Annotated in this window: 45 protein-coding genes and 1 tRNA gene (1 of these 46 running past the window's edge); 13 read left to right on the top strand and 33 right to left on the bottom strand. The window is 41.9% G+C overall.

Annotation, left to right across the window (positions count from 1 at the left end):
* From Q4486_RS13605 to ylqF, 5 genes are all read right to left on the bottom strand, one after another.
* On the bottom strand, positions 1-127 hold the 5' end (the start) of the coding sequence (locus tag Q4486_RS13605; RefSeq protein WP_303519795.1) for a thiamine pyrophosphate-dependent dehydrogenase E1 component subunit alpha. It extends 860 nt beyond the left edge of the window; only the first 127 of its 987 coding nucleotides appear in the window; the start codon lies at positions 125-127; its stop codon lies off the left edge, out of view.
* Between the two features lie 450 nt (positions 128-577).
* Positions 578-1,768, bottom strand: coding sequence for an NAD(P)/FAD-dependent oxidoreductase (locus tag Q4486_RS13600; RefSeq protein WP_303519812.1), 1,191 nt, complete (start codon positions 1,766-1,768; stop codon positions 578-580).
* Between the two features lie 74 nt (positions 1,769-1,842).
* The gene (locus Q4486_RS13595; protein WP_303519794.1) at positions 1,843-2,085 is read right to left on the bottom strand and encodes a CDGSH iron-sulfur domain-containing protein; all 243 of its coding nucleotides are present in this window, start codon (positions 2,083-2,085) and stop codon (positions 1,843-1,845) included.
* Positions 2,086-2,264: 179 nt separating this feature from the next.
* A complete protein-coding gene (locus Q4486_RS13590) occupies positions 2,265-2,522 on the bottom strand; it encodes a hypothetical protein (protein WP_303415117.1) in 258 nt (85 codons plus the stop codon).
* Positions 2,523-3,431 carry a ribosome biogenesis GTPase YlqF gene (gene ylqF, locus Q4486_RS13585; protein WP_303415118.1) on the bottom strand — a complete coding sequence of 303 codons (909 nt, stop codon included), beginning with the start codon at positions 3,429-3,431 and terminating at the stop codon, positions 2,523-2,525.
* Positions 3,432-3,595: 164 nt separating this feature from the next.
* On the opposite strand from ylqF, the gene Q4486_RS13580 reads away from it, so the two are divergent.
* The 3 genes from Q4486_RS13580 to Q4486_RS13570 all read left to right on the top strand — a co-directional run bounded on the left by Q4486_RS13580 (position 3,596) and on the right by Q4486_RS13570 (position 6,178).
* A complete protein-coding gene (locus Q4486_RS13580; protein ID WP_303415119.1) occupies positions 3,596-4,813 on the top strand; it encodes an EAL and HDOD domain-containing protein in 1,218 nt (405 codons plus the stop codon).
* Between the two features lie 177 nt (positions 4,814-4,990).
* Complete coding sequence (locus Q4486_RS13575; RefSeq protein ID WP_303415120.1) at positions 4,991-5,605, top strand: DUF2889 domain-containing protein; 615 nt, start codon at positions 4,991-4,993, stop codon at positions 5,603-5,605.
* A 27-nt stretch (positions 5,606-5,632) separates the two neighbouring features.
* Entirely contained in the window at positions 5,633-6,178 is a 546-nt protein-coding gene (locus tag Q4486_RS13570) for a hydrolase (RefSeq protein WP_303415122.1), read from the top strand.
* Positions 6,179-6,221: 43 nt separating this feature from the next.
* Here Q4486_RS13570 and Q4486_RS13565 read toward each other — a convergent pair whose 3' ends face one another.
* The 10 genes from Q4486_RS13565 to Q4486_RS13520 form a co-directional block, all read right to left on the bottom strand.
* On the bottom strand, positions 6,222-6,713 hold the full coding sequence (locus Q4486_RS13565) for a DUF1499 domain-containing protein (protein WP_303415123.1): 492 nt from the start codon (positions 6,711-6,713) through the stop codon (positions 6,222-6,224).
* A 198-nt stretch (positions 6,714-6,911) separates the two neighbouring features.
* A complete protein-coding gene (locus Q4486_RS13560) occupies positions 6,912-7,193 on the bottom strand; it encodes a peptidylprolyl isomerase (protein WP_303519811.1) in 282 nt (93 codons plus the stop codon).
* A gap of 180 nt (positions 7,194-7,373) precedes the next feature.
* Complete coding sequence (gene bluB / locus Q4486_RS13555; RefSeq protein WP_303519793.1) at positions 7,374-8,048, bottom strand: 5,6-dimethylbenzimidazole synthase; 675 nt, start codon at positions 8,046-8,048, stop codon at positions 7,374-7,376.
* A 206-nt stretch (positions 8,049-8,254) separates the two neighbouring features.
* A complete protein-coding gene (locus tag Q4486_RS13550) occupies positions 8,255-9,688 on the bottom strand; it encodes an aspartate kinase (RefSeq protein WP_303519792.1) in 1,434 nt (477 codons plus the stop codon).
* Positions 9,689-9,853: 165 nt separating this feature from the next.
* Positions 9,854-11,119 carry an inorganic phosphate transporter gene (locus Q4486_RS13545; RefSeq protein ID WP_303415130.1) on the bottom strand — a complete coding sequence of 422 codons (1,266 nt, stop codon included), beginning with the start codon at positions 11,117-11,119 and terminating at the stop codon, positions 9,854-9,856.
* A gap of 17 nt (positions 11,120-11,136) precedes the next feature.
* Entirely contained in the window at positions 11,137-11,820 is a 684-nt protein-coding gene (locus Q4486_RS13540) for a TIGR00153 family protein (protein WP_303415131.1), read from the bottom strand.
* A gap of 253 nt (positions 11,821-12,073) precedes the next feature.
* On the bottom strand, positions 12,074-12,571 hold the full coding sequence (locus tag Q4486_RS13535; protein WP_303415133.1) for a GNAT family N-acetyltransferase: 498 nt from the start codon (positions 12,569-12,571) through the stop codon (positions 12,074-12,076).
* 175 nt (positions 12,572-12,746) lie between these two features.
* Positions 12,747-13,121: a ribosome-associated translation inhibitor RaiA gene (gene raiA / locus Q4486_RS13530; RefSeq protein ID WP_303415134.1), complete on the bottom strand. Its 375-nt coding sequence runs from the start codon at positions 13,119-13,121 to the stop codon at positions 12,747-12,749.
* A 164-nt stretch (positions 13,122-13,285) separates the two neighbouring features.
* Positions 13,286-14,158 (bottom strand): DMT family transporter, encoded by an 873-nt coding sequence (locus tag Q4486_RS13525; RefSeq protein ID WP_303519790.1) that lies wholly within the window; start codon positions 14,156-14,158, stop codon positions 13,286-13,288.
* A 107-nt stretch (positions 14,159-14,265) separates the two neighbouring features.
* Complete coding sequence (locus Q4486_RS13520) at positions 14,266-17,187, bottom strand: insulinase family protein (protein WP_303519789.1); 2,922 nt, start codon at positions 17,185-17,187, stop codon at positions 14,266-14,268.
* A gap of 404 nt (positions 17,188-17,591) precedes the next feature.
* On the opposite strand from Q4486_RS13520, the gene Q4486_RS13515 reads away from it, so the two are divergent.
* Positions 17,592-18,146: a phasin family protein gene (locus tag Q4486_RS13515; protein ID WP_303519788.1), complete on the top strand. Its 555-nt coding sequence runs from the start codon at positions 17,592-17,594 to the stop codon at positions 18,144-18,146.
* Between the two features lie 233 nt (positions 18,147-18,379).
* Here Q4486_RS13515 and Q4486_RS13510 read toward each other — a convergent pair whose 3' ends face one another.
* The 4 genes from Q4486_RS13510 to Q4486_RS13495 all read right to left on the bottom strand — a co-directional run bounded on the left by Q4486_RS13510 (position 18,380) and on the right by Q4486_RS13495 (position 31,633).
* A complete protein-coding gene (locus tag Q4486_RS13510; protein WP_303519786.1) occupies positions 18,380-26,194 on the bottom strand; it encodes a putative Ig domain-containing protein in 7,815 nt (2,604 codons plus the stop codon).
* Between the two features lie 278 nt (positions 26,195-26,472).
* Complete coding sequence (locus Q4486_RS13505) at positions 26,473-27,972, bottom strand: HlyD family type I secretion periplasmic adaptor subunit (protein WP_303519784.1); 1,500 nt, start codon at positions 27,970-27,972, stop codon at positions 26,473-26,475.
* 82 nt (positions 27,973-28,054) lie between these two features.
* A complete protein-coding gene (locus Q4486_RS13500; RefSeq protein ID WP_303519783.1) occupies positions 28,055-30,313 on the bottom strand; it encodes a type I secretion system permease/ATPase in 2,259 nt (752 codons plus the stop codon).
* 93 nt (positions 30,314-30,406) lie between these two features.
* On the bottom strand, positions 30,407-31,633 hold the full coding sequence (locus Q4486_RS13495) for a UbiH/UbiF/VisC/COQ6 family ubiquinone biosynthesis hydroxylase (RefSeq protein WP_303519782.1): 1,227 nt from the start codon (positions 31,631-31,633) through the stop codon (positions 30,407-30,409).
* A gap of 227 nt (positions 31,634-31,860) precedes the next feature.
* On the opposite strand from Q4486_RS13495, the gene dbpA reads away from it, so the two are divergent.
* Positions 31,861-33,237 carry an ATP-dependent RNA helicase DbpA gene (dbpA, locus tag Q4486_RS13490; protein WP_303415146.1) on the top strand — a complete coding sequence of 459 codons (1,377 nt, stop codon included), beginning with the start codon at positions 31,861-31,863 and terminating at the stop codon, positions 33,235-33,237.
* Here the strand turns inward: dbpA and Q4486_RS13485 are convergent.
* Positions 33,234-34,328: a DUF3524 domain-containing protein gene (locus Q4486_RS13485; RefSeq protein WP_303519780.1), complete on the bottom strand. Its 1,095-nt coding sequence runs from the start codon at positions 34,326-34,328 to the stop codon at positions 33,234-33,236. The two genes, dbpA and Q4486_RS13485, sit on opposite strands and share 4 nt — an antisense overlap.
* 228 nt (positions 34,329-34,556) lie before the next feature.
* On the opposite strand from Q4486_RS13485, the gene Q4486_RS13480 reads away from it, so the two are divergent.
* Complete coding sequence (locus Q4486_RS13480) at positions 34,557-35,144, top strand: YiiX/YebB-like N1pC/P60 family cysteine hydrolase (protein WP_303519779.1); 588 nt, start codon at positions 34,557-34,559, stop codon at positions 35,142-35,144.
* 74 nt (positions 35,145-35,218) lie between these two features.
* On the opposite strand, the gene Q4486_RS13475 is transcribed toward Q4486_RS13480, so the two are convergent.
* The 5 genes from Q4486_RS13475 to nfuA form a co-directional block, all read right to left on the bottom strand.
* On the bottom strand, positions 35,219-37,102 hold the full coding sequence (locus tag Q4486_RS13475) for a SurA N-terminal domain-containing protein (protein WP_303415151.1): 1,884 nt from the start codon (positions 37,100-37,102) through the stop codon (positions 35,219-35,221).
* Positions 37,103-37,185: 83 nt separating this feature from the next.
* Positions 37,186-37,262 (bottom strand) — tRNA-Asp (locus Q4486_RS13470).
* A gap of 29 nt (positions 37,263-37,291) precedes the next feature.
* Positions 37,292-37,567, bottom strand: a complete 276-nt coding sequence (locus Q4486_RS13465) for an HU family DNA-binding protein (RefSeq protein ID WP_007020114.1) — start codon at positions 37,565-37,567, stop codon at positions 37,292-37,294.
* 129 nt (positions 37,568-37,696) lie between these two features.
* Entirely contained in the window at positions 37,697-40,120 is a 2,424-nt protein-coding gene (lon, locus tag Q4486_RS13460) for an endopeptidase La (RefSeq protein WP_303519778.1), read from the bottom strand.
* A 242-nt stretch (positions 40,121-40,362) separates the two neighbouring features.
* Positions 40,363-40,956: a Fe-S biogenesis protein NfuA gene (gene nfuA, locus Q4486_RS13455; protein ID WP_303519776.1), complete on the bottom strand. Its 594-nt coding sequence runs from the start codon at positions 40,954-40,956 to the stop codon at positions 40,363-40,365.
* A 195-nt stretch (positions 40,957-41,151) separates the two neighbouring features.
* Between nfuA and Q4486_RS13450 the strand changes: the two genes are divergently transcribed.
* Both Q4486_RS13450 and Q4486_RS13445 read left to right on the top strand, forming a co-directional pair.
* On the top strand, positions 41,152-42,480 hold the full coding sequence (locus Q4486_RS13450; RefSeq protein ID WP_303519774.1) for an MATE family efflux transporter: 1,329 nt from the start codon (positions 41,152-41,154) through the stop codon (positions 42,478-42,480).
* A 132-nt stretch (positions 42,481-42,612) separates the two neighbouring features.
* Positions 42,613-43,791 carry a cation:proton antiporter gene (locus Q4486_RS13445; protein ID WP_303519771.1) on the top strand — a complete coding sequence of 393 codons (1,179 nt, stop codon included), beginning with the start codon at positions 42,613-42,615 and terminating at the stop codon, positions 43,789-43,791.
* Between the two features lie 16 nt (positions 43,792-43,807).
* On the opposite strand, the gene Q4486_RS13440 is transcribed toward Q4486_RS13445, so the two are convergent.
* A complete protein-coding gene (locus Q4486_RS13440; protein WP_303519770.1) occupies positions 43,808-44,794 on the bottom strand; it encodes a glycosyl transferase family protein in 987 nt (328 codons plus the stop codon).
* A 127-nt stretch (positions 44,795-44,921) separates the two neighbouring features.
* Here Q4486_RS13440 and Q4486_RS13435 point away from each other — a divergent pair, with 127 nt between their 5' ends.
* The 3 genes from Q4486_RS13435 to Q4486_RS13425 are packed head-to-tail and all read left to right on the top strand — an operon-like array spanning position 44,922 to position 47,728.
* The gene (locus Q4486_RS13435) at positions 44,922-45,686 is read left to right on the top strand and encodes an adenosylcobinamide-GDP ribazoletransferase (RefSeq protein ID WP_303519769.1); all 765 of its coding nucleotides are present in this window, start codon (positions 44,922-44,924) and stop codon (positions 45,684-45,686) included.
* Between the two features lie 60 nt (positions 45,687-45,746).
* On the top strand, positions 45,747-47,102 hold the full coding sequence (gene rlmD / locus Q4486_RS13430; RefSeq protein WP_303519767.1) for a 23S rRNA (uracil(1939)-C(5))-methyltransferase RlmD: 1,356 nt from the start codon (positions 45,747-45,749) through the stop codon (positions 47,100-47,102).
* Positions 47,102-47,728, top strand: a complete 627-nt coding sequence (locus tag Q4486_RS13425) for an RluA family pseudouridine synthase (RefSeq protein WP_303415168.1) — start codon at positions 47,102-47,104, stop codon at positions 47,726-47,728. Before rlmD ends, Q4486_RS13425 begins: the two co-directional genes overlap by 1 nt.
* 19 nt (positions 47,729-47,747) lie before the next feature.
* On the opposite strand, the gene Q4486_RS13420 is transcribed toward Q4486_RS13425, so the two are convergent.
* The 3 genes from Q4486_RS13420 to dapA all read right to left on the bottom strand — a co-directional run bounded on the left by Q4486_RS13420 (position 47,748) and on the right by dapA (position 51,046).
* On the bottom strand, positions 47,748-48,707 hold the full coding sequence (locus Q4486_RS13420) for a D-2-hydroxyacid dehydrogenase (RefSeq protein ID WP_303415170.1): 960 nt from the start codon (positions 48,705-48,707) through the stop codon (positions 47,748-47,750).
* 74 nt (positions 48,708-48,781) lie between these two features.
* On the bottom strand, positions 48,782-50,158 hold the full coding sequence (gene bamC / locus Q4486_RS13415) for an outer membrane protein assembly factor BamC (RefSeq protein ID WP_303519765.1): 1,377 nt from the start codon (positions 50,156-50,158) through the stop codon (positions 48,782-48,784).
* A gap of 12 nt (positions 50,159-50,170) precedes the next feature.
* On the bottom strand, positions 50,171-51,046 hold the full coding sequence (gene dapA / locus Q4486_RS13410; protein WP_303415173.1) for a 4-hydroxy-tetrahydrodipicolinate synthase: 876 nt from the start codon (positions 51,044-51,046) through the stop codon (positions 50,171-50,173).
* A 324-nt stretch (positions 51,047-51,370) separates the two neighbouring features.
* On the opposite strand from dapA, the gene Q4486_RS13405 reads away from it, so the two are divergent.
* Positions 51,371-51,838, top strand: a complete 468-nt coding sequence (locus tag Q4486_RS13405; RefSeq protein WP_303415175.1) for a peroxiredoxin — start codon at positions 51,371-51,373, stop codon at positions 51,836-51,838.
* 20 nt (positions 51,839-51,858) lie between these two features.
* Here the strand turns inward: Q4486_RS13405 and Q4486_RS13400 are convergent, their stop codons facing one another.
* Positions 51,859-52,935, bottom strand: a complete 1,077-nt coding sequence (locus Q4486_RS13400) for an AI-2E family transporter (protein WP_303415176.1) — start codon at positions 52,933-52,935, stop codon at positions 51,859-51,861.
* Between the two features lie 12 nt (positions 52,936-52,947).
* On the bottom strand, positions 52,948-53,184 hold the full coding sequence (locus tag Q4486_RS13395) for a sulfurtransferase TusA family protein (RefSeq protein ID WP_067868305.1): 237 nt from the start codon (positions 53,182-53,184) through the stop codon (positions 52,948-52,950).
* Between the two features lie 180 nt (positions 53,185-53,364).
* On the opposite strand from Q4486_RS13395, the gene Q4486_RS13390 reads away from it, so the two are divergent.
* Positions 53,365-54,801, top strand: coding sequence for a M48 family metalloprotease (locus Q4486_RS13390; protein WP_303519764.1), 1,437 nt, complete (start codon positions 53,365-53,367; stop codon positions 54,799-54,801).
* A 49-nt stretch (positions 54,802-54,850) separates the two neighbouring features.
* Here Q4486_RS13390 and nadA read toward each other — a convergent pair whose 3' ends face one another.
* Both nadA and Q4486_RS13380 read right to left on the bottom strand, forming a co-directional pair.
* Positions 54,851-55,906, bottom strand: a complete 1,056-nt coding sequence (gene nadA / locus Q4486_RS13385; protein ID WP_303415179.1) for a quinolinate synthase NadA — start codon at positions 55,904-55,906, stop codon at positions 54,851-54,853.
* 388 nt (positions 55,907-56,294) lie between these two features.
* A complete protein-coding gene (locus Q4486_RS13380) occupies positions 56,295-57,074 on the bottom strand; it encodes a nuclease-related domain-containing protein (RefSeq protein ID WP_303519763.1) in 780 nt (259 codons plus the stop codon).
* Positions 57,075-57,671 lie beyond the last annotated feature (597 nt).

The following is a 57,671-nucleotide window of genomic DNA, read 5'->3' as shown; positions in this document are numbered from 1 at the left end:
GGCCATTAGCCATGTTGAAAGCTGGAGATTTTCCCTCCATATAGATCTTCTCAATAGCTTCTTCAAAAAAACGGCTAATGAGCATGTGTTTATACATCCATTTTTCTTGTTCTTGGCTAGGTATCATCTCAAGCTCCCAAATATTCAATACTGTTTAACAACGCAATAACATCTACTCTAACCAAGGCAAACGTCATGCCATAAGCATTTAAATTAAATAAGATGTTGATTTATAAAGGATAAATTAAATATATAGCGTTAAGAATTGACTGAAGAAAAGAAGCTGACACAGTTAGTGCGACACTGTGTTCCAAAGGGGTTGGCACACAAAAACGCACATTGTACAAAAGATAAACAAGGTCGTTTAAAGACGACTTAAGACGAGGCTCATTTTATTAAGGCTAGGGATAACAAGTCATAAAAACGACTTAATAACCCTTCCCCATTTATCACTCAAGTAGCGATAAGAACGATTGATGAGTTGAAGTTAATCTATTTTTAATATGATAATTGACCCAGACCATAACAGATCCAAGGCTTATAATGACAAGCGGCATTAACTCAGGATTCAATACACTTAAACCACTTGCCCTGCGGCAAACCCCGAAGCCCATGCCCATTGAAAATTATGCCCCCCTAGATGACCCGTAACATCTAAACACTCTCCAATGAAATAAAGTCCTGGTACTTTTTTCGCTTCCATTGTTTTTTGATTGATCTCATTAGTGTCGATACCACCCAGTGTAACCTCAGCCGTTCTATAGCCTTCTGTACCTGAAGGTTTAATCGTCCAACGACGAAAAGCCTCATTGATCATCTCGAGCTGCTTATTAGAAAACGAGCCCATTACCCCACTTAATTCAAACTTGGCACATAAAATTTGCGCCATACGTTTACTCATTTGTTGAGCCATGATAGTGGTTATTTCCGCCTTTGGACGTGCACTACGCTGCTCTTTTAGCCATTCTAGTAGATCCAATTCAGGAAACAGGTCTAACTCAACATCATCACCGGGATGCCAATAGTTAGAAATTTGTAAAATCGCGGGCCCGCTCAAGCCTCGATGAGTAAACAACATCATCTCAATAAAGCTAGTTTTGATGCCTTTTTTATCAGTCACACTTGCTTGGATTAAATGAGATACGCCAGACAGTTCTTTCAGTATCTCTTTATCTTTTGGCTGCAAAGTAAAAGGTACCAATGAAGCGACGCGCGGCAGTACCTGAAGTGAATACTGCTCGGCCAGATCATATGCAAAGCTGGTCGCGCCACCGTTAGGGATCGACAGCCCACCTGTCGCAATCACAACAGATTCAGCATTTATGTTCCCATTGGACGTTTTTAAAACCCAACCATTAGCGTTTTGCTCTACAGAAGCCACTGTTGTTTCTGTTTTTATCTCAACACCGGCCCATTCGCACTCAGTCAATAACAGCTGAAGAATCTCTTTACTGGACTCATTGCAGAAAAGCTGGCCTAAGGTCTTCTCGTGATACTCAACCCCATGACGATCCACAAGGTCGATAAAATCTTGTGCTTTATAACGACTCAAGGCGGATTTACAAAAATGGGGATTCTGGGAGATGAAATTAGCTGGGGAATTATGCATATTGGTGAAGTTACAGCGTCCACCACCGGACATAAGAATTTTACGACCAATCTTCGCCGTATGCTCTAAAACAAGTACTGATCGCCCTCGATAACCGGCTGTTGCAGCGCACATCAATCCCGATGCACCAGCACCAATAATTACAACATCATACAACAACGCGCTCACCCCTAAATCAACCTAATAAGTGAAGGTTTAAAGCGCGTTAGTTTAGCATAGTGCTAATTCGCAGGTTATTTTTTATGACTACCATCGCAAGTGGGAGCGGTGTTGGCCTTTTTACATAGACATAACCAAACATCCCCCTCAACTTCAGCGGTAAAGATAACTGGATCAATCCCTGTTCCCTGATGGGAACCGTCACAGAAAGGTTGTTTCATTGAACGTCCGCAAGCACACCAAGCATAGGTTTTGCCCGCTTGTAATGCTGTTTTAATCGGTGAATTCCCCGCAGAATGAACAGGTGAATGAGTCATGAGATACTCTCCTTTCTTAATCAGAAGGCTTCTTAACGATTACCTAACCGTAGAAGAGCAATGTCCATTGAGCAAATATTGCTGGCTATAGATTTAAAAAAACGCATAGGATTTGAAGGAATACTTCAAACCAATATGCGCTTTAGTGCTATATAACGTTGAGCTATCTAACAGAGAAATTAATCTTCCTGAGCTTTCTCTTTATTCAATTTACGGATCTTATCAGCTAAGCGCGTTTTACGTTGCTCTTGAGCGCTCTCGCCCTCATTCGCTTGCTCTTTTTCCTTTTCATAGACAGACTGATGACGTTTTTTCTTCTCTAAGGCCCTACGGCGGCGACTATCATAGCTCTCCGGATCCGCTAATCGCTCTCTACGACTAGGTCCTGAATCATCAATAAACCCTTTAGCCTTACGACTTTTCTTAATACGTGCCATTTATTTTTTACCTTCACTTTCGGCAGCCAGTGCCTCAGCTTCTATTCGTTCAAGTTCAGCAATGCGACGTTTTTCCGTCCACTCCTCAACCGTTTCAAAACTAATTCGTCCTAACTTACCTGAACGTAGCTCATTAAGAAGCAACGTCGAGGCTTTGTTGCGGTCAACTATACCGCCGGGACGAAGACAGCCCCTTCTACGCCCTATTTCATCTAGTACATCTTCTGCAATAGCAGGCATTTCTTTAAATTTAAATCGCGCGATCAAACGATCGGGATAATCATCCCGAAGAAAGCCCGCTACAAAAATAGCTACATCTTCATGTTCTATCGCTGTATCTTTTATCGCACCACTGGCAGCTAAACGATAACCTGAATCTTTATCTTCAATTTTAGGCCATAAAAAACCCGGTGTATCAGAAAGCGCCATGCCATTTTGTGTTGTAAATCGCTGCTGAGTTTTAGTAACAGCCGGCTCATTTCCAACTTTAGCAATCTTCCTACCTAACAAGGCATTGATTAATGTAGATTTTCCAACATTGGGAATCCCCATAATCATAGCACGTACAGGGCGATCAGAATTAGACCGCGAAGGCACCATCTGCTTACAAATATCGGCGATACGGTTAATTAATTTTTTCTGAGTGTAATCGAGTGCCACCGCCTTAGTTTCTGGCTGATTATTAAAATATTCAAGCCATTCCTGTGTACGTTTTTCATCCGCCAGATCGCTCTTATTCAGTAATTTTAATCTAGGTTTGCCTTTACGAAGCGTATTAACCAACGGATTTTCACTAGATTGTGGCAGCCGTGCATCGATTACCTCAATAATCACATCAACTTCATCCATTACGCTAGCGATCTCTTTCCGAGCTTTATGCATATGCCCCGGAAACCAATTTATACTCATCAACAAACCCTGATAAAATTAAAGTCCCGCATTATACTGTATGGAGTCTTAATTAGCTTAAAAGAAATAAAGAGCAATAATTTTCCCTAAAGATATAATAAGCAGGCTACACTGAATATATAACCTGATCACATTATGCCGATAGATAGGGATGACCTACATTTATGGATCAAATAGAAAACTCACAAGTCTTAATGGCTCGACAGCCTATCTTTGACCGGAATCAAAAAGTTGTTGCTTACGAACTCTTATACCGGACTGAAGATGCTCAGGGACACGCTCTATTCGCAAACTCTGAAGCGACCAGTGAAGTCATTCTTAATGCCTACACCAGTATTTCTGATTCTGGCGAGCTTAAACGGGTACCTGCGTTTATCAATCTTACACGCGACATATTGGTAGAACAGCGCCTTCCCGAGGTATCTAAAAAATATATAGTGCTTGAGATACTTGAAGATATTGAGCCTGATAAAGAAGTACTAAGCGCAGTCCAAAAATTACATTCTGAAGGCTACAGAATAGCTATGGACGATTTTGTCTATAGTCCAAAATATGATGAATTATTAAAACTTGCTCATATAGTCAAAATTGATGTTTATGAGTTAAGTATGGATCAAGTACGCGAACAGGTAAAAGAACTTAAAAAACATAAAGTTACTTTACTTGCTGAAAAAATCGAAACCCATGAAGAATTAGAAACTTGTATTGAATTAGGTTTTAAGCTTTTCCAAGGGCATTTTTTAAGCAGACCTAAAGTTGTCAAAGGCAAAAAGATACAAGGTAGCCAAGTTGCGCTAATGCAATTAATACAAGAGCTGCAAAGCCCTAAAGCTACACCAGAAAAATTAGAAGAGTTAATAATGAGGGACCCAGCATTAACTTATAAGTTGCTGCGCATAGTCAATTCAGCGGGTTATAGTTTAGTGCGTCAAGTTGAGTCCATCGCGGAAGCCATCGTTCTCCTTGGTTTAGAACAAGTCAAAAAATGGGCAACCTTGATCGCAATGTCTTCAAACCAAGATAAACCTGAAGAACTATCAAGAAGCTTGCTTATTCGTGGGAGAATGTGTGAGGAGGTAGCCCGTGCAGCTAAACTAAGTAACTATGGAAGTTACTTTATGGCGGGAATGATGTCAGGTCTTCATGCAATGCTCGACATTGAGCGCGAGACAATGCTGGAACAAGTACCTCTTGGCGATGATATAAAAGAAGCGGTTAGTTTAGGTCAAGGTCCTATAGGTGCAGTACTACGTAATGTTGTGAACTATGAGAATGGTGATTGGGATTTACTGCCACCTGACTTAGATGGCAATATTTACGACAAAGCTTATCGAGCTAGCCTCGAATGGACTCAGGAATCCATGCAAGCAATGTATGAATAGACGGACTTTGTCTATATTTAGATTATCTATTTAAGGCAACAGAGTGTTGCCTTTTTTATTGCCTTTAGCCGCACGCCAAAGTTTATAATGTTTTCAACCTGAATAAGTTTTAAAATAACTAAGTAACTTCCTCAACAGTCGTGCAATAGACTGTCAGACCATAGTGTTTATCTATTTATGCCATTACCTATAGCCTCTGCCCGTTCACTCAAACACACCCGCCGCGTTATTTGTGAAGGTTTTAAACGTGAAGACGGTTTATGGGACATTGAAGCCCATCTCATCGATACAAAAACATTTAGCATGGATTATAAAGACAGGGAAAATGGCATCATTCCTCCTGGTGAGCCTTTGCATGGGATGTCTGTACGTATCACCATCGATATGGATCTCAATATACTAGATGCGGTCGCTTCAATGGATTACACCCCCTTCAGTGGCTGTAAACAGATTACCGAAGCCTATAAGCAACTTATTGGGCTGCAAATAGCACGAGGCTTTACAGGTAAAATAAAATCACTATTTTCTGGGCGCGGGGGATGCACTCACCTGCTTGAACTACTTGGACCTTTAGCAACAACGGCCTTCCAAGCAACTCACCAAGAACGTGAATTAGCAGAAAACTTCTGGCAAGATGGCGACAAAAAGCCACCTATGCTAGATACCTGCCATGCACTTGCGGCGAATGGCCCTGTAGTCAAAGAGTACTGGCCTCATTTTTATGAGCATGATAATAATAAAATAATTCCTACAAACTCAGTCAAAACAACAGAATCAACTGATGAGTTTTAACTAATAACCGTTACATGAGACTTAATTATGCTGATCCATCCAAACAAATCATGTCTATTGATTGTCGATATTCAAGATAAATTAGTCCCAGCAATTAATGAACCAACTGAACTCATCAAAAATACCCGCTGGTTAACCGAGATAGCCGCTAAAGTTAACGTGCCTATTTTAACGTCCGAGCAATACCCTCAAGGCTTAGGACACACAATACCTGAGATTGCGGAACTTATTCCTGAAGAAGGCATAATGGAAAAAGTACACTTTTCCTGCATGTCAGAACCTAGCTGCAATGAAAAAATTAACGCACTACGCCCAAACCAGGTCGTTATTGTTGGTATGGAAGCCCATGTTTGTGTTTTACAAACAGCGATTCAATTAAAGCAGCAAGCAAGAGAAGTCTACGTTGTGGCGGATTGTGTATCGTCAAGGGATCCTAAAGACAAAGCGTTAGCATTAGAACGCATGCGTCAGTGCGGTATATATATTGTAAGCCGAGAAATGGTTGCATTTGAATGGATGCAAAAAGCAGGAACAGATACGTTTAGAGAGATCAGTAAAAACTACCTAAGATAGGCTTATACTTAGCCAATCACGTTACACACTAGATTGGCTAATTTTACCGCCCTATACGCTCCTCGAGTAACTCAACGAACCGTTCAACCCGTTTTGTATTGACCCCTAGATCCGAATGCCCAACACGTGAGGCCGAACGGAAGTTAATTTCCCGAGTATCCATATCTATACGCACCTCAAAATCATCAACAAAACCCCATAAGGAGCTAGTAAAAATAGCAGAAATGTAAGTATAAGATTCTAATTGAACGTCTCCGCCAACCTCAGTAACAAGGTTTTTAACCAGAAGACTTAAAGACTCAATACTATCAACCTGTGCGGGGATCACAAAAGGCGCGACAAAATGATTTTTATCTTCAGGATACTCTGAACAGACACAGTTAGGCTTAGACTCACAAGGTGCCAAACGCCCCTCTACCAAACCGACTGCCCTGCCTTCTTTTGAGGCCATCGACATAAAACCAAAGATCAGTAAAACTGCTATAACTAGGACTGCTGCAATCCATTCCATTTTATAAAGATGCTTCCCTATCATTCCTGTCGATACCACTTTTTACATGTAAAGGGCTTCCCCTGCATATAGGCCTAAGATACCAGCTCCACCCACACAGGTATAACTAATTTAATAAGTTTATTCTTCACAAGAAGGAGCCTAGACAGACTCAGTAGCAATAATTAGATACAAAAAAAGAGCACTAATCACTCAATGCTCTTTTTTACAAATGCGGACGACTTAATCGTCTCGGCTAGTTACTTCAAGAAGGTGGTAACCAAACTGAGTTTTAATAGGGCCTTGAACAACACCGACATCACCTGTAAATACAGCTATATCAAACTCAGGAACCATCTGACCACGGCCAAAAGAGCCTAAATCTCCACCCTCACCACCAGACGGGCATGTAGAGTGTTTTTTTGCGGCTTCAGCAAAGTCAGTACCTGACTCAATTTCAGCTTTAAGCTGGTTACATTTTTCTTCAGTATCGACCAAAATGTGACGTGCAGTTGCGCGAGTCATCATTTAACTCCTATTTTAATATTCAGTTTTGAGAACACTACCTGCCTACCTAAACTTAGTCCAGTCACAACTGTTCTGGAGTTTAAAATAAACCGTTTTAGCACAGTAATAGAGATGCACTTTTCCTCTTTACCCATTATTAAGAGTGGACAGACTAGTCAAAAGCAAACAACATAATGTTTACGTAATTCCCCAAGAGTCTGTAAAAATCATCTCTTTTAGCTGCGTTCGCTTTTCCCACTCAGCCAGCTCAAGCTCAGGTTTTTTTAAAAACTCAGAAACATAACCTACGCATAAGTAAGCTACAGGCACAACGCTATCCGGTAAATTCAAAAGTTCACTAAGGGTTTCTTTTTCTATAATTGAAACCCATCCCACACCCACATTTTCAGCACGCGCAGCCAACCAAAAATTTTGAACGGCGCACACCGTACTATATAGATCCATCTCAACTTGATGAGTTTTACCTAAAACCACAGGTCCACCCCGTTCACGATCACATGTAATACAAACGTTAAGTGGAGTATCAAGGATTCCCTGTAGCTTTAGGCTTTGGTATTTATTACGGCGTTCACCTTCAAACATCTGTGCCGCTTCATCGTTAGCGGAAACGAAAGCTTCATAAATTTTCTGCCGCTTTTGCGGATCACGAATAAGAATAAAGTTCCAAGGCTGAGATAAACCAACAGAAGGCGCATGGTGAGCCGCATGTAATATATTGGTTAATACATCATCAGGGATCTCATCAGCTAGAAACTGGCCACGGACATCACGACGTCCATATAAAACATCATAAAAATGCTCCCGTGCTTGCGGTGTTATATTCTGCTGCTTCTGATCATTATTGGAAGGCATTAAATCACTCGGTATAAGTTATATAAACTCACAGGATAATAGCTATTAATAATAGAAAACCTATACATTAGGCAAGAAACTTAAGACTACTTCATCTTCAATAAAATAGAAAAACAGGCTTGGGCCTAACGATAAGCTAGATCCAAGCCTGTTAAAATTTCTCAATCGGTTGCAACTACAGTCTAGATTACTTAATCCTAAATAACTTAAGCCGCAGAATTTATTGTAGAGCCACTCTGTTCAATCAATGCCGCATGCAACGCTATCACCGCTTGCTCATAGTCTTCCTCAGAAACCACACATTGCATCTCAACCTGACGAATAGATTGATGTAATGCCATCACATTGATGCCTGCTTCTGCTAATGCACTAACAGTACGAGCCAAAATACCTTTTACTTTCATATGAGAGCCTATAGCAGACACTATAGCCAAATTATGTAAGCGAATCTGACCTTCGGGATACATCTCTTCCATAAGACGTGTGGCACGATTAACCATTTTACGAGAGCCACCTACATAATAGGTAATACTGTTAGCATCGGCATCTTTATTAATCACATAAAGCTTCAGTTGTGAAAGCAGTTTAGATATCTCAATATCATAAGCAGCATCACCCAACATCTCTTGGTCAAATATTTCAATGCCAAAAACATCTTTACGCCCAGCAACAATCTCAACACGAGGTGTATCGCTATGATATTCCTGGCTAATTATTGTCCCTTCATGTTCAGGCTCAAATGCATTTTTAATACGCAATTTTACGCCATTACGGCGTAGACCTTTGGCCGCTTTAGGGTGAATCGCCTCCATACCTAGATTCGATAACTGATCAGCCACATCATAGTTAGTTGCACCTATAGTCATCACATTATCAGGCCCAACCAACATAGGGTCCGCCGAACTTAGATGATACTCTTTATGAATAATCGCTTCGTTCGCACCGGTTACTGTAGCGATCATACTAAACGTCATCTCACTGTAACCACGATCAAAGGTTTTCATTAACCCTTCTTCGCAATGCGTATAACCTGTCGCTATCAACATTTCACTTGCAATATCAACATCTGAAAACTGCTGCTGAATCATCTCTTCAAAAGGAAGAGGCTGATCCATATGCCAACCGGTGAGATCAACAAAACGTGCATTAATACCTGCTTTTCGCAAGGCAAGTACCGAATTATATGCGCTGTGAGCCTCACCGATTGAGGCCAGCATCTCACGCACTTTCATCAAGTGTTCTTCTAACTGAAAATGCCCATAGGTACACAAGTGATGTAAGCTTTTCATACAATCACGAACATCATTAAGACGCTCGATTACAAAGCTATCAGCGGCATTACGCTCAAACTCTGCATCGGTAAAAAGTTCAGCATTAATCTCTTCCATACGCGCTTGAACTTTATTTAGCTCATCAACCCAAGCTTGTTCAGACTCAGCATTAGCGAACCGTGCATAAACCCCAGGTTCACCTGTTTTTTTATGCTCTAGAAGGTAATTGGTAATCCCTCCATACGCAGACACAACAAAAATTCGGTTATACAGTTCCCCTGGTGCTGTGCGTTTGCCCACCAGAATAGTGTCCATCAACTCCTCAAAGCGGCTCATTGAAGTTCCGCCGATCTTCTCAACTGTATGCATCGTTTTTCCGAATATTACTGGTTGGACTTTGGGTCTAGCCAAAGAAAAAATTGGGCACAAATTTTACATTAATATGATCTTTTTGTGATCTTTTTTTTCAAACCTTAAGCAAAAAAAGCCCTGTAGCGACTAAGTTACAGGGCTTTATTAAATCTGGTTATACCTTTAGCTAAATATACCTTTAAACATAAAGAAGAACATAATAGCCAAAGCAGCGCCTGCGGGAAGTGTGACAACCCAAGACACAAAGATCGTACCTACAATCCGCATATTTAACGCGGCCATACCTCGCGCTAAACCAACACCTAAAACGGCCCCTACTAAAGTATGCGTAGTTGAGATAGGCAATCCCGTACCTGAAGCGAATACAACGGTTGTTGCAGCTGCTAGAGTGGCAGCAAAACCACGACTTGGCGTTAATTCAGTGATATTACTACCGACTGTTGCAATAACCTTATGGCCATACATAATTAGCCCTGCAACAATACCTGCACCACCCAATAGCAAGATCCATACAGGCATGGCCGTTTTCTGTGCCACCTCCCCCCCTGCAGCAACAACCCCAACGACCGCAGCCAAAGGACCAACCGCATTGGCAACATCATTAGAACCATGAGCAAATGCCATAGCACAGGCCGTAAACATCATCAAAATACCAAACAGCTTCTCAACACTCGCAAAGTGATGGTCACGATCAGCTTCTGGGTCAGGTTGAATGTTTTTCTGCATCTGTATGCCGATTAACATCACGACAACCCCAATACCTAATGATGCCAGCGCGCTCTCAGTCCAACTAAAATCAAGCCCTACATGTTTCAGGCCTTTAGTGAAGGTCACCATAGAGACCATAAATCCGACTAGGAAAGTATAAAAAGGGATATATTTTTTAGCATTTGTAAAAGGATCTTTTGTATCTAGAACTAAGCGTTGCACACTCCTAAACAGGAAGAAGGCAATCAAACCCGCGGTAACCGGTGAAACAACCCAACTTGCGACAATCTTAGTGACCTTACCCCAGTTAACCGCATCAACAGAGATACCCACTGCAGCAAAACCAACGATGGCACCTACAATCGAATGGGTTGTGGAAACGGGCCAGCCAAAATGCGTTGCAACCAGTAACCAGATACCCGCAGCTAAAAGCGCTGAAAGCATACCAAACACCAGTAACTCGGGTGTTCCTGCTAATAGACCTGGGTCGATAATACCTTTACGAATTGTTGCCGTAACGGCGCCACCGGCTAAATAAGCACCCAAAAACTCAAACATAATCGCGATCATAATCGCTTGTTTAAGTGTTAACGCCCTTGAACCTACCGAAGTACCCATTGCATTGGCAACATCATTTGCACCAACACCCCAAGCCATAAAGAAACCAAATACGCATGCAAGAATAACGATTATGTCGCCGTACTGAGCAATAATTTCCATTCTAATAACCTACCGAATTAACGAGCGACGAGTAGCTGCAAGCGGCTACCGACTTGTTGAGCACGATCAGCTAGATCACCTATCAAAGTAATCACCTGATATAAAAACATGACATCAATTGGCGGTAACTCTTTCTCAACACTGAATAACTTTGCACGAATATCTCTCTCGTGCTCATCAGTACGGTGCTCCAACGCATCTAATTGATCTAACATCTTCTCAATCACATTGATTTCATGGCCACCAAAACCGCTATTGACCAGTTCATCAAGTTCATTAAGTGCTGTTAGTGCCTGATCTGATGTTTCAAGCGCAACTCGAACATACTCCGTCATATCCGACTGTATAATTGCAGGAACAGACATTTCTCGGCCAAGCATTAGGCCTGAGATATCTTTAGCCCTATTAGCAATCTTGTCCTGCATTCTTAAAACTTCTAATAGATCTGTGCGAGGCACCGGTAGGAAAATGCTTTTCGGTAGATTCTGGCGAATCTCTTTTTTCATTGCATCAGCATCGCCTTCAAGTATGGCGATCTTTCTTTGAATTTTTTTAGCCTCTTCCCAATCATCAGCCATTACAGCTTCAAAAAAAGGAATTAGCTCTATCGCACATTCTTGCGCTTTAGCGATGTGTTCCTGCATAGGTTTGAACGGCGAACGCGCAAACATCTGCAAAAATGGATTATTGGTGGAGACCATACAACGCACCCTAATGAGTCGAAAAAACATTTTTGAGCAGAAAAAACAAAATGCTCAGGCGCGCGAATTATGACGGATTTGTTACGCTGAGTAATTACAGTTTTGTGACAATTTGGCAATTAATTGACAAAAAAATGATTTTTTTTGATTTCACACACACAGCTGATATACATAGCCCATAACTTGCATTCGCAAAGCATACCAATGTATATACATAAGCTTATTTACCTAGAGTCTCACAAATTAGTGCTGCTCAATTCAAAAAAGTGGCCGCAATACATTCATACTGACGAAATCCCTGCTTGAGCCAAAAAGAAGCAGCGATACTATTATCAGGATGCCAACCAACTTGCACAGAGGTCGCTCCCTGTGCCAGCAACCACTCCTTTGCGTACTTAACCAAGGCGGTACCAATTTGATGGCGGCGCATGAGAGGATTAACCCAAAGATTAAAAAGAACCCCGCTCTCTGGTTGATCATATCCCCGCTGCGTGTTTTGAATAACGGCTATCGTGCCGCATATTTCATTATTTTTATTAACAGCAACGCACACTTCGGCCTCATCTTTAGCTAAACACCCTTGTAATGTGCTTTTAAGATGGACTCTCTGTTCATCCAATAGCGGTTTGCCAAAGGGATTGAAGTGATAACTCGGTAGTTCACAGATTAAATGTTCCCACATAGGATAAACAATATCCCATTCATCTGCTTTTACACTTAACACTTTAATATCAGACGAGATTGAATTCACGGCAAAACACCTTCATAAATAACTATGTGTGGATTTCAAAATTAAGCCCTTATATAAAGCTTACAAAGTCACAATAGCTAGGGAATACAATAAAGGATTTTCTAAGCACTTTAAATTTAGATCTAGATACAAAAATGCCCAGCTTAAGCTGGGCATTCTCTCTAGATAACTGATCTTATTGAACGAGTGTCATCTCTTCTTCATCATAATCTTCATCAAAAGTTTCGGCGTCAGCAGACTCTGTTGCAGGTTTCTGCACACCTTTCTTGTTAACATTTTTCTGATGAATTTTATCTAGCTGGCGATCAATTTTATCCGCTAGAGTATCAAGTGCTGCATATAAATTATCAGCGCTCGCTTTAGCAAATATATCTTTGCCCGCAATATGAATAGTCGCTTCTGCTAACTCCTCTCGATCATTTTTTTCCAAAATAACATGGGCGCTAGTAATAACTTCATAACGCTCCTGACTGTTGTTTAGCCACGCTTCTACTTTATCTTTCATATTGTCAGAAACTTTAGCATTGCGGTGAGTGATTTTAATGTTCATATGTAAATCCTTAATGCAATGTTGCTATTAGGGGACTCAATTAAACTGCTTTTCAACATCCCCTCTACACTTACAGTAGTACCACTCCCACAGAGGATTACAAGCACTTTATTTACATCTAGATAAAATAATTAATCTCTTCAAAAAAATTGAGCATTCTCTGTTCAATTATCCGCTTTTGATTGTTTATTTTTGCGAGAAACAGCTGAAAGAACACCTGCGCTAATAATTAAAACGACACCAATAATGCTATTTAGATCAAGCACCTCTTGCCAAAACAGCCAACCAAAGAGAGCTGCGAACACAACCGATGAGTATGTATAAGGCCCTAACTGACCAGCGGGCGCTAATCCGTAGCCTTTACTCAATAATAACTGGGCAATGGTTGAGGTTAGAGCAACACAAAGGAGCCACCCACAAGCGGCCAATGAGGGCGTTACCCAATTAAGTATCGCAGGAACAAACGCCAACACTGTACTAAAAAATGCAAAATAGAAAACAACCTGCTGCGGAGATTCACTGATACTCATCCGGCGGACAATCACTTTTGCCAATGCGCCTAACATGGCACCAAACAGGGCAATTAACACAGCGATATTAATCGTTTGGTCGGTAGGATTTAAAATAAGAAAGACACCGCAAAAACCAATAAAAATGGCAATTTTAACCCTGTTACCAATACGCTCCCTTAGCCAGAAAAAAGCAATCAAAGGCACAAAGAAAGGCGCGGTTTGTTTGATAAGGGCAGCTTCGGCCAAAGGTAAATTTCCCCATGCATAATACAAACACATCATTGCGGTAACGCCGACTGCTGCACGGGCAAAATGTAAATGTACATTTTGAGTATAAATGCGACGTAGACCGACACTATATAACCAAGGAAGTAAAAGTAACAATGCAAAAAGGTTACGCGCAAGGACAATTACTTCGGTTGGTAACTCACCACTTAATTGTTTAATGAGCATCCCTGAGAGCACTAAAAAAAACTCCGATAGGATAATCAGTAGCGCTCCACGATAAAGCGGATTGGTAGACATATATATGGCCAAACAAAAAAGCCCCTGTATTTAGGGGCTGTAGGTAATGTAATCACTTAACGAGCGTCAGCCACTTAATTTATCAATATGGCACTTACGCCGCGCCGTTAAACCTCGATGATCTCAAAGTCAGATCCAAGCGTATCTGCCTGAGCTTGGCTAGTAACAACCGCTATACTTGCTTCAGCATCAAGTAAATAGGTTTCTGCAACACGTTTCAGATCATCAATAGTCACCTGTAATATGCGTGAGCGCACTTTACGACGCTGTTCTGGCGTACGACCAAACAAACTACTATGGTAGGCCTGCTTAGCTTCTCCGGCTGGAGAACCAGGCTTATCGATAGAACTAACCACACCTAGAATCGCTTCTTCCAGTCTCTGCTCATCGTGATCACTTTCTAACAGCCATTTTATTGAAGCATCAAAATCATCCAAGGTTTCGCTTAAACGAGGATCACGGTATGAGAAAAACCTAAAAGCAGCATCTCCTGAATCCTGACCTGCACCCGAACCATAAGCACCACCTCGCTCACGAATAGCTCTATGTAAAAAGCCATTGCGTAAAAAATCACCTAGCACAGTCAACGCAGCGGCATCGGGGTGCTCAACGGGCACTGTAGTAAAAGCTTTTGCACAAAAGCTAACTTGTGTACTCGTCACCCAGGCCTGCTTAACCTTCTCTCTCAAGGCTGGCAAACTAAACAGCCCAGTAGGTTTATCAGCTAATGACTGCCAGCTACTTTCTAAATAGTCTTGCAGCTGGTTTTGATGCTCCTCCTCAGCCACCATCAAAAACTGCTTAGGTGCTTGTGCAATTTTTTGATGTAGCTGCCCTAAACGTTCAGCAAGAGACTTAAGTGCAGACTCCTGTTTTAAGTCATCATCTAGGGTCTTGTAAAAAAGTATAGACTCAAGTCCTTTTGTTGCTTGGGCAAGCGCCGCAGCAGGACTCATTTTAGAGGTAGCAGCCATCATCGCTAAAGCATGTCCATGGCCGGTAATGCCTTGTTCTTTTCGTGTTCGCTGCTGTGATACAACCTCTTTAATACGTGCTAACTCATCAAACCGAGCGCAAGCTAAAGTCTCTTTCAGAAGATCAGTCAGCTGCGTCTGTTTAGAAACAAGCGCTTTACCTGATAAGGTAAAATAGCCGTTCACATTTTGTTCGTCATCAGGCATACCTCGCACAGAAGCAAAAGCATGAATGCCACCCGTTACTTCTGTTTGATATTGCTGGTTTTCTTGATAGCTACGTTCACCACAACCTAGCTCTGTAAGTAGATGGCTATATAAAGGTAATAGATGCTGCTCCTCCTGATCTAACGCAGGAAGTTGAATAATCACCTGTTGATAAACTAACCCGTTCGTTGCTCTATCAAAGCGCACATAAGGTAATTTAGAGGCTACATCTGTCGGTTCAGGCACTGACATATCATCAGGCACATCCGCTAATGTAACTTTAGGCAAAATAGACTCATCATCTTCATGATTCTGTCTTGCTTCAAGGGCAGCAGCACGATCAATAATTTGCTGTTTTTCAGCCTCACTTAGGCTCGCTTTAATCTTATTAAGCTGCGCTTTTTCAGCCGAATCTCGTTTCACAGCCAATTGATTATCAGGGCGCAAGGTTAAACGTACACGGTGCGGATTATCTAATAGATCTTTAACCATTCCTTTAATGAAATTAGGATCTTTAATCTCTTCACGAAGCTTATCTAAAACTGGATCAAGATTAAGTAAAGCGATTGGATCACCACGATTGATAGCTGCGCCTAAAGAAGCCATTAACAAGCTCATACCATAAGGATAGCCATCACCATTAATCTCTCTTTGATGAAGCTCCAACTGATGCAACTGAGCTTCCAACATTGCGATCGGCACGCCGTTCTCTGCAACTTCAGCTAATACATTTAAGACTAAAGCTTCAAACGCATCTGCATCTTGCGGCTCACTGCCTTCTAGACCACACATAAAACTCATTTCACGATTAGAGTCTTCTAAACCGCATAAGGGTGAAGGGGCACTGCCCAGATCCGTTGTTTCTAGAGCAAAGCGCAAAGGAGAAGCGCTGTTATCTAAAAGCACTCGAGACATAAGATGCGCTTTCAGCTGCGCTTCCAAGTCATTGGACTGACCTAATAACCAAGCCAGAACATGATGCGTTTTACCTGTTGTATCCTCTTGATCTAACTCATACCCCTCTTCTACACGTAAGGGTGAGAAATAACGTTTTTCATCATGTATCTCAATCGTCTCATCTAGTTTTTCAAACCGAGAGAGCGCCTTATCTTCAATAACAGCCTGTAGATCCGCAGCTGGAATATCACCAAAGGTCATGATAACCGCATTACTCGGATGGTAATGGGTTTTATAGAATGCTAGCAGTTCATCATAAGTAAGATCAGGGATACTTTCCGGCTCTCCCCCACTGTTATGATGATAGGTCGTGGTTGGAAATAGGTATTTTGTCACTGATTGCCATAAACGTGAAACCGGCGAGCTCATCGCCCCTTTCATCTCATTAAACACAACACCTTTATATTCTAAATTCGATTCAGCATTGTTAGGTTCAGAAAACTCGACACGATGCCCCTCTTGCTCAAAATCCAATTGATCTAAGCGACTAAAGAAAACAGCATCAAGGTATACATCTAATAGATTATAAAAGTCTTTACGGTTTTGACTTGCAAAAGGATAAGCCGTCCAGTCACTACTCGTCATAGCATTCATAAAAGTATTTAGAGAGCGCCGTGTCATCATAAAAAATGGGTCACGTACAGGAAAACGCTCACTGCCACACAAAGCGGTATGCTCCAAGATGTGTGCAACACCTTTAGAATCTTCTGGAACTGTACGCAAGCCAACTAAGAAAACATTTTCAGTATGGTCAGCTGCTATATGGTAATGCGCAAGCCCCGTTTTGGTATGACGATACTCTGTAACATCAATCCCGAGTGATTCTATTATTTCTGTACGGATAAATTCGAAAGTCTTATGCGGGGTTGGAGCAGTCTGAATAATTGTCATGAAAAAAATTGATCCCGTTACTGACAAGCTTAAAACCGGTAAAGCATCCTGCTTTGACGCAATAAACACAGCAAACTCTACCCTATTGATTGATTGTAATGACTATTAGCCACGATGAACAACCTTGAACAGCTTAAGTAGGCATAATTCTTCGCCTCTCTTTAATAAACTAAGGTCTAAGAGGGGCGCTAATAGCCATTATAGCAACCAATCACCCCCCACAGAAAAGCACCTTGAATTACCTATCTAATTGTTTATAAAGAGATAAAAATAGAAAGAGCAAAAAACAGTCTTTTTTTGTGCATTGCACAAAAAAATATTTGACAGGTTATTTATTAATCACTATATTGAATACAAATGCTGCAACGCACAAAGTTAATTTTTGATTCTCAGAGGAATTGAACATGTATGATGATCTGATGAAAGACGTCCAGGAAAAAATGCAACCAGCGATTGATGTTGCTGAAGTAAATAAAAAAGCGTTGGAAACTTTGTTTTCCCTTCAGTCTGAATACGTAACAGACTTTGTTGATTCAAGCGTTGCTCAGCTAAAAGCACTTTCAGAAGTTAAAGATGCTAAAGACGCTATTGAGCTTCAGGTTCAATTTTTCAAAAACTTAGAAGTAAAAATGACTTCAGTCGCTGAAAAAGAACTTGCTGCATTAACTACAGCAAAAGAAGAAATCTCTGGAATCGTTGAGAAGAGCCTTTCTGAAATCAGCGAAATGCCTTATGTATCTGATTTCAACAAATTTATAACAGAAGCTACTGAAGCAACTACAGCAGCTATCACTGAAGCAACGGCTGCTGTAGCGCCAGTTGCTGAAGCACCTGCAGCTAAAACTGAAGCGCCAGCGGCAAAAGCTGAACCGGTTGCTGCAGCACCTGCGAAGAAAGCACCTGCTAAAAGAGCACCTGCTAAACGCAAGCCTGCTGCACCTAAAACGGCTGCTAAGTAAGAATAGATCGTTTGGGACTACGTTACAGTCCCACTTCTCTACTCTGGCTGGTTAATTCAGCCTATATCCTTTGCCGGTCGCCCTGACCGGCTTTTTTTTGTGCCTTTTTGCCTGTAGCAATTGACCTTTCCCCTAAATTTAAAACCATCGTCTTACCAACGTACTGTCACTGCTGCTAAGTAGAAATCAAAAACCCCGTAATTACGGGGTTTTACTCAGAGCCTACATACCTTTCAACTAGTAGATTGCCAGCTTGCAGCCAACACAGGCTGTAACTGGTCCTTCACATTCTGAGGGATCTCTTCTCCAGCGCCCGTTGGAGCATCAAATACAGCCATTGCTTGGACCAAGGCATCAATAGCAGAATAATCTAACTCTTGACCATCAGCTATCATACTTTCAACTCGCGGTTCATCAGAGTCGTACCAGCTATTAATTATTATCGAATCATTTGTACCTATTTGACTCACAACAAGATCAGAGCCGTCTCTTGCAAACCAAAGGTCTTCTTCCGTTATACCATCAACAAATACTATTTGATCTTCCGAACCACCCAAGACTGAACCAGCAGCTTCATATATTTGATCTTCACCTGAGTTTTTACCTATTTCATATTGATCTGAACCGAAACCTCCTGACAAATAATCCTTACCTGCGCCACCCACTAATATGTCTTGCCCCAAACCACCTCTCAATACGTCGCTGCCATTGCCACCGTATAGTTTGTCTTTCCCGAAATCACCGTTCAACACATCCATTCCACTTCCCCCGAAAAGACTATCGTCTCCAGAATCACCGTATAAATGATCATTCCCGGCCCCTGAAAACAATTCTGAGCCTTGGGGTAATGCGAATAAATCATCATCAGCAGCGGTCCCAACAATTTGACCTTCACTTGGCTCAACATTAATAGCGAAATCGACTTGGGCCTGAGCACCACCGAGATCAGTTGCGATAACCCGAATAGATACCTCCCCCTGCTCTTCTAAGGCGGGGGTGCCTGATAACGTCATCGCCTCTGAATCAAACTTAAGCCATGAGGGAAGTGGCTCTCCATCAGCCAAGGTCAGACTAATAGATAGCTCATCGCCTACATCGTCATCAGCAAAGAGAGAACTAGGAATCGCAAAGCTAAACGTTTGACCTAAAGTAAGTGAAATATCATCAATGCTCCCTGATAATAAAGGTTTGTCATTTGTGTTATTCACCCTAATATTTAACGTACTTGTCGCCGTTAAACCACCTGAATCAGTCGCTAAAACTTCTATAGAAATGGAGCCAACATTTTCATTCTCTGGAATACCTAAGAACGTTGCACTCGCCGCATCGAATATTAACCACGAAGGTAAAGGCGAACCATCTGCCAAGGTAGCGCTCAACGATAACTGATCGCCTGCATCAACATCCGTAAATAAATCTTCAGGTAGGGTGTAAGTGAATGCCGTATCTTCCTCCGTAGTGTGGTCGATTAATGCGATATTGACTTCAGGGCTATCATTAACGTTATTAATCACAAGGCTAAACAGTTGCGATGCGGATGCACCTGCTAAGTCTGTCGCCGTTACGCTGATAGATAAATCCCCGACATCGCCATTATCGGGTGTTCCTGAAAGAGTTGAAGTAGTTACATCGAAGGTTAGCCATGAAGGTAAAGGCGAACCATCTGCCAAGGTAGCGCTCAACGATAACTGATCGCCTGCATCAACATCCGTAAATAAACCTTCAGGTAGGGCGTAAGTGAATTCAATATCTTCATCTGTCGACTGATGGCTCAACATTAAAGCTACTTCTGGTGCATCATTCACATTATGAACAGCAATATTAATTGTCTGCTCTAACACTTGGCCTGACTCGGATGTTACACGCAATAAATAGTTATCTGCACCTACATCGGAATTCTCAGGAGATCCTCTGACAATGCCCGTTTCGAGGTCAACTGACAGCCAATCAGGTTGTAAACCATCACTCAATGCAATCACTTCAATATTAGCGATCGAAGCGGCCCCTTGAATATACAGATTAAGATCTAAGAACGCTGAGTCAATATCCTCCACAAGGTCGATATCATTAATAGGATTTAGTATGAAATCATACAGAGCTACTATATCTTCAATTTCACTCGCAACGATAATTCCATCATCTGCCTCTATACGACTAATAGATGTGGAACTATAGTTAGCCCAATTTGATACCGTGATGACATCATCCGGCGAGAGAATAATCTCAAGATCACCGCCTTTTAAAGAAAACTCAAGATTAGCTAGTAGTAAACCACCCTCTAATAGAATGGTATTCTCTCCTAAAATATCAACAATTTGATCCTGACCTGACCCTAGACCGAAAATATAAACATCATTACCTTCTCCGCCTTCAAGAACGTCGTCACCCTCCGCTCCCGTAATTCGATCTACCACCGAAGTGCCTGTAATATGGTTATGCTCACTATCACCATTAAGATCAAAACCGAGAGCAACAAACTCTTCATAGCTGAGAGTCATATCATTGAATACAAACGTTTCTATATCTCGAGGACCACCTAAAACATCATTAGGATCAAAGTTTTCTAAATGAAATTCGATAGGATGGTTGTCAAATGTGATTTTTAACGAGCCTAAACTTAAACTGGGGGTGAAGCTACTAAAAGAACGTCCAACTTCAAGGCTATCACTACCTCCTATATCATTAATGTAGTAAATACCATTGAACTGAACACCACTAAAACCACCAAAAATATAGCGATCATCCCCTAAGCCGCCCTGATAAAAATAACTAGAACCCGTAGAAGATATATCTGAATAAATAACATCATTACCTTGCCCAGTAAAAACAGACACACTCGAATTTTGCGCGGCTCCCACTTTTACATAATCATTCCCATTGCCAGTCTCAACCTGGTTATGACCTGCAACAGGAAATAGGTCAATGAACTCTTCCAAACCTCCGAGGTTATAATCAGTTTCCCCAGAGAGATGAATCGTTGCCATAGCTTTAGACTCAAGACCATTGTCATCAGCCATGGTATATTCAATAGTTACCTGCTCACTTTGCCCCTCAGGTAGATAATCATATTTACCTATGGCCTGATACGATATTTGATCTCCAACAATTTCAATTTTACCGAAGCCTGAAATAATTTCAGCACTAACTAAAGACAGCATCTCATCAACATGAATGGAATCTGGATCGAAATCATTTTCAAGCGGTGAAATTAGGATAGTACTGTTAAGATCGCGCTGTAACCCTATAGTCGACATAGTAATCCAACTATTGTTGGTATACTCATTGCCACTGGCTAGATCAAGATTCGGCCAGAGAGCAACTATATTACCGCCAATGGAAATGATATTACTTTCATCTAACTCTATAGTCGAATCGATTGAGCCTTCATAGAAGGCAACCGCTTCTCCAATTGCCACACCTGACAAGTCATATAACTGCCCCATTAATTTATATGTCGAAGATGTTACCAATTCTTTGTACGCAACGAATATACCCTGCTCACCTGAACCAAGAGCAACAATCTCAAGATCAACATAATCCTGGGTGGATAGAAGGGTTATCAAACGAAGTTTCTCAGATACGGTTCCTTGTTGTATATCAACAAGAAGGAGATAAACATCAGTCCCGTCACCTCCCTCCTCCTCTAGCTTCTGGGTTGATTTAACGAAAAATTTGTCATTTTCTAATGCTAATATTGAATGATTTTCATCATACGCAATATCTAAATTAAGCTCCATTACAAACTGATTCGATTCGCCGGTTGTAATGACCGCGCTTACACCCTCAATCGCCGATCCATGGTAATAAAAACGAAGGCCTGCTCGGTATTCACTTAAAGGTAAATCAACTCCTGCAGCAACAGCATTAAGAAAAAAATCATTATCAACAATTAATTCATCTAGTGGCCCAACTGAAAAATTTTCATCAATTTCTTGTCGGTAATAACTATTAATAGGAAAACCGTCAACAAACTCTATCTCTTTTAAAACAACTGATAGCCCATTATTCGTCTCTTCAATTTGAACGATTTCGTAATTATATGTTTCAAAATTTTCTGCTTCACCAATCGGCACTCCAGCGTCATCAACGGCTTGGAACCACCACCCTGTAGACTCCCCACTTACACCAGTTGAAGTAGTATTCCAAAACAGTATTCTCTGATCACCTATCTGTTTTAAAAATACTTCTGACTGATAGTCTTCCGGATTAAAGGGGTATTCTAAATCAAATGCCTGATCAAACTCAGATACATATAAACGTGTAAGAGCGTAAGCAACAGGAACGACCGCATCATCAATCGCAACCGGTACATCATTAGTATTCTGTATAATTAGATTTAACGTGTTTATCGCAGTTAAACCACCAGGATCAGTCGCTATAACGTCTATAGAAATAGAACCGACATCTTCATTTAAAGGGACACCATGTAACGCTTTGACATCTGGATCAAAAGTTAACCACGTAGGTAGTGGCTCACCATTAGATTGTAATACTTGATAGCTTAATGAGTCGGACTCAGGGTCTGAAAAAAGGCCTGAATCTAAGTAATAGACCAATTCAGAATCCTCCTCAACTATTACATCTACCACTTCGCCAGCTACAGGCGCTGTATTCAAACGAAGCTGTATATCGGACGGAGTCAGAACAGTGCCATCTGTAAGGGTGTAGCTAGCAAATGTGGATTCGCTCCAGTTGGGAACTTTTATCTGATTATCACCTAACTTGATTATCAGATCACTACCGACCATATTGAAATAAGTTGTTTCATTTAAATCTGCATTTAAACTTAGACTGTTGACACCTAATGTATCCTGTATAGTTACATCTGAACCGGAACCGAGATTAATAATATAGCTATCATCCCCATCGCCCCCTTCAAGGTTTGATACGCCACCTTGGTGAATTAACGTATCATTACCAGTTTCGCCAAATAAATTGCTAGGTCCAAAACCGGTTACTAATGTGTCATTCCCTTGTCCACCAAACAGCGTGTTCTGCGCAGCGCCACCAATAAGATAATCATCTCCGGTAGAACCTAAATCGAAACGTGGATCTATATAACGCGAACCAATAAGTGCTTCATGACTTAAAGTCGTGGCTGAGCTATCAAATTGAAAAGACTCAACAGCACCAAGCATACCATTGTTAATATAAATGCCTTCGCCCAAATAACTTACGAAGAGATCATTACCAATAATATTGAGGTTAATATCCTCTAACTTAATGCCTGCACCAAAAACAATTTTGTTGATTTCGCCTGCCGTATCAGTAATGCTATCCGCAACACCATCAACAATGATGGCATCGCCTAATTCAAAGTAGTACGTATCGGAACCTGTTCCACCTTCTAGATAGTCAACTCCAGTACCACCTATTAACTTATCATCCCCACCTTCTGCGATCAGATGATCATCTCCGGCTCCGCCATCTAACTCATCATTACCGGAATTTTGTGATGAATAGTCTCCATGGTCACCATATAAAACATCGTCACCTTCGCCACCATACAATCGATCACTGCCACCCTGACCTACTAAGGTATCTTGGCCGCCATCACCATATAACCAGTCATCGCCATGATTTGTTGCAGCAAAGATGCTGTAGTGAAAATCACCGTTAATATAATCATCATCAGCACCGCCATAAAGATGGTCACTACCTCCATGCCCGTCAATAACATCATTTCCGGCTCCACCATAGATGAAATCATCACCATGATCATATACGGGAAGATCATTCGCATCTGTACCAACTAGATCACCTTGCAGCAGGTCATCTCCATCTTCTCCATAAATAAAATCCTTACCCGCTTGCCCCCAAACCTTGTCATTTCCATCACCTGCAAAAATAGTATCTGAGCCAGAAAAGAATGGGTTATGAGCTCCTGAACGAACAGCATCGTGAATGAGGTCCCCAGTTACCGCGAAGTCTTCTAAATCGAAGGGAACACGCTCGGAGTCCCCAAAAATAATATCATCTCCACCACCCGCATAAATTTTATCGCTATCCGCGCCGCCGTTGATCCAATTTGCATTCTTGCTTCCAATTAAGAGGTCATCTCCCCCTTCCCCCCCTAAAAAATCCGCGCCTTCACTCTCTTCAATAAAATCAATATTAAAAGCTATTTCTTGATCTTCTTTATTACCTGCAAAAAGATAGTCGTCACCATCGCCTCCTCGCAGTAAATCCGTTCCAGCCCCCCCTTCAATAGTATCACTACCGCTATACCCTAAAATAATATCGTTTCCAGCTAATCCATCTATCAGGTCATTACTATTCGTCCCTTCTATTTCATCATCATTAACCGTTCCAATATTATTAGGGTCAACCAAGATAGTGTCATAATCAATATGAAAATCAAAATCGCCTGGCTTGTAGTTTATAAGCTCTATCTCATTGTTATCATAGTCCTTAATAATTAACGATGTTCCAGACATAGATAATTTTAAATTAACGCTTTTCCATTGATTCGGGCCGACATTTAAAGCAATATTTAATGCGACTCCATTAATAATAAGTTTTCCGTCGCCATCATGATCCTCAATAACTATCCGTTGGCCATTGGCTGATTCAGTGTTGATGAAATACACATCATTACCTTCTTCATCTTCGGCAATGTCTCCTCCGCCCATATAATAAATATCTTGACCTTTACCACCAAAAAGTTTATCTACGGCATTATCATCTTGGTTTTCAGCATTGTTCGAAATAAGGAAGTCTATGCCGTCTCCGCCATATAAGTGATCTGAACCTTCCCCGCCAAATAGAGTGTCTCTACCTATATTCCCGTATAATCGGTCACTGCCTACATTGCCTCCAACGACGCCCCCTTCTACAGATGAAAAAATAACTCTAGCGGCTGATGGGTTTAATACATAAAAATTCTGAACTGTTTTACCTGTTTCTTTATCAAGAAAAACTATATCGCCATCAATTCCTTCAACTGTACCTGTATATATCGTTGAATAATTCAGCCTCGCAGTAAGATATAGTGATAAAAATCTAGAACGGTCTTCCCAATAGGGAGTACCTTCAAACTGTCGATCTAAATCGTTAATACTGGAATCCGTATAAAGACTATCATGACTCAATGCAAAGCTATTCATTTCTAATAGTGCATACTTTACAGATTTAGACAAATCATCACTTTCAATTAAGTAATCATTTATCTCATCATAATTTTTATTTGATAAATTAATGAAATTTAACGTAAAGTTTTGATAATCTTCATAACTATCAAAGCTATTACGTAGTTCATCATAAAGGTGAAAAACCTCATCTATAAAATCATCCTCATCATTTATAGTTCCAATATCAACATTAAATATCCCCCCCAGCGCTCGCAAAAATTCTTCCCCCCCCCCCTTATCACTTGGAGATAATGCTCTAATCGCTTGATTTATTTCATCAGTAGAATCATCTGATAGCTGAAGTTGACTTTCAGCAATAACAAAAAGACGAAGAAAATCAACTGCTTCATCAATCGGTACATCATTACTTAAAGCAAAATCTGCAGTAAAGTAACCATATGCATCCTCAATATCTTGCAGAAAATCAGCTGCTTCTAAAGCTAAATCAAGCATTAAATTTTGAAAATCAGGAATATCCTCACCCTCTTGGGTTAATGCATAAACAGTGAGTCCTATTGTTAACGCTCCGGCAGCAATTGCGACTAGAGAACCAACCACTGGCGCGCCAACTAATGTAATAATCCCTGCGGCACCATATCCTACAATCGAAGCAAGTCCAGCCTCTATAGTTAATATAGCTTCATGATCAGGCTGGATATTATTTTCCAAATCATTATTAATAATCCTCAGTTCATTGGCTATGTCTACAAAAGGAAGTGTTTTCGAAACGGCTTTTGGTAATGCTTTATCAATGAGTGACATAACACTTTCTGCCAATGAAAGCATTTTAACAATAACATCAATATCATCCTCTGATTCAGTCAGCGTATTAACTTTTAAAATAAAGTCTGTTCCTGCATAATGACCATCAAAGAAAATATCTAACTCTTTAACACTTCCTTGCATACCACCACTCATAATAATCCCTCATAAATAACAACCCACCCAACGGGGTTTATATGTTTTTTAAAAACAACAAACATTCCAACAAAAAACATCATTTAACATCAGAGCAACATTCTAAAAATGATGTTTTTTATTTTATGTATAACTTTAATAATGAATAAAAACATCATTTATTACTTTATTTATTTCAATAAAAAACCTACCTAAAATTCCAAGCCCTGCTTCTTCAAAAACCAGACACTTAACGTCAAATCAATAAAACAGTTACGTATAAAAAGAATATATTGATTTCATTTCTCACTAAGGCTTTCACTTTTATATCTAAGCAACGGCGCAGTTATATACTCAATCAACAACCGTTTACCTATCTTAATCTCTGCACTCACACCCATTCCCGGCACTAATGGAACCTCTCGCCCATCTACCATTAAACTATTTTTGGTTAACAGTACCTTAGCTTTATAGATCAGCCCGCGTTGTTCATCGACAGTGGCATCGCTTGAGATCGTTTCGACATGCCCATCGATAATGCCGTATTTAGTAAAGTTGAAGGTGTGGATCTTTACTTCAGCACTTTGTTGAGTGGACACAAAACCAATATCTTTATTTTCCAGCCAGGCTTCGACCTCAAGCTGTTGGTTTTCGGGTACAATTTTCATCAAGGTTTGCGCTTCAGTCACTACACCACCAATGGTATGGATGGCTAGCTCTTGTACAACGCCATTAACAGGTGAGGTTAAGATCTGCTTTTTATTCAAATCATTCGCTTTATTCAGTTCTTGGCCAAGGCTCAAGTATTCTCTATCCGTTTGCAACAGCTCTTGAAGGTTTTCACTTCGGGTACGTGCAATTAACGCTTGGTTTTGTTGTTTTAACTCATCAAACTGTGCTTTTAGCTGACGATTACGCGCTTTTGCACCGATGAGATCTTGCTGCTGTTCGATTCTTAATTGCTCTAGTTCTAGATACTGAACCCGTGCCGCCATTTTTTGCTGCATCAGTTTTTTAAGCGCACTTACTCGCTGACTGATCAATGGCAGTGTGCCTTTCAGTTTGTTTATCAGAGCAGCATTGACCTGTTGCTCTGCTTCTTTGTCGATAATTAGCTGAAAGAGCCTGGACTGTTCTGCGCGAAAGTTTTCTTGCTGTTGCATAAGAAGTAGTGTTTGTTGCTGTTGTTGGTAATTGCTTGCCTCAGGCCAAACTAAGCTGTGTGTTTTAGTCGCTATAGTTGATTGCTTATCTTTCGTTAATACGGGGTTATGGCTAGGCGTTTGATTAGACTTCGCGCTTTGCTCAGTGGGGTGTGTTTCAGATGCGGGGTTGGATAAACCTGCCTGCCGATCAAGGTATTGCTTAAAATAACCGAGCCGCTGCATATTTAATCTATTCTGCGTAACTTCTTGCTCTATCCTCTTTTGATTGGCTCCAGTTTGTCCCCTATCCAATTCGACTAATGGATCACCCGCTTTAACTAGCTGCCCATCTTTTACCAAAATATTGGAGACTACTCCCCGCTCAAAAGGTTGGATCAGTTTCACTTGTCCAGAAGGGATTATTTTTCCTTCCGCTGTGGCAACAATATCGACTTCACCCACACAGGCCCAAACGAGACCAATAGTAAATAAGGCTAATAACACATACGCCGTCACCCGGCTGGCAGGGTGCGGAGGTTTTTCCTTTATTTCTAACGCTGCAGGCAAAAAAGCCAACTCTTGCCGGGCTAAATCGTTATCTCCCATATTGGCACGCTCCTGCCAGCGACTATGGAGTTTTTTGACTACTTCCATCTAGTTAACGATTCCTTGTTAATTTAGCTTAATTTATTACCCTTACTAGTTAACCCTTAACTAGTGACGGCCTTATTCAAACTTAAGTTACAGGCTCACTCCCTGACTTTACTGGCCTTAACGGCTTACCTATACCACTTTGCATACTGTTTAGTTGATAGTAGTAACCTTGCTGCTTTATAAGCTCATCATGATCACCTGTTTCTACTATGCGACCTTTATCCATTACAATGATTCGGTCACATTGGCGTACCGTACTTAAGCGATGCGCAATAATAAATACGGTACGGTTATGGCAGATCGCGTGCATGTTTTGCTGGATGATTCGTTCAGATTCATAATCTAAGGCACTGGTGGCCTCATCGAACAATAGGATTCTTGGATTTGTAATCAGCGCTCGAGCAATAGCGATACGCTGGCGCTGACCACCGGATAGGTTACAGCCATGTTCACCCACCGAGTTATCGTAACCTTCAGGCAGTTCAAGAATAAATTCATGTGCACCGGCTAGCTTTGCCGCTTGAACAACCGCTTCCATTGGCAGACCGGGATTTGCCAGAGCAATGTTCTCTCTAATACTTCGGTTAAATAGGAAGTTTTCTTGCAGGACCACGCCAATATTGCGGCGCAGCCATGCAGTATCGACCATGGCGAGATCTACCCCATCAATGAGTACTCTACCACCTTCGGGCACATACATGCGTTGAATGAGCTTAGTCAGGGTACTTTTACCTGAACCGGAGCGGCCCACAATACCGATCACTTCTCCCGGTTTTACGTTTAGGGAGATATCATTAAGGATACGCGGCCCATCGGGGCGATAACGAAAATTAAGGTGTTCAAATGTCACTTTGCCTTCTAGCTTAGGCAGGGTGCTGCGATTAGGATTATAGCCAGGTTCAGTCGGTGTATTGAGGATATCGCCTAAGCGCTTAACAGAGATGCCTGCTTGCTGGAAATCCTGCCAAAGCTGCACCAACTTAAGAATCGGCCCAGAAACACGCCCTGCGATCATATTAAACGCAACCAACTGTCCTACTGTTAATTGACCATCAATCACTAAATGCGCCCCGTACCAAATAATCAGGACGGTGGTAATCTTACTGATAAAACCAGCAATTTGATTGGCAACGTTATTCAGGTTTTGAGTTCGGAAGGACGCTGTCACATATTTTGACAGTTGATCTTCCCACTTACGCTGCATCTGCGGCTCCACAGACATCGCTTTTAATGTTTCAACCCCGGTCACCGCTTCAACAAGGAATGCCTGATTTTCTGCACCGTGTTTGAACTTCTCATCTAATCGATGTCGCAAGATAGGCGTGATAAAGATCGAGAGCGCTATATAGAAAGGGATCGTCAGTAAAACAATGATTGTCAGCGTGGGGCTGTAAAACCACATTACAGCAAAGAAAACGATGGTAAAAAATAGATCAATGACTAGCGTTAATGCGGTGCCCGTAATGAAATTACGGATCGTATCAAGTTCTCTAACTCTGGCAACACTCTGACCTACTTGACGAGATTCAAAGTAAGCAAGGGGCAACGAGACCAAATGATTGAAGAGCCGCGCACCTAACTCGACATCAACACGGTTAGTAGTATGCGAGAACACATAATTTCGCAAGCCTCCCAAGATTGCATCAAAGACCGCAATAGCAACAAAACCAAAAGCAAGTACATCCAGTGTAGTAAACCCGCGATGAACTAAAACTTTATCCATCACCACTTGAAAGAGCAGTGGCGTTGCCAATGCGAATAACTGCAAGAAAAACGATATTATGATGACTTCAGTAAAAAACTTTTTGTATTTTAAGAGCGCTGGTATAAACCATTTAATATCGAATTCTTTAAAACTGGTTAACAACCCCTCTCGTTTGCTCAGTAAAATAATATCACCTGCCCAGATTTCCATCAGCTCCGATTCACTTAACTGCTCTGGCTGCTGTTTATCTGGGAAAAGTACTAATACTTTACCTTCGCTAGTAGATTTACTCTCATCTCCACCCCCAACACCTTGATTTTCATCGTCCGTCGCTGGTGCTGGACGAACTTCCGACGCATGTGCCACTTTAGCCAACACAAGGTATTCACCGGAATGAGTCACTAAAATGGCAGGAAGAACAGCGCTGTTGAGTTTAGAAAAAGAAAGGGAAGATTCGCGCGTTTTAAAACCTAATGATTTAGCAGCACGAAGTATTTCTGTATTACCAAACAGCTCTCCAGGCACACCAAATTGATGCTGTATTTGTGGCGCTTCGGCCGGTAGCTGATGAAAACGAGAGATTGCAATTAATGATTGCAAGCCGCTATCTATAGAGGTATCTGCCTGTGATTCCATAACGGGCGACAACGAGTCCTTGTTGAAGTAGCCAAGAATTGTATACTGTTTGAATTAGTAGAACAAACAATGATACTAAGCATACAAAGTTTGTTACGATCGGGTATTTTCTGATCTTGCCAAAGCAGGCAATGGCCCTTCTAGCCCCATAGCAAAGCGCATCACTTTATTTCGAGCAGGACTCACTTTACCCGCAATACCTAAACCTAGATTACGCAGTAGTTTTAATGGACCGCTTTGGTTACTAAAGACACGATAAAACAGATCCATGGTTTGCATCATAATGAGGTTATGTTGACGGCGTTGTTTTTCGTAATCATTCAATACCTCTAGTTCAGTGATATCTTCACCCGTCTTAGCAGCAGCAAGTAGTGTTTCAGCGAGTGCAGCAGCGTCTAACAAACCTATGTTAACGCCCTGGCCTGCCAGCGGGTGGATCATATGGGCAGCATCACCTGCTAAGGCTACACCTTCAAGTACATACTGCTGTGCGTGCTGTCGTCTTAGTGGAAAAGCGCCACGTCCTAAGAGTTGATCTATATTCCCTAAACAGTCAGGAAAGACCGATGTTAATTCAGCCATAAAGCGATCATCAGGCAATGCCATTAACCGTTTTATCTCATCTGGGGTGTTATACCAAACCAGAGATGCGTGATTACCAGATAGTGGAAGAAAGGCTAAAGGCCCAGTAGGAGTAAATTGCTGCCAAGTGATATCTTGTTGCGGATAGTGGGTTGTAACTGAGGCAACTAATGCACTTTGCTCATAATCCCACTTATTAACGCCAATACCTGCCGCTGAACGTACCTTTGACTCACCACCATCGGCCGCAACCAGAAGCCTTGCTATAATTTCTCGATCATTATCTAAACGAATGATGCTGCTACCAGGAGAGTAATCAATCTCTTGAATACCTGCAGGGCAGATAAGGTCGATATTATCAAACTGCTGCAAACGCTCTAGCAAAGCTAATTGAATGATACGATTTTCTACAATATGGCCTAGGTAATCACAGCCAATATGATCTGAAACGAACTCTGTAGCAGCCTTCTCTTCACTCGCCTCCCACACTTTCATACGACGATAAGGACAACTACGGCGCGATAATATACCTTCCCAGGCTCCAACCTTCTGTAAGATATTTTGAGACGCTACACTAATAGCTGAAACACGTAGATCGTGTGGCTGCTCACTATCAAACTCCGCAGGGTAGTGATTTTCAAGAACCGCCACAGATAGATTACTACCACCTAAGGCACAAGCGATTGTCGCACCAACCATGCCACCGCCTACTATCACAACGTCATATCGAGTCTTCATCTTTTCTACCAAATCATCGTTAAATGCAGACACGAGTATACGCAAAAAAAATACTGACTTCTTGAAAAGGAGCCGGAAAATAATGAATCTTCTAAGCTATCCCTTTTTCACCTCAAGCTTTATAAATAATTCTGTCCTTAAAGACGATTTACGACGCTTTTTTCTCCGAAGCAGACGAATTTGATTTATAATCCACTTATCTTTAATTCTTTCCAAATGAGCTTACTGTGTCCAATACCCCTTTCTCCAGTTTAGACCTGCCCCAATCGATGCTTGCCAACTTAGATAGCTTGGGTTATCAACATATGACCGCAATTCAAGAGCAAGCATTACCAGAACTTCTTGCAGGTAAGGATCTAATAGCCAAAGCCAAGACTGGCAGTGGTAAAACAGCTGTTTTCGGTATTGGCACGCTACTAAAACTCAAGACAAAGAACTTTGCCACACAATCACTAGTGCTTTGCCCTACCCGTGAGCTTGCCACCCAAGTCGCTAACGAGTTGCGTAAACTTGCACGCTTTACAGAGAATGTGAAGATTTTAACTTTATGTGGCGGGCAGTCTATCGGGCCACAGATTGGCTCTTTAGAGCATGGTGCTCACATTGTTGTAGGCACGCCAGGACGCATCAAAGATCACCTTCGCAAGAAAACCTTACGCTTAGAGCAAGTCCATACAGTTGTCTTAGATGAAGCCGACCGTATGCTCGATATGGGCTTTGCAGACGATATTAGGGATATCATCTCCCATGCACCCAAAAAGCGCCAAACACTACTCTTCTCTGCGACCTACCCTAAATCAATCGCTAAACTTAGCGCTGATATTCTAGTAGACCCTGTGACAGTTGAAGTTGAATCAACCCATAGCCAAAACCAAATTGAGCAATATTTCTTTGAGATTAACAAAGAAAATAAGCTCAATAACCTGACAGATATTATCAGTAACTATCAACCTGAGTTTGCAGTAATTTTCTGTAATATGAAGCAAACTTGTAACGATGTTCAACAACACCTAAAAGCGATGGGCTATAGCGCTAGAGCAATCCACGGCGATTTGGAACAACGAGAGCGTGACCAAGTGCTTATGCAGTTTGCCAATCGCAGCTGTTCATTCTTGATTGCAACGGATGTGGCCGCACGTGGCCTTGATATTGACGAGTTACCCTGTGTAATAAACTATGACATCACCCGCGATGCTGAGGTACACACCCATCGTATTGGCCGTACTGGTCGTGCAGGAAAACAGGGGATCGCCCTCAACCTTTATCAGCCATCAGAAGCCTATAAAGTAGCGGCAATTGAGACATATCTAAAGACTGAATTCAGTGTGACGCCTTTACCTACCGCCAAAGCAGACTTTGTTCCTAGCAAGCCTCCTATGACGACACTTTCTATTGCGGGCGGTAAAAAAGACAAAGTACGCCCAGGCGATATTCTCGGTGCTCTGACCGGTGATGCCGGTATTGATGGCAGCCAAGTCGGCAAGATCAACGTACTAGATTATGTCGCTTACGTTGCTGTTGATGCTAAAGTGGCTCGATCTGCAGTAGAGAGCTTAAATAAAGGCAAAATTAAAGGCCGTAAATTTAATACTCGCCGCCTTTAATTAACCAGATTACCTGATGCAACCTGCTGAATAATACGACGGTAATGGTCCGCCATTACTGTCCAGTTCAAATGAGAAACATCGACACATTCAAGCCCGCTCCCAGCTTTCTTATAATCAATCAATTGCTTTAAAAAAAGCGCAAGCGTCTCAGCCTCATCCTCTCCACTATAGCGACAGCCTTCAGGGAACAGTTCGGTATAAGCGAGCCTATCAGGGACAACAGGAAACGCACCTGCAGCAGCACCTTCAAGTACAGCAATACCTTGATAATCATGTAAGGCCGTTGATAGAACCACATCAGATTGCTGTAACAACTGCTGATAAGCCGAGCGCGACTGCATATAGCCCCAATGCCCTATCCTATCAGCCAATAACGCGTTAAGTAGATCGAACTGTTTAGGAATCTTCCGAAACTGCTGACCAACAATATTGAGCGTAAAATCCACATCAAAATCAGATAACAACCGCATGCTATCTAAGAGTAATTGAGGGTTTTTGTCATACTCCCAACGGTGATTCCAAGTAATAGTAAACTCGCCGTTTATAGCAGTACTCGGCAAAAAACTATCATCACTCAAAGGGACAGACAGCACTGAGGAGCGCTTCCTAATCCTTTCAATTAAACCTAAAGGCACTTGGTCAGGTAATTTAGCCAGTAAAGCTGCCGCGCCTTCTAACATTGTCTTCCGATTATACTCACTGTTGAACAAGCAATAATCCGCTGCTAATGCCGTATATAAGTTCAAAATACAGGGTTCTACGCTCTTAAACTCTTTACCTGAACTTGGATAAGCAAATTGATTCTCATGAAAATAAACCAAGGTAGGCGTATTAGCCAAAGAGGGAACAAAACCCCGCAAGGAGGATAAGTCGGTCATCGACGTAGCGATCACTAAATCATACGGCTGGGAGAGTGTTTCATATTCAGAGAAAGCCCAGCTTAAGCTATTCCCTCTCATTCGCCAGCTAAAGTATCGACCCGGTAACTTAAGTACTGTCCATTGATATTCAGATAAGTGTGTGACCAGTCCTTCTCGCCAATAAACATGGCTATCAGCATCATAAGCAGACAATAGTAAAATGCGCATAAATAAACTAGCCAACTCCGTTCGTTAAAATGACCGCTGTTAAGTCGTTGGCATTTTACCCCTCCCCCTTTTATTTGCACCCAACCTATAGAGCTAAATGCACCATAAAGTATCAATATACGCGACTTGTTGAAATTTAATCCCCTTATAGGCAGATAAAATTAATACTTGCTCCAACAAAAAACGGATGACGTTTAAATATTAAGTAAGTAGCAGGAGATAGCAGAGATGAATACACAACAACTGGATCAACTTGAAAAAGAGATCACTAATAAAGTTAAAGAAGGCGATATTATCTTCATCTCGATTGATAGCTTTCTCTATCGCCAAGTCGCCAAAGGCACTGGAAGCTGGACCTCACATGTGGGCTTTATTGTCCAAGAAAATAATCAATGGTATGTACTGGAAAGCGCAGTCCCTAAAGTAACACGCTGCCCTTTACGCAAGTTTCTTTCTAGAACAACCAATAACGAAGTCAGTGTTATGCGGGTAAAAGAGGGGCTCAATCAAAAGCAGATTGATAAACTAAAATATGCCGCAGAAGAGAAAATGGGGATTTATTACCACTTAGGTTTTAAATACGATTCAAAGCGTCAGTTTTGCTCAAAGTTTGTCCACCATATATTCAAAGAAGCCTTAGGGATTGAGATTGGTAAAGTGCAAACGCTAGAAGCCTTGCTACAAGAAAACCCTCAAGCTAGCGTTAACTTCTGGCGCTGCTGGTACTTAGGCTTTGTTCCTTGGCAGCGAAAAACCATTACACCGGCCAGCCAGCTCAATGATCCTCAACTCAAAACAGTCTTTAGTGCATGTTAAACCTACGAGCAAAAAATCAGCGATAGCCTAAACAAAAAAACCACCCGAAGGTGGTTTTTTTATCTAAAGTAAAATTACAAACGTTCTACTTCAGCTTTCTCTTTTAGTTGAGTTAGATAATCTTGGTAATCCTGCTGGCCTTTACGGTTACTCAGCATCATACTCATATAGCTAATCTCTTCCGGCTTCAGGTCAACATCCGCCTCAGTTACTTTATCAAGCACTACGATTGATTTGCTACCATCTAGCATATCAACTGCCGCATAGCTCATAGCGTTCTCAGCAGGCTTAGGCAATTTAAATACAGCAGATCGTAACTCTTGCGGTAAATCCTGTTGAGTACGAGTGACGCCGGCAAGCGTCGTTACCGTGGCACCCGTAGCGACATTCTCTAAGCTATCTCCTTGCTTCAGTTTAGCGATAAGTTCATCCGCTTGAGCCGCTAAAGCTTGCGCTACCTTTTCATCTAACAACGCTTCTTTAATCATGGCAGCAACTTCTTCAAGTGTTTTCTCACGAGGTAGCTCATGTTGAACTACTCGTAACACTAGGGCCCGGCCAGAATCTAATTCGATAGGTGTACTATTCAACCCATCTTTAATCAGCTCTTCATCAAAGGCGACGCCCAAGACTTTAGGGTTAGCTGTAATTTCATCTTCACTACCCGTGCGGGAGAAAAGCTCTGTCTTTTGAATTTCAAGATCAAGCACTTCAGAAGGCTCAACCAAATCACCAGAAGAGAAAGATATATCAGCTAAGCGCTCTAACTGAGCTACATATTCTTCCTCAGATAATTGATTTAGCAGATCACTTGCAAGATCAGCTTTAGCTTTTTCAAAAGAAGGCACTTCAGTTGCTTCAATATCGATAAGCTTAATAATATGGTAACCAAATTCAGTTCTAACAGGCGATGATACTTGCCCTTTCTCTAAGGCAAAGAGTGCATTATCAAACTCATCAGAAAATACACCTTTCTCATTAACACCTAAATCACCACCCATTTCAGCGGACGCAGGGTCATCTGATTCAGTTTTAGCAATAGCCTCAAAAGCCTCACCCGCCGCTATACGTTCAGCAATATTAGCAGCCTTAGCTTTTGCAGCAGCATCATCCTGCTCATCTGAGATAGCGACGAGAATGTGCGCAGAGTGGCGAAGTTCTTGTGCTTGAAAGGTATCAATTAATAGCTGATAAGCACTTTCTAACTGCTCATCCGTCACTGTTATTTCAGTTTCTAACGCGCTACGTTCAAGTAATAAGTACTCTATAGCAACCTGCTCATCAGTTAAGTACTCTGAACGATGCTCATCGTAGTAATCTGCAATTTCTTGATCACTCACATTTAAAGATGAACGAAGTGAGGATGCAGGAAGTGTAAAATATCGTAGATCTCGTGTTTGGCTGTCCAATTGAGCGATTGAGGTCAACTCAGAAGGGAGAGTAAAAGCAGATAACATAAACGCTGCACGTTCCTGTTCCGTTATCTTGTCTTTACGTATCAAATCACGATACATCATCGGTGTCAGACCGGCATTACGTAAAACAGCTTCAAACTGCGCACGATTAAACTGCCCATCCTGTTGAAAATCTGTTGTTGTCAAAATCAGTTGATCAATCATGTTGTCAGAGAATGTTAATCCCTGATCGCTAGCGGACTGAACAAGAACAGTCTGCTCTATAAGGCCTTCCAGTACCATGTTGCTGATTAAGTTATCATCAAGCAACGCTGGATCTGCATCCTCTCCCATCTGGGAAAGCATTTGGCGTTTCTGAAGCTGAACACCTTGAACGAGATCCTGTTGACTAATCTCTTCGCCATTAACTGTAGCAGGCGCATTGCTGCCCGCAGTTAAACTAACAAGTGATTCAACACCAAATAAAGCAAAAGTAACTGCAATCAAACCAACAATAATCTTGGCGATGATTCCTTGGGAGTTATCCCGAATGGACTGTAGCATTATGCCTATAAACCCCTGAGCATTTTTTCACACAAAAAAAAAGCGCATTCTAAACGAATGCGCCTTTCTTGATTTCTTTCTGTTGGCGGAACGGACGGGACTCGAACCCGCGACCCCCTGCGTGACAGGCAGGTATTCTAACCAACTGAACTACCGCTCCTTAAAGTAAGATCGTGACGCGATCAGATCTTACTTATTAACTGCGTCTTTTAAAGCCTTACCAGGTTTAAAAGTAGGCAGCGTAGCAGCAGCAATCTCAATTGGTTTGCCTGTCTGCGGATTGCGACCTGTACGAGCTGCGCGCTCTTTTACAGAAAATGTACCGAAACCTACAAGTGCCACAGAATCTCCGTTCTGTAATGCACCAGTTACTGCTTCTAGAGTCGCATCAAGTGCACGACCAGCAGCTGCTTTAGGAATATCGGCTGAAGCTGCGATAGCGTCGATCAGTTCAGACTTATTCACATTGTTCCCCTTTAATAGATCGTTATTTTTAGTTTTCGTAATCCATGCCCAGCAAGATGGTAAGCATTTATACCAAGTGGTAGAAAGCGGTGTCAAGACAACTTGTGCACCTTTCTCCCCTTATGAGCTCTAATGAGGCTTTATTTGCCCCGGCTCAGCTTTTCCAGGCTTTTCCTTTGCTGCAACAACCTCGCCTTCTTCTTGCTCTATTGGCTTAGGCTGATACTTAAGTGCGATATCTAAAACTTCATCTATCCACTTAACAGCTTTTATATCTAAATCTGCTTTGATATTGTCAGGAATCTCCTTCAAATCACGCTCATTTTCTTTAGGAATAAGAACCGTTTTGATTCCCCCCCTATGAGCTGCAAGCAGTTTTTCTTTCAATCCGCCTATAGGCAAGACTTGCCCCCTAAGGGTTATCTCGCCCGTCATGGCAACATCAGCCCTCACCGGTATATTGGTCAAGACTGATACTAAAGCAGTACACATGCCGATGCCAGCACTTGGGCCATCTTTCGGCGTTGCCCCTTCAGGAACATGTATATGGATATCATGTTTCTCATGAAAGTCTGGTGCAATACCTAATGCCGAAGCTCTATTTCTTACAACAGTCAACGCCGCTTGAATAGACTCTTTCATGACATCGCCAAGGCTACCTGTAGTCACCTGACGACCTTTACCTGGCACTACAGCGGCTTCGATACTAAGTATATCGCCACCAACTTGAGTCCAAGCTAAGCCTGTCACTAGTCCAACTTGATCTTGCTCTTCGGCAATACCGAAATTGTATTTCAGGACACCGCTATAGTGCTCAAGCTGTTCTGTATCAACGGTAATAGTACCTGCCTTATTCGAAAGCGCGAGCTCTTTAACAACCTTACGGCAGATCTTAGCAATTTCACGCTCAAGGCCACGAACACCGGCTTCTCGCGTATAGTAGCGGATAAGTCCAGTAATGGCACTATCTGTAATCTCAACTTCGCCCGTTTTTAAGCCATTATTTTTAAATTGTTTCTCTACGAGGTAATTACGAGCAATATTTAGCTTTTCATCTTCGGTGTAACCGGGGATACGAATGATTTCCATACGATCCAAAAGTGGACCAGGAATATTCATAGAGTTCGAGGTACAAACAAACATAACATCCGATAGATCGTAATCAACTTCTAGGTAGTGATCATTGAAGCTAGAGTTTTGCTCCGGATCAAGAACCTCAAGAAGTGCTGACGCCGGGTCTCCACGTTGGTCCATACCCATCTTATCGATTTCATCTAATAAGAACAGTGGATTTTTAACACCAACTTTAGCCATCTTCTGTAGCAATTTACCCGGCATTGAACCTATATAGGTACGACGGTGACCACGAATCTCGGCTTCGTCACGTACACCACCTAGCGCCATACGGACATACTCACGATTAGTCGCACGTGCAATAGAACGCCCTAGAGAGGTCTTACCAACCCCAGGAGGACCTACAAGACAAAGAATAGGGCCTTTTAACTTTTTAACGCGCTTTTGAACAGCAAGATATTCTAGAATGCGATCTTTAACTTCCTCAAGACCATAATGATCCTGATTAAGAATTTTCTCAGCTCGCTTCATATCATGACGAACTTTTGAACGCTTAGACCATGGAATGGAAAGCATCCAGTCGATGTAACCACGCACAACGGTTGCTTCCGCTGACATAGGTGACATCATTTTTAATTTGTTGTATTCCGCCATGGTTTTGTCGAACGCTTCCTGAGGCATTTTCGCTTCAGCAATGCGATTCTTCAGCTCATCCATGTCGTTTGTGCCAGACTCATCCAGATCGCCTAACTCTTTCTGAATGGCCTTCATCTGCTCATTCAAATAGTATTCGCGCTGGCTTTTTTCCATCTGCTTTTTGACCCGGCCACGGATCCGTTTTTCGACCTCAACCAAGTCAATTTCAGACTCCATCAACGCCATTAGATGCTCAAGACGCTCTTTATTACCCAGCATCTCGAGAATCTGTTGTTTTTCTCCTAATTTCAAAGACATATGGGCAGCAATGGTATCGGCCAAACGCCCTACATCATCAATATTTTGGAGTGAAGACAATACTTCTGAAGGAATCTTTTTATTGACCTGCACAAAGCGTTCAAACTGTTCAAGCACCGTGCGTTTGTACAAAGTGTCTTCAGCTTCAGTCAGCTCCTCAATAGGTAACACAGAGGCTTGAGCAGAGAAAAAGCCTTCATCTTCGTGCAAACTATGAATAGTCGCACGGTAATCACCTTCGACAAGAACTTTCACTGTGCCATCTGGTAGTTTCAGCATCTGCAAGATGCTGGCAACAGTACCTACTTCAAACAGATCATCCGCCAGAGGTTCATCATCAGAAGCGTTTTTCTGAGCAACTAATAAGATCTCTTTCTCGCCTGACATTGCTGCTTCAAGTGCATCAATGGATTTTTGCCGCCCAACAAAAAGTGGGATCACCATGTGCGGATAAACAACGACATCCCGTAATGGGAGTACGGGCAATTCAATTACTTGTGACTGTGATTCGTCATGTTGAGTCATGCAGCAATAGCCTCATCAAACAGGTCCGCGGTGCTCTGCGGATAAATTCTTTAAATACGCGATAAACGATTAATGGTTACATGGGGGTGTTTCTATATAAATGCAACCAGCGGGATCAAAATAATACAGCGTTTAGAGTGTCATGAAGGTTGTAGATATTAGAAGCATTGTTATTTTATAACAGCATCTTAGGGCGGAGACAATTGAAAAGGGGAAGCAAGCTTCCCCTTTTCAATCACATGTTATTTATAATATGCGTTTTCACGCACACTATGGTCGGTTACATCACGTACCCCAACCAAATCTGCGATACGCTCAACTAAGGTTGCCTCAACCCCATCTTTCAGAGTCATGTCAACAGCGCTACACCCTTGGCAACCACCGCCGAATTGAAGAATAGCAATCTGCCCCTCTTCCTCCTCGACAACTTCCATTAGCTTCACCTCACCACCATGAGATGAAAGGCCCGGGTTAATTTCTGAGTAAAGAATATAATTAATCTGCTCAGCTATCGGACTATCTGCAGACACTTTAGGCACTTTAGCGTTAGGCGCTTTTATCGTCAGCTGGCCGCCCATACGATCTTTTGCGAAGTCCACATACGCTTCATCTAAATAAGGAATGCTGTTCTTTTCAACATAAAAACGTAGTTTAGCCAACTCCATGACTTCATCATCTTCAATGATTTCATCAGGGCGACAGTATGCAAGACAAGTTTCAGCGTAGGAGGTCCCTGGCTGAGTGACAAACATACGCACCGCCATGCCTTCTACATCTTGCTTGCTAAGAAGTTCTACTAAATAATCTTCAGCCGTTTCTGTAACGGTAATATTCATACGATGTCCTGTATGTTAAATCTACACTTTAATTAGCTGTAGGATACACCCAAACTATTCCCGAGTAAATTGATCAACTATTAATCGAACCCCTATTATAAATCCATCCTAAGGAGTAATTCTATCCACTTGTATATTTGTTCAACTTTAAAACTAAGTGTTCTGTTAGAATAAGGCCTTTTGCGCCGATCCTCTATGTCTGCATTTCTTCGACAGAAAACAATTATCCTCCTCGGACTACCGATCATCGCGGGTATGCTCTCTCAAAGCGTTATCAATTTGATAGATGCGGCCTTAGTCGGTCAACTTGGTGAAGCCTCTCTTGCGGGCGTTGGTATTGGTAGTTATACCAATTTTGTTGCTATCAGCTTAATACTCGGGCTGTCTTCAGGTGTACAAACGCTCGTGGCAAGAAATAGAGGGCAAGGACAACATAATTATGCAGCGACTCCTGTCCATTGGGGATTGCTAATCTCTTTTCTTGTTGCCCTCCCCCTGAGCATAATTTATATCCATTATTCTGATAGTCTCGTTGCTATAATGTCAGAGGATTCTTCTGTTCAAGATATTGCTTCATCCTATTTTGATTACCGAACAGCAGCTATGCTTGCCGCTGGAATCAATTTATCTTTTCGCGGGTGGTGGAATGGTAATAAAACACCTATTACTTATTTTAAAATCCTTGTGTTTACCCACTCCTTAAATATAGTCATTAGCTACTGCCTTATTTTTGGACATTTAGGCTTACCTCAAATGGGAGCGCCGGGCGCAGGATTAGGCTCAGCAATTGCAATTTACTCAGGCGCGCTTATCAATGCGGTTTTTGTGTATAAAAATGCAAAACCTGCCGGTTTATTAAGGTGGCATTCGGGCAGCATAATTGAGTTTTCAAAATTATTACATTTATCTATCCCCCATTCACTTCAGCAGTTTTTCCTAGCCCTATCTATCTGCGTACTTATTTGGATCATTGGACAACTGGGTACGAGTGATCAAGCGATCGCGCATGTGTTAATTAACTTATCTCTATTCTTAATTTTACCCGCAGTAGGGCTCGGAATTGCTTCTACATCGTTAGTCAGTCACGCTATAGGGGAAGACAAACAACAGGAAGCTCTCAGATGGGGGTGGGCTGTGTTAAAAACTGCACTCGCTTTTATGCTGCTTCTAAGTTTACCTTTATGGCTCATACCAGAAACCATACTCGGTTTCTTTTTACAATCTAACGCATTAATAGAGCAAGCGGTGCTACCGTTACAGATAGCAGCTTTAGCTATATGTCTAGATGCAGCCACCATTGTATTAACTCAGGCATTGTTTGGTGTAGGCGCAAATCGTATAGTATTCATTATATCGACGTGCGGCTTATGGGGATTTTATCTTCCTTTAGCTTGGTTATTTGGCCCTGCTTTAGGTTTTGGATTAATTGGAATCTGGATTATCCAGTTGATATATCGTGCGCTATCGTCGCTAGTTTTTATCTATATTTGGCAACAACAGCGTTGGTCAATGATCAAACTGTAATTATTACCAGCTTTAACCTAAAACATTATTATCCATCCACTCATATCTACATCTGGATGCGTAACATCTAGCTAAGCTCAAGCCAGCGGGTCTGGTTTATCATTCTAATCTGCATAATTAAGGATCTATTGTATGGCTGAGCAGTCACTGGTCTTTTCATTTTTCTTAATTTTCACAGGCGCAGCTATTGTTGCCTCATTAGCTCTTTACACGCGTCAACCTTTGCTTGTTGCTTATATTGCTTTAGGAGCACTCCTTGGGCCTTATGGCGTAGCTATGGTCACCGACACTAAGCTGTTAACAGATATATCCCATATAGGTATCATTTTTTTACTGTTTTTACTCGGTCTTGATATGCAACCCTCTCATCTTATTCATATGCTAAAAAAAGCAACGCTGGTCGCCATCGCAAGCTCCGTTTTATTTTTCATCATAGGCTACGCTGTCGGCTTTAGTTTTGGTTATACACAAACAGAATGCATGATTATCGGTATCGCTATCATGTTTTCCAGCACGATTATTGGAATCAAGTTACTCCCCACTACCGTTTTACATCACCGCCATACAGGGGAACTGGTTGTAGGCTTATTACTACTACAGGACGTTATTGCCATTATGATGCTGTTATTTCTTTACAGTGGTACAGGGGAAACTAGCGATTCAGAAACAATGATTATCTTCGCCAAAACCTTAGTAGCCCTACCTCTGCTTATTTTGGGCGCTTTTATATTTGTCAGGTTTGTTCTCTTAAAACTGATACAAAAATTTGACCGCTTTCATGAATATATTTTCTTACTAGCGATTGGTTGGTGCCTTGGACTAGCGGAACTGGCTAACTTTGTCGGCTTATCCGCCGAAATAGGTGCTTTTGTAGCGGGCGTTTCCATCGCGACAAGCCCTATTGCTCAATATATAGCTACAAGCCTAAAACCCTTACGTGATTTTTTCTTAATACTGTTCTTCTTTTCAATTGGCGCTAGCTTCAATCTATCTTTAGTGGGACTCATTGCAATTCCGGCTATTATATTGGCATTGCTCGTATTAAGTTTAAAACCTATGATTTTCCGTTTTCTCTTAAACGGTATTAGCGAATCACCGTCAATCGGCTGGGAGGTAGGATTTAGACTAGGGCAGATCAGTGAATTTTCGTTACTGATCGCTTATATTGCCGCAGGCTCCATGATGATTGGGGAGGAGGCATCACACGTAATTCAGGCTACAGCGATTTTAACCTTCTTACTTTCCAGTTATGTAGTGATTTTTAACTTCCCATCACCGATCGCTGTATCAGATAAATTGCGCCGTGATTAACGGCGCTGTTTATATACTAAAATAGATCTATTTTGCGGGTTTGCCAGAGTATCTCTGCACGTTTAAGCAAATCATCTACCTCTCCATCCTCACCCAACAGCCTTAAGACAACAGCCAAAGTTGAGAGAATAGCCTTCTCTCCGTACTCATGCCGAGTTTCACCCTGCCAAACAGAAAGTAAGGTTTGTGGATCTAATTTATCTTCCTTAACAAAACGCTTAGCGACGATCCTTTGCCACTCATACTCAACCAGCTCACCCTCTTCTACCCACTGCAACAAGCACTCTGCATCAGGTCGAATCTCTGCTTCTCCACCATCGCCTTTAACCGTTAAATTTCGCTGCTCACCGAGTAACTGAGCTGTCTTTTGATGCATAGGACCATAAGCTGGATGAAATACACCATCAATACTGTTAGGCGCTTCAGAAGGATTTAACATACGACACAGAGTATGAACGGGTGAGCGTAAGCCTAAGATAGATCTAAGCTGAATAATCTCTCCTAAAGGTGGACAAAAATTATCAATAGACATATAAGCAAAACCCACACGTGCCAGCTCTGTTTCTACCTCATCCCAAGCAGCACAAGGCTGAAGCTTAAATAGACTTAACATATCTTCAAGATAGATTCGCCCTGGCGTATGCCCTTTAGCCCCATGCATAAAAATTTTATAGCCATGACTAGCAAGACAGAGTGCTACTAACAAGTACCAAGGATGACGATTTTTTTTGCCCGCATAAGTCGACCAATCTAAATCAGTATCAATCCTACGACCCACCGCGTAACGTGTACGCACAGCATCAGCAAAACCGGCTAACTCTTCCGGCGCCTCCTCCTTAACGCGTAACAGCATAAGAAACGCGCCAAGCTGTTCAGGCCGAACCTTCTTATCCAGAATCATTCCCATGGCCTCAGCAGCCTCTTCACGGGTAAGTGAACGTGTCCCAGTCTTACCTTTGCCTAAAATTCTTACAAAGGGGGCAAACTTATGCTCTTCAATCATTAGCAGCTTTAACCTTATTCTGTGCAAACGAAATAAATACAGTAGAATTAACCCATTACTACATCATCGCGCATATAACCTAATTAGTACTCAATAACGGTTTTGGATTATCTGGATCAATAGTGTAATGAAATCATACCCTCGCCAGCTACATGTTTTTTTTAATGCACTAACCTACTACACTAGATTTAGCGCCCCCAGCTGGGTTGAATATTCCAAAGAGAACCAAGCAGAATCAACTCGTTACCTACCTTGGATTGGCTTATTAATAGGTTTTTATACCGCTTTAATTTACTGGCTTGGAACCTTTATTTTTCCTGACACTATCGCGGTTATCTTATCAATCGCCACAAGTATATGGATGAGTGGCGCTCTACATGAAGATGGTCTATCCGACTGTTTCGATGGATTCGGCGGCGGATGGGAGAAGCAGCGCATTCTGACCATTATGAAAGATTCTAGATTGGGCAGTTACGGGGTGTTAGCGATTATACTGGCCCTAATGTTGAAATATAACGCTCTACTCACTGTACAAGAGACCGTGCTAATCATCATCAGCGCTCACTGCCTGAGCCGCTTTTTTCCGCTATTAATTATCCACAAGGAAAACTATGTCGGCCTTACAAAACAAAATAAAGCCAAGGTCATGACTACCCACAGAATAACTAAAACTGATCTTATTATTGCCTTTATCCCAGCCTTGCTCTGTTTAGTCTTTAGCCCTCTTGTTTATATCAGCGTATTAGTTCCCCTTTTAGGGCTTACATTCTGGTTAGCATCGTACTTCCGTTCCTGGATAGACGGTTATACCGGCGACTGCTTAGGTTGCTGCCAACAACTATCTGAGTTAACTATTTATATTTGGTTCTGTTTGCCTTGGTTTATTGGCTAATTTCTATATAACATCTATTAATCTCTGCTAAAATCGCCCGCTAATCTGCTGGTATCCCTTATGAAACGAAAAAATAGCCTATTTAGCCGCCCAACTGCATCAAAAACACCCCAATCAAAAAAAACGATTGAGTACCCTGATGTCATCGAAGTACAGGGACTAAGCCATGAAGGCCGCGGCATAGCTAAACAGGACGGGAAGACTCTCTTCATCTCAGGAGCGCTTCCAACAGAGCAAGTACGATTCAAAATTGAAGCAAGACACCGTCGCTATGATGAAGCGATCTACACAGAAATAGTCACCCCATCAGCGCATAGGGTCCCAGCTTCCTGCGATTATTATGAACGTTGTGGTGGCTGTGACCTCCAGCACTTAAACCATGAGCAACAAATCACCACAAAACAAGCACTGGTCATCGATCAATTATCAAGGCTGGGAAAGTTCACACCATTAGAAGTAGAACAACCCATTACGAGTCCTAGCTGGCACTATCGTCGCAGCTGCCGTCTCGGAATTAATCAATTAACAAGGGACAATAGTGCCATTGTTGGCTTTCGCCGGAAGGGAAGCAGCAAACTGATCAAAATAGACCACTGCCCAGTATTATCGGAACCACTCGATAAAATTTTATCTTCGCTACCCGCGGTACTTGAAGAGACAGAAAATTTTAAAGAGATCACCCACGCCGAAATCAGTATGGGTGATAACGAAGGCGCATTAACCTTAAGGGTAAAGAAAACTCCTAAAGAGCCACTTATCACCCAGTTAAATGAACTTGCGCAAGCAAACAATTTCAAACTGTACTTTGATTTCGGAGACCGAATTGAAGCCGTTGATGGTGAAGCTCAACTCAACTACCGAATAGCTGAGACAGATACGCTCATCCATTTCAAACCTGGTGACTTTATTCAAGTCAATGCTAAGGTTAATGAGCAGATGATCCAGCGGGCTTTATCTTGGTTACAACTTTCAAAAAATGATCGCGTATTAGATCTGTTTTGCGGTATAGGTAACTTTACACTACCTATAGCCACACGAGTTGAAAGTATCGTCGGCATAGAAGGCGTAGAAGAGATGGTCATTCGCGCCAATGATAATGCTCAGATCAATCAAATCGATAATTGTGAATTTCATAAAGCCAACCTAACCAATGACCTACGCGCCATGCCTTGGTACAAGCAAGGCTTCAATAAAATAGTCCTTGATCCCCCCCGCACCGGCGCACTGGAGATTATTAAACAACTGAAACAACACTCTGCAGAGATGGTACTCTATGTCTCTTGCAACCCTGCAGCACTTGCCCGTGATGGGGCAGAGTTAATATCCCAAGGTTATAAAGCAACGCGTTTTTGCGTTATGGATATGTTCCCACATACATCTCATGTTGAATCTCTTGTCCTATTTGAGCGTATCTAATGGTTGATATTATCTATGCTGACGACGCTTTTGTAATCGCCAATAAACCCTACGATGTTTTATCCGTTCCTGGCCGTGGTGAAGACAAGCAAGATTGTTTATGGCGACGAGTACAAACAATATTTCCAACAGCTAGAGTCGTTCACCGGCTAGATTATGCAACATCCGGAGTGATGGTATTAGCCTTAACATTGGAAGCACAAAGGTCGCTCAATCGCAGCTTTCAAGAGCGTCAAACCCATAAGCGCTATCAGGCCATTATCTCCGGTACACCAGAGCAATCAGAAGGCAGTGTAGAACTCCCTTTACGATGCGATTGGGAAAATAGACCTTTACAGATCGTCGATTTTGAACAAGGGAAAAACGCGTTAACACACTGGAAAGTACTGTCTAAAGAGGGCTCTGAGCAAGATACTCGCGTTGAGCTAACACCTATCACTGGCCGCTCTCATCAATTAAGAGTGCATATGCAAGCTATGGGACACCCAATTTTAGGAGATCGGTTTTATGCGGATACAGAAGGCCAAGCAAAATCTGACCGCCTACTGCTCCATGCCGAACAGCTATCCTTTCCCCACCCGATTACGGGTGAATTTGTTGAGTTTTTTGCACCCTGTCCTTTTTAAAGAGAAATAGCACACAAGCCTAAACGGTACGAATTGGCGTACCGCTTAGAAACGCTCTCATATTCTCAGCCGTCTGTTCAATAATACGATTGCGCGCTTCTATACTTCCCCAAGCGGTATGAGGAGTCAGGAGCAAGTTGGGAATGCTTGGATCGAGCAAAACATTACCATGAATCGGAGGCTCCTCCGTTAATACATCAAAGGCAGCACCAGCGATAACCCCATTTCTCAGCGCATCAGCAAGATCAGCCTCATTAACAATACCACCACGAGCTGTATTAATGATAAAAGCCTCAGGTTTCATCTGTTTAAAAACCTCTGTAGTAAAAAGGTTTTCCGTTGCGTCAGTCAGCGGACAATGCAGACTAATAACATCCGCTTGCTGAATAAAATCATCAAAAGGGTAAGCGGTATTAGAGTCCTGTTCAGCCCCTCCAATTTGACCTATTTTTTGGCATACAATGACCTTCATACCAAAGGCTTCAGCTATTTTAGCCACACCTTTACCTAAGTTTCCATAACCGATAATTCCAAGCGTTCGCCCTTTAAGCTCAATAATCGGGTGAGTTAGAAAGCAGAATTGTTCTGAACGCTGCCACTCACCCGCTACAACATCTTGGGCATAACTCGGCAGGTTAGTGTGTAAAGCTAAAATCAGTGACCACACGTGCTGAACGACAGAATCTACGCCATAAGCCACACAGTTAGACACGGGAATACCCAACTCACATGCCGCTTGCTTATCGATCACATTAGTTCCGGTAGCCAGTACACAAACCAGTTTTAATTGGGAGGCCTGCTCTAGATGATGACGTGCTAAAGGCGTCTTATTTGTTATCACAATATCGAAACCTTGGATTCGGTTACCTATCTCCTTATCCGGTGTCAGATCATAACAAACTAGCTCTTCAACCAAGAATTCGATGGCACTCAAATCTAAGGCCTCTAGGCCTTTTAAATCAAGTATAACTGCACGCATAACCCTCTCCCTCAGAAACCCATAAAAAAGGGCCCTAAGGCCCCTTCTATCAACTATTCACAACCACATATTGATTAAGAGCGAGGTAATTGCTCTTTAATCTCCCACAGTATCTCTTCACCTATAACTGCAGGGGCTGCGACCCCTTCCGCCGTCAAGACGCTTAAGTAAACACCTGTGCGCGTACGAATAAGTTTCAACTGGTAATGACCCGTGTGCTCGAATTTACCCGAATTTGCATTATAAACACCTGATTCGCCTTCACCAAACACATAGATTGGTTTACCTGCAAACCAGATCTTATAGCCTTTTTTGTTCGCTTCGTCTTCAGGATCATTCAACGTTCCAGCGGCTTGATTTTCAGTATTCTGGAAGCGAGCCGCCGTTTTACCGCTGGTATAGCTTATGCCGTCAGTATCTCCATCAACACCAAAAGCAGCAGAAATAGAACTAGTATCTAATGTAATAGGCCCTCTATCTGAATGTAACCATTCAAAGAAGCCCATCTCTTCTTCATTTTCAAAAGGCGTCGATGTCGTGTAGGTCATATAAAAGAAGCCCGTATCAGGGTCACGTGTACCTACATCCATATCCGCTTTATCTAATGCAGCACTAACATTATTCCAAGCAGACTCTACATCAGCATCAAGTTTTAATACCGCATTACCACGTGAGTCACGTCCTAACTGCGTGCCTAAACGACGCTGCTCTTGGAAAGCAACCAATGTTTGAGCACTACGATCACCGGTAGCTTTACCTAGGTAACGTAACATTTCAAACATCATATCGGATTTATAACTAACCCCTCTCGCCTGTTCACTCCAATCAACCACGGCTTCCTCATCACCTTCAGCAAAGCGTATATGCTGCATTGCTATAGAAGTGCGATTTGGATCACCAGCAACAGGTTTTAGACTCACCTGAAGCTTATCTTTTGTAGGCCCAGGAATATCTTGGAATGTAAGTCGTTTCACCCAAGAATCGACAAAGCTTAGCTCCTTGGCTTCATGAGTAATCCACTGAGTCTCCATAACCCCTTGACGCGGATCCGATTTAACAATGTCTATACCATTAAACTGCCAAAACTCCTGCAATTTAACCCATACATTTGTTATACCTTCATCAACGATAATCAGTTTATCGCCATCCTCACGCTTTAAACTAACCGCTTCCGTACCAGATTCAGCATAGAAAAACTCAGGTCTAGGAACAATAAAGTCCCCAGTACGTGCTGTTGCGACATCACTGATTTCTGGAATAGTAAGCGACTCTTCTGTCTGCTTAACATTAAGATGCTCAGGCACTTCTAAACGCTGGCCGGTTTCAGCTAATTCATAATCTTGGCTACGATCACGAACAATACCGTTTTCACCATAGATTGGATTATTATCCAACGCACCACAGCCCGCCATTAACAGGCTAACTGTCGATAGAGCTAAAATCTTTTTCATTATTATGATCGCTTAAATAATTTCACTGCTACGTAACGCTTCACGCACAGTTGTATGATATTCATCAGCTAATACGGTTAACGGTAAACGGATACCAAGCCCCATTAACCCCATTTCAGTCATAGCCCACTTTACTGGGATAGGATTCGCTTCAACAAAAAGTTTTTCATGCAAAGGCATTAGTTTTTCTTGTATTGCACGGGCGGCATCTGCATCACCGGTAATAGCACAACGGCAAAGCTGAGACATTTCCGCGGGTGCGACATTAGCAGTAACCGATATATTCCCATCGCCTCCGGCAATCATTAACTCAACCGCGGTAGCATCATCACCAGAATAGATCGCAAAATCGGCGGGAGAATTGTCAATCAAAAAACGTGCACGTTCTAAATCGCCTGTCGCTTCTTTTACACCGACAATATTATCGATTTCCGCAAGACGAAGAACAGTCTCAGGTAACATATCGCAAGCAGTACGTCCTGGAACATTGTAAAGAATCTGCGGAATATCCACCGCTTCAGCAACGGCTTTATAGTGCAGAAACAAACCTTCCTGAGTTGGCTTGTTATAGTAAGGCGTGACCAATAGACAGGCATTCGCTCCTACGTTTTTAGCTTCTTGAGTTAACTCAATCGCTTCAGAAGTAGAGTTAGCACCCGTACCTGCAATAACAGGGATACGTCCGGCGACTCGATCTACCACACGTTTAATAACCTGACAGTGCTCATCGCAGTTTAAAGTAGCAGACTCACCCGTAGTGCCTACAGCGACGATAGAATCAGTGCCCTTATCCAAATGCCAATCAACCAGTTTATCGAGGGAATCCCAATCGATATCACCGTTAGAATGCATAGGGGTAACAAGAGCAACAATGCTGCCAGTAATCATTTTTTTCTCCATGAGATAAATATCAGGTTTAGCAATGCCCAAATTACTCTGAGACACCACTTATTACAACCTTAAAAGCGTTACTAATCTTATTCTAGCTATATGAAAGTAATGATTATTTAGCTAGATAATTAGTCAATTATCCATAACGATAGAAAGACTCTTAACAATATAAGAAGCCACATAAACAACCACCATTATCTATGATAATGTGGACATCAAATAGCCCCTTATAATCTAAAACCTATCTGGTATCGTATAAAGGGTCGTTATTCTATACGATTTTGTACTTTGTTGAGTAGCCATCATCACTAAGGATTTACTATGAACTGCGTTTCAATCGATAAAAAAGTGCCATCTTTTACTTCTCAAGCAACCAGTGAACAAACAATCACCCTATCAGAGCTACAAGGTAAAAACGTAGTTATCTATTTCTACCCAAAAGACAGTACTCCGGGCTGCACCACAGAAGGCCAAAACTTCCGCGATTTAATCGATGAATTTGAAGCAGCTAATACCCTTATATTTGGCGTTTCCCGTGACAGCTTACGTGCACATGAAAACTTCAAAGCTAAACAATCATTCCCCTTTGAATTGATTAGCGATCCCGATGAAACCTTGTGCAAATTATTCGATGTCATCAAACTTAAGAAAAACTACGGTCGTGAATATATGGGGATCGAACGTTCTACTTTTCTCATTGACAGTGAAGGCGTACTTAAACAGGAATGGCGTGGTGTAAAAGTAAAAGGCCACGTAGATGAAGTTTTAGCTGCGGCTCAAGCACTTTAAACAATCAACCTAAGCAGCACTTAGGTGCTGCTTTCATCAGATGTAAGCATCTTTGTTTTAGGCCATGCATTAATAATAGCTTTAAACAACGTCGCTAAAGGTATAGCGAAGAACAACCCCCAAAACCCCCACAGCCCGCCAAAAACAAGTACTGCTACAATAATCGCCACAGGATGAAGGTTGACCGCCTCAGAAAACAGTAGAGGGACTAATACATTACCATCTAGGGCTTGAATAATTCCGTAAGCGATCATTAGATACATAAAATCGCCACTCCACCCCCACTGAAAGAATGCAATCAGAGCTACAGGAATAGTAACTAAAGCAGCGCCTATATAGGGGATCAGAACCGACAACCCTACTAATATACCCAACAACGCAGCGTAATTAATCCCTAGCAAGATAAAGGTCAGATAAGTAACAACCCCTACTACCACAATCTCTATCGCCTTGCCCCGAATATAGTTTGCGATCTGATCATCCATTTCAGTCCAAACCGCTCTCATCATATCCCGTTTTTCTGGCAGAAAAGAAACCCACCACCGCGAAAGCGAAGCGCCATCTTTTAAAAAGAAAAATACAAGAATAGGCACTAAAACCAGATAGATCAAAAGCGCCATAATGGACGTTAGTGAGTTTAACGAGAAGGTCACCACCCACTGCCCCATCTGAGAGAGTTCAGACTTAGCAAGATTGATCAACTCTAACACTCGAGTTTCAGATATATACTCAGGATAACGTTCAGGTAGTAATAGAAGCACCGATTGTATCTGCGTCATAATCCTCGGTAATTCATTAAAAAGGTTGACCGACTGCTGCCACCCCAATGGCATAACAATAAATAGCAAAGCCGCTACACAGCCTATAAACGCCAAAAACACTAAGATAACAGAAGGCAGATGGGGGATTTTAAGTTGTTTAAGTCTATTGACGCCACCCTGCATTAAAAACGCCAAAATAATACCTGAAAAAACAGGTGCCAGCGCCTGTCCTAAAGTTAAAATAACTAGTAACGCAGCAGCCAACAAAATAAAAAGCAATATAGCTTCTTCATCAGAAAAATAGCGTTCGACCCATTTACTAAATATTTTCCGCATTGACCTTCTTTTTTAACCTCTTCGAATAATATAAACGTACGGTTCCACATCAGTGAACGAATCAACCAAATCATGGTCAGATTGATCTGTAAATGCTTTAAAATCACGGATTGAGCCAGCATCCGTGGCAATTACTTTTAAAATAGTGTCAGGCTGCATTTTATTTAATGCTTGCTTAGCCTTTAATAAAGGTAATGGGCAGTTTAACCCCGATGTATCAAGGGTTAAATATATATCATAATCAGTCATGAACATGTCTTAAGTGTAAAGTTTTAAAAGTCACCAAGATATACGCCCTTTTCGCTAGTAAAACATCATCTTACATAGGTAATAACGCTTCTTTAACGGTTTGCTATTGTCGAAAGGGATTTAGTTCAGCACTATATACCATTATTGTTTGCATTAGCACGGGCTTTTTCGGATAGATATATGCGCAACAGATGTTTAAATTTTCTGCTTCCTCTAATGGCCTTATGCCTGCCCTACTCTATATCGGCAGAGCCTCAACTGCCTGATATAGGAAGCAGCGGTTACAGTATCATTTCACAACAGCAAGAGTACCAATTAGGTCGCGCTTGGGCACGCATACTACGTGGCAGCACCCGGATTTATGATGACGCTTTAGTTAGCCAATACATTGAAGAACTAACATGGAGTTTAGTGACCCATAGCCAACTGACAGATCGCCGTTTAGAAGTCATTGTTCTAGACAATCCAACTATTAACGCTTTTGCTGTTCCTGGCGGCATCATTGGTGTTCAAACCGGCCTACTATTAACTGCTCAAAATGAAGCACAGCTAGCCTCGGTTCTTGCCCATGAGCTTGCCCATTTAAGCCAGCGCCACTTTGCCTCACAGCTTGAAGAGCAGCGCCGCAACCAACCCTTTTTTATCGCTTCAATTTTAGGCAGCATTCTACTCGCCGCGGCCAACACTGAAGCGGGCGTAGCGGCTATACAAACCTCAATGGCGGCATCTACATCATCTAAACTTTCCTTCAGCCGCCAAAACGAACGCGAAGCCGATTATATAGGTCTACAAACCTTAATCGCCGCAGGTTATGCGCCATCTCAAATGGCGAATATGTTTACACAGCTACAACAGGCCGCTCGTTTTAGCCGCACAGTACCTGAATTCCTACTCACCCACCCGGTTACTCAGTCAAGGATTGCGGATGCTCAAAATAGAGCAGCTAACTTCAAAGGTAAGGCAACAAAAGAGAACTCAATTTCCTTTGATATTGCCAAAATACGTATTCAAGTGAACTACGCACAAGATATCAAGAAGCTACTGGCAAAATATCAAGATCAGCTCGCCCTGCATGGCAGCGACTCGCTCAGATATGCTGTTGCCTACGCGGCCTTAAAAGACAAAAAATTCGATATTGCTAAACAGCAGATGGCGAAATTTTCACCTACATTTAAATCACAACTAAGCAGCCAACTTCTCGATGCCGAATATTTCATTGCCCAAGAGAATTTCATACAAGCGGATAAGATTCTATCTAAACTGCACAACATTTACCCCGGCAACCACGCTATCAGTTATATCTACGCCGACAACCTTGTCTATTTAAATAAGCCACATAAAGCAACGGAGCTGTATAAAGGCTTGGTAGAAAACAACCCTAACGATAGCCGTGCTTGGTACCTACTAGCGGAATCTTATGGTTTAGAAGGCAATATTCTTGGCGTACATGAGGCACGTATAGAGTACTTTCTACTCACCGCCAATATAGATAGAGCACTAAAACAAGTGGACTATGCGCTTAAAGAGCCTAGCCTAACTCCCAACGAAAAAGCCCGCTTAGAACAACGCAAAGAAGACGCAAAAAAGATCAGAGAGTCACTCGAATTTGATTTCTAACCATAAAAAATCCCGCTGCTGCGGGATTTTTTTTATGCTCACAATTAAATTAACGATTATTAAGCGCCGCTGAAAAATCCAGCATGCGCTGCAAAGGCTTACGCGCATCCGTAATCAAAGCAGGATCTACATGTATCTCATCCTGCCCAGACTCAAGCGCATGTAACACACTCTCTAAGCCGTTCATCGCCATCCACGGGCAATGTGCACAGCTACGACAGGTCGCCCCTGATCCTCCCGTAGGCGCCTCAATAAACTCCTTGCCCGGCGCAGCCTGCCTCATCTTGTAGAAAATCGCATTATCCGTCGCAACAATAAACTGCTTATTCGGCATATTTTTCGCTGCGTTAATTAATTGAGTCGTAGACCCCACCGCATCAGCAATATCGACTACCGAATCCGGTGACTCAGGATGAACTAAGACCGCCGCATCAGGATAGACCTTCTTAATATCAAGAATACCTTTCGCCTTAAACTCATCATGCACAATGCAGGCACCATCCCACATCAACATCTCGATACCCGTTTGGCGCTGTACATAAGAGCCCAAATGCTTATCAGGGGCCCAAATAATTTTTTTGCCTTGATCAGCCAGATGCTCAACTACATCGAGTGCAATACTTGAAGTTACCACCCAATCAGCACGCGCTTTAACCGCCGCAGAAGTATTCGCATATACAACTACCTCATGGTCAGGATGGGCATCACAGAAAGCGGAAAACTCATCGATTGGACAACCAATATCTAAAGAACAGGTCGCCTCAATCGTTGGCATAATGACACGTTTATTTGGCGTCAATATTTTCGCGGTTTCGCCCATAAACTTAACACCCGCAACCACCAACGTACTAGCTGAGTGCGCATTACCAAAACGTGCCATCTCTAACGAATCAGATACACAACCACCGGTCTCATCCGCTAATTGTTGAAGCACCGCATCCGTATAATAATGAGCAACTAAACACGCATCTTTCTCTTTCAATAACGCTTTAATACGCTGTTTATAATCATCCACCTGCGCCTCACTCATATCTAGAGGCAGATGCTCTTTGGCAAAGTGTTCTTGCACAAGAATGCGGTCTGAAATGTCTTGTTTGCTCAACATGTGATGTTTGTACTCATATATCAAGGGAATAAAACGCTGCCTATCTCACCAATAACCAGCAGCGAAACCACTGAAGACTAGCGCTCAGCAGAAAAAATAAATTATATCACAGAGATTAAAAGCCTAACGACTATAAAGCAGGGATTTAATAACCGCTAAACGTGAGGTGGTCTGCTTATCAGCTGTGCGTTTTAATGTTTTGTCGAGGTTCTTACCTCTAGCCACCTGTAGAGCACAAGGATAACGCTATCGAAACCAGCATCTTTTGACACTAAACCTAAACCCTTCGCTCACGGGGTGAGCTCCTACAAAAAATTCTTTACTTCCGTTTCCCATTTCATAGTGATATTTCACTTAACGATATAATAAATTTACTTAATACAGCCAATTATGGAGTGATTTTTACCACGCCCTTACATTTGGGAAAAGTTGAACAACCCCAAAATTTAAGACCCGCATTAGCTCCTTTTTTCGATTCACGCATCACCATTTTTGAACTACATCGAGGACAAACCTGTTCGCTATTCTTCGACGCTATAACCTGCTTAACGTGTGCCACATGCTCTCGGTTCGTTTTGATACTCGGCTGGAGCCTACCCGCCTGAATAATTGAAATCACCTCTTGCACCTGATTTTGGCTAAGTCTTTCAGTATTTTTTGATTTGATATACCTAATACAGCCACTGGCATAAGTTACATTGCCAGGCATCTCGGTTTTGAAAGTACTGCTACCAATAAAAACAATAACTGAAAAAAGAGAATCAGCGGGGATATTTAAGCAAGACTCAAGGGTTTTTAGATGCTTATAGTTTTGATGTATTGGGTTTTGAAATTTATTTGAATGCTTAAATATTTTCTGAGTCCATTGCTTTTGGTTAGGTGAGCCAAAGATCCATCCTTTCATATTCTTTGTTTCAAGAATAAAAACACCGTATTTTGAAACAAGGATATGATCTATCTGTGTGGTCCCATCTTCGGTAGGTAACGTAATATTTTTAAGCAGGTGGTATCTATCTTTTGGTAAAGAAGTCTTTAACAGCACATTAACCTGAAACTCACCAAACACTCCCTTAAACCATGGCGATTTTAAAACACCGATTAACACAACCAATGGCAGGAAATACCAGAACATACTGAAAATTTGATTCATGAAAAGCGTGAAGTCCATTTATTAGTCATCCCTTTGTAATCTGTACCCTCTAGATGGAAGGATACATTCCTAATTATAAAAAAACAGTCATCTATATGATTTATATAAGCTTTTAACCTAATAAAAAATGCAATACAAGCGTTCATTGTACTTCGCTTACAAGGTAAGTACCGACAATCACTCTCCGCAAGAGGCCAAATGATAGTTTAAGGCAGCTATGCTTTTCGAGGCATGAGTTTATCAACGTCCTAATAAGGCACGTCGATCACAAAGTATGACGCCTAAAGCAGCAAGGATAACCCGCAAATATTTTAGGCATAAAAAAACCAGCACAGGGCTGGGTTCTTTAAGTGGTGGGTCGTACAGGATTACTATTGCCCTTCAGGCCATCGTCGCGAGCTCCGATGTTTTCTTATGACTTCGTCATGCGAATCGAACCTTTAACGGTTCTCATCCTGTATATATGTATTTCATGCAGGCATAAAAAAACCAGCACAGGGCTGGGTTCTTTAAGTAGTGAGTCGTACAGGATTACTACTGCCCTTCGGGCCATCGTCGCAAGCTCCGATGTTTTCTTATGACTTCGTCATGCGAATCGAACCTTTAACGGTTCTC

This window comes from Neptuniibacter sp. 2_MG-2023 (genome assembly GCF_030547495.1).
In the GTDB taxonomy this organism is placed as follows: Bacteria; Pseudomonadota; Gammaproteobacteria; order Pseudomonadales; family Balneatricaceae; genus Neptuniibacter.
This window is presented reverse-complemented; position numbering and strand designations above follow the sequence as displayed.

Bases quoted from the DNA above. Each gene is read 5' to 3' on its own strand.
- Q4486_RS13595 (WP_303519794.1), bottom strand. From the start codon at position 2,085: ATGACTCATTCACCTGTTCATTCTGCGGGGAATTCACCGATTAAAACA.
- Q4486_RS13590 (WP_303415117.1), bottom strand. From the start codon at position 2,522: ATGGCACGTATTAAGAAAAGTCGTAAGGCTAAAGGGTTTATTGATGAT.
- ylqF (WP_303415118.1), bottom strand. From the start codon at position 3,431: ATGAGTATAAATTGGTTTCCGGGGCATATGCATAAAGCTCGGAAAGAG.
- Q4486_RS13580 (WP_303415119.1), top strand. From the start codon at position 3,596: ATGGATCAAATAGAAAACTCACAAGTCTTAATGGCTCGACAGCCTATC.
- Q4486_RS13575 (WP_303415120.1), top strand. From the start codon at position 4,991: ATGCCATTACCTATAGCCTCTGCCCGTTCACTCAAACACACCCGCCGC.
- Q4486_RS13570 (WP_303415122.1), top strand. From the start codon at position 5,633: ATGCTGATCCATCCAAACAAATCATGTCTATTGATTGTCGATATTCAA.
- Q4486_RS13565 (WP_303415123.1), bottom strand. From the start codon at position 6,713: ATGATAGGGAAGCATCTTTATAAAATGGAATGGATTGCAGCAGTCCTA.
- Q4486_RS13560 (WP_303519811.1), bottom strand. From the start codon at position 7,193: ATGACTCGCGCAACTGCACGTCACATTTTGGTCGATACTGAAGAAAAA.
- bluB (WP_303519793.1), bottom strand. From the start codon at position 8,048: ATGCCTTCCAATAATGATCAGAAGCAGCAGAATATAACACCGCAAGCA.
- Q4486_RS13550 (WP_303519792.1), bottom strand. From the start codon at position 9,688: ATGCATACAGTTGAGAAGATCGGCGGAACTTCAATGAGCCGCTTTGAG.
- Q4486_RS13545 (WP_303415130.1), bottom strand. From the start codon at position 11,119: ATGGAAATTATTGCTCAGTACGGCGACATAATCGTTATTCTTGCATGC.
- Q4486_RS13540 (WP_303415131.1), bottom strand. From the start codon at position 11,820: ATGGTCTCCACCAATAATCCATTTTTGCAGATGTTTGCGCGTTCGCCG.
- raiA (WP_303415134.1), bottom strand. From the start codon at position 13,121: ATGAACATTAAAATCACTCACCGCAATGCTAAAGTTTCTGACAATATG.
- Q4486_RS13525 (WP_303519790.1), bottom strand. From the start codon at position 14,158: ATGTCTACCAATCCGCTTTATCGTGGAGCGCTACTGATTATCCTATCG.
- Q4486_RS13520 (WP_303519789.1), bottom strand. From the start codon at position 17,187: ATGACAATTATTCAGACTGCTCCAACCCCGCATAAGACTTTCGAATTT.
- Q4486_RS13515 (WP_303519788.1), top strand. From the start codon at position 17,592: ATGTATGATGATCTGATGAAAGACGTCCAGGAAAAAATGCAACCAGCG.
- Q4486_RS13510 (WP_303519786.1), bottom strand. From the start codon at position 26,194: ATGAGTGGTGGTATGCAAGGAAGTGTTAAAGAGTTAGATATTTTCTTT.
- Q4486_RS13505 (WP_303519784.1), bottom strand. From the start codon at position 27,972: ATGGAAGTAGTCAAAAAACTCCATAGTCGCTGGCAGGAGCGTGCCAAT.
- Q4486_RS13500 (WP_303519783.1), bottom strand. From the start codon at position 30,313: ATGGAATCACAGGCAGATACCTCTATAGATAGCGGCTTGCAATCATTA.
- Q4486_RS13495 (WP_303519782.1), bottom strand. From the start codon at position 31,633: ATGAAGACTCGATATGACGTTGTGATAGTAGGCGGTGGCATGGTTGGT.
- Q4486_RS13485 (WP_303519780.1), bottom strand. From the start codon at position 34,328: ATGCGCATTTTACTATTGTCTGCTTATGATGCTGATAGCCATGTTTAT.
- Q4486_RS13480 (WP_303519779.1), top strand. From the start codon at position 34,557: ATGAATACACAACAACTGGATCAACTTGAAAAAGAGATCACTAATAAA.
- Q4486_RS13475 (WP_303415151.1), bottom strand. From the start codon at position 37,102: ATGCTACAGTCCATTCGGGATAACTCCCAAGGAATCATCGCCAAGATT.
- lon (WP_303519778.1), bottom strand. From the start codon at position 40,120: ATGACTCAACATGACGAATCACAGTCACAAGTAATTGAATTGCCCGTA.
- nfuA (WP_303519776.1), bottom strand. From the start codon at position 40,956: ATGAATATTACCGTTACAGAAACGGCTGAAGATTATTTAGTAGAACTT.
- Q4486_RS13450 (WP_303519774.1), top strand. From the start codon at position 41,152: ATGTCTGCATTTCTTCGACAGAAAACAATTATCCTCCTCGGACTACCG.
- Q4486_RS13445 (WP_303519771.1), top strand. From the start codon at position 42,613: ATGGCTGAGCAGTCACTGGTCTTTTCATTTTTCTTAATTTTCACAGGC.
- Q4486_RS13440 (WP_303519770.1), bottom strand. From the start codon at position 44,794: ATGATTGAAGAGCATAAGTTTGCCCCCTTTGTAAGAATTTTAGGCAAA.
- Q4486_RS13435 (WP_303519769.1), top strand. From the start codon at position 44,922: ATGAAATCATACCCTCGCCAGCTACATGTTTTTTTTAATGCACTAACC.
- rlmD (WP_303519767.1), top strand. From the start codon at position 45,747: ATGAAACGAAAAAATAGCCTATTTAGCCGCCCAACTGCATCAAAAACA.
- Q4486_RS13425 (WP_303415168.1), top strand. From the start codon at position 47,102: ATGGTTGATATTATCTATGCTGACGACGCTTTTGTAATCGCCAATAAA.
- Q4486_RS13420 (WP_303415170.1), bottom strand. From the start codon at position 48,707: ATGCGTGCAGTTATACTTGATTTAAAAGGCCTAGAGGCCTTAGATTTG.
- bamC (WP_303519765.1), bottom strand. From the start codon at position 50,158: ATGAAAAAGATTTTAGCTCTATCGACAGTTAGCCTGTTAATGGCGGGC.
- dapA (WP_303415173.1), bottom strand. From the start codon at position 51,046: ATGATTACTGGCAGCATTGTTGCTCTTGTTACCCCTATGCATTCTAAC.
- Q4486_RS13405 (WP_303415175.1), top strand. From the start codon at position 51,371: ATGAACTGCGTTTCAATCGATAAAAAAGTGCCATCTTTTACTTCTCAA.
- Q4486_RS13400 (WP_303415176.1), bottom strand. From the start codon at position 52,935: ATGCGGAAAATATTTAGTAAATGGGTCGAACGCTATTTTTCTGATGAA.
- Q4486_RS13395 (WP_067868305.1), bottom strand. From the start codon at position 53,184: ATGACTGATTATGATATATATTTAACCCTTGATACATCGGGGTTAAAC.
- Q4486_RS13390 (WP_303519764.1), top strand. From the start codon at position 53,365: ATGCGCAACAGATGTTTAAATTTTCTGCTTCCTCTAATGGCCTTATGC.
- nadA (WP_303415179.1), bottom strand. From the start codon at position 55,906: ATGTTGAGCAAACAAGACATTTCAGACCGCATTCTTGTGCAAGAACAC.
- Q4486_RS13380 (WP_303519763.1), bottom strand. From the start codon at position 57,074: ATGGACTTCACGCTTTTCATGAATCAAATTTTCAGTATGTTCTGGTAT.